We start from the raw sequence: 55278 nt of genomic DNA, 5'->3' as shown, positions 1-55278 counted from the left end.
GCCGAGACGTTTCCCGGCGCCCGCATCCTCGACGGTTACGACGCGCTGCTCGCCGACCCCGAGGTCGACGCCGTCTATATCGCCATCCCGCATCCCGGCCATGCCGAATGGGCAATCAAGGCGGCGGAAGCCGGCAAGCATGTGCTGTGCGAAAAGCCGCTGGCGCTGACCGCCTTCGAGGCCGACGCCATGATCCATGCTGCGCGCAAGGCCGGCACCTTCCTTGGCGAAGCGTTCATGTACCGGCTGCACCCGCAGACGGCGAAGCTGGTGGAACTCATCAAGTCGGGCGTCATCGGCGATGTCAGGCTGATCAAGTCGAGCTTCGGCTTCGCCATGCCCGGCTTCATGCCCGAGCACCGGCTCTATTCCAACGATCTCGCCGGTGGCGGCATTCTCGACGTCGGCGGCTATCCCGTCTCCATGGTGCGGCTGATCGCGGGCGCTGCCACAGGCAAACCCTTCGCCGAGCCGGACAAGGTTGTCGGCACCGCCCATCTCGGCAAGTCCGGCGTCGACGAATGGGCCTCGGCGCTGCTGCATTTTCCCGGTGGAATCGTTGCCGAGGTATCCTGCAGCATCTCGCTGAAACAGGACAATGTCCTGCGCATCCTCGGCACCAAGGGCCGCATCGAGGTGCCGGATTTCTGGTTCGCCGGCGGCGGCAACCGCGATGGCGGCCCTGGCCGGATCGATGTAATTCTCGCCGACGACACGCGCGAGACCATCAGCCTCAACGAAACCCGCCATCTCTATTCCTTCGAGGTCGACGCCGCCGGCGAGGCGATCCTGGCCGGCAAACAGGAATTCGCCTGGCCGGGCATGGGCTGGGCCGACAGTCTCGGCACGCTGCGTGTGCTCGACAAATGGCGCGCTGCCGTCGGGCTCGAATATGAGATCGAAAAGCCGGCTAAGCGAACCAACACCCTTTCGGGCCGGCCGCTGCGCACCGGCGGCACGGCCATTGGCAAGCGCAAGATTCCGGGCCTGTCGAAGCCGGCCTCCGTGGTGGCGCTCGGCTTCGAGGATTTCCGCACCTTCTCGTCGGGCGCAATCCTGCTCGACGCCTTCTTCGAGACCGGCGGCAATCTGTTCGATACCGGCTATGTCTACGGCGCCGGCTACACCGAAACGCTGCTTGGCCAGTGGCTCAGGAATCGCGGCGTGCGCGAGCAGTCGGTGATCATCGCCAAGGGCGCGCACTCGCCGCTCTGCTATCCCGATGTCATCGGCAAGCAGCTCGCCCAGTCGTTGGACCGGCTGCAGACCGACCATGTCGACCTCTATTTCATGCACCGCGACAACCCGGATGTGCCGGTCGGCGAATTCGTCGATGCCATGGACGCCGAGGTCAAGGCCGGCCGCATCCGTGGCCCGTTCGGCGGCTCGAACTGGACGATGGCGCGCATGGACGAGGCGATTGCCTATGCCGAGCGCACCGGCAAGCAGAAGCCCGGCGTGCTCTCCAACAATTTCTCGCTGGCCGAGATGCTGGAGCCGATCTGGGCAGGCTGCATCACCTCGTCCACCGACGACTGGAAATCCTGGCTGACGAAAAGGCAGATGCCCAACTTCGCCTGGTCGAGCCAGGGCCGCGGCTTCTTCACCGACCGCGCCGGCCGCGACAAGCAGGACAATGAGGAGCTGGTGCGGGTCTGGTATTCGGAGAAGAATTTTGGCCGGCGCGACCGTGCCATCGAGCTGGCGCAGCGGCTCGGCAAAAGCCCGATCCACATCGCGCTCGCCTATGTGCTGGCGCAGCCCTTTCCGTCGGTGCCGTTGATCGGCCCGCGCACGCTGGACGAGTTGGAGGACAGTTTGAAGGCGCTGGATATCAAGCTGTCGGCGGAGGATGTGGCGTGGCTGGATAGCGGGCCGGAAAGGCGGCGGGCTTAGGGAGCAAGCTCAGAGTTTGGAGGTTGGCGAAAGCCAAGGCGAAGGCTGATCTCCCCCCTTGCGGGGGAGATTAGCGGCTCATGCGTTCCACCTACCGATCGATCCGTGTCGACAAAATAATCGACGACGACGTCCGCTCGACCCCGTCCATCGCCCCGATCTCGTCCAGCAACGCATCCAGATCCCTGATCGACGGCGCGTCGACGATGACGATCATGTCGAAATTGCCGCTCACCGAGTGCAGCGTCCGTACCGGCGGCAGCGCCTGCAGCGCCCGCACCACCTTGTCGGCGAGCTTGGGCGTGACGGTGAGCAGCACATGCGCCCGCACCAGCCCCTGCTCGTAGTCCGGCGCCATCCGCACGCCATAGCCGGTGATGATGCCGCGCTGTTCCAGCCGCTCGATCCGGCTCTGCACCGTCGTGCGCGAAACGCCGAGCTTGCGCGCCAGCTCAGTGGTCGACGCGCGGGCATTGGCGCGCAGCAGGGAAAGCAGTTTTTGTTCGGCGTCACTGAGCATTTCGACGAGCCTTGTCGGCGTATTGATCAATTGTGGGGTTCGTTTCGAACAGTTTCACGCTTCCTTTCGGCAGGCAAGCTGCGATTCTTGAAGGCATAGCGTCCACCGCGCGGCAGTTTGGGCCAAAGAGTTTTCACGAGGGGCAAGGTCATGAAGAAAATCATCGTCGTCGGCGCCGGCAAGATCGGCTCCACCATTGCAGGCATGCTCGCCGACAGCGGCGACTACCACGTCACCGTTGTCGACCGCGCGGCGGCGCAGCTTGCCGCGGCCGAACTTCCCGCCGGCGTCGAGGGGCTGGAGCTCGATATCGCAGCGCCGGGCGCACTCGAGGCCGCCCTTGCCGGCGCCTTCGCCGTGCTGAGCGCCGCCCCCTTCCATTTGACCACGCGCATCGCCGAAGCGGCCGCCGCCACCGGCGTGCACTATCTCGATTTGACCGAGGATGTCGTCTCCACCCGCCGCGTCAAGGAGCTGGCCAAATCGGGCGAGAGCGCTTTCATCCCGCAATGCGGCCTGGCGCCGGGCTTCATCTCGATCGTCGCCAACGATCTCGCCAGCCGCTTCGACACGCTGGAAAGCGTTCGCATGCGCGTCGGCGCGCTGCCGCAATACCCGTCCAATGCGCTGAACTACAATCTTACCTGGAGCACCGACGGCGTCATCAACGAATATTGCGAACCCTGCGAGGCGATCGTCGAGGGCGAGCTGATCGAGGTGCCGCCGCTGGAGGAGCGCGAAGAGTTCTCGCTCGACGGCGTCACCTATGAGGCCTTCAACACCTCCGGCGGTCTCGGCACGCTGGCCGAGACGCTGAAGGGCAAGGTGCGCACGCTGAACTACCGCACCATCCGCTATCCCGGCCACGCGGCGATCATGAAGGCGCTGCTCAACGACCTCGGCCTGCGCCACCGCCGCGACGTGCTGAAGGATATCTTCGAGAGCGCCCTGCCGGCAACGCTGCAGGACGTGGTCATCGTCTTCGTCACCGTCTCGGGCCGCCGCAATGGCCGCCTGCTGCAGGAAACCTACGCCAACAAGATCTATTCGCAGCGCATCGGCAACCAGGTGCGCAGCGCAATCCAGATCACCACCGCGTCCGGCATCTGCGCCGTGCTCGACATGCTGGCCGACGGCACCTTGCCGGCGACCGGTTTCGTCAAGCAGGAAGACATCGCGCTGGATGCGTTTCTCGCCAATCGTTTTGGGCGCGCTTATGCCCAGCACGAGATGGTGAGCCGGCTCGCAAGCTGAGCTACTTCACCCTCCCCCTTGTGGGGAGGGTCGGCGCGCAATCGGAGCGAAGCGGAGATGGCGAGACGGGGTGGGGGTGAGCGCCGACGGTCGACGAGAGCCCCCACCTCGCTCCGCTCCGCGGATCGACCCTCCCCACAAGGGGGAGGGTAAAGCGCCCGCTACTTCCGCAGAGCCATCGGTCGTCCGAGCAGAAACCGGATGAAGTTGCCCGCGGTCCGCGGCGCCATGCGGGGCTGCGTCGCCTGTCGTGGCGCGCTTTGCCTTCGCGCTGGCACCTTGGGTTCGACACCCGGTCGGCCCACCGTGAAGGAGGGCCCCGAGACCGGCTTCCCACTCAACACGTTGGCGGCGTTGTTGTCATGGATGACGATGCACCATTGCGCGCCCTTCGATGCCGCCACGACGGTGTTGAAGCGCGTCGCCATTTTTGCGTGGTGCTCGCTGTAGACGCCGCTCATCGCCGGCGATCTCCTTTCGACCAGCGTGCCGAACGCCGACGTGACATAGTCGTGGTGCGTGTAGCGTCCGCTTGCCGTGTCGAAATTCTGGCCGTCCGGAAAGGCAATGTAGAGCGGCTGCAGGTCCACCACACGCTTTTCGATCTCCCGGCGCGCGTAGTGCTCGACGCGCTCCATGAAGGTCGGCGCCAGCGCGTCGTCGCTGTCGAGCCGCGTGAGCGAAACATAGTCGGCATCGGTATCGGCCTGGACGAAGGCATTGAAGCGATCATTGTAATCCTCGCCGGCCTCGACAAGGATCGGCCTGACGTCGACACCGGCCACGCAGCTGCACACGGTGCGAATATAGTTCTCGTGCGTATCGGCATCGAACGCCACAAGGACGGTAAAATCCTTCAGCGACTGGCCTTCGAGCGACGACGCGCAATAGGTGTCGAACAACGCCAGGCGCTCGACCAGCCAGACCGGGTCGAGATTGGCGCGGCCCTTTCCGTCCCACTGGCTTGGCTTGAAGCCAGCGGCGATGTTGTAGCGTATGGCGATGTATTTCTTCAGGCCGGTGTCCATGGACCGACACTTAGTACATTCCGCTGATCTGCGACAACCAACGGCTGAGCGGCCACCCTCCCCCTTGTTGGGAGGGTCGGCTCGCGGTCGGAGCGAAGCGGAGATGGCGAGACGGGGTGGGGGTGAGCGCTGACGGTCGGCGAGGACCCCCACCCCGCTCCGCTACGCGGATCGACCCTTCCCCACAAGGGGGAGGGTAAGCGCACCTCAAATATGCAGCGCGTGGCCCAGCGCCTTCAGCGCCGCTTCCTGGAAGCCTTCGCCTTGCGTCGGATGCGCATGGATGGTCCCGGCGATATCCTCCAGCCGCGCGCCCATTTCCAGCGCCAGGCCGAACGCCGCCGCCAGTTCCGACACGCCTTGCCCGACCGCCTGGATGCCCAGCACCAGATGGTTGTCCGCGCGGGCGGCAACACGAACAAACCCGTCCTCGCCGAGTTTCGTCATCGCCCGGCCGTTGGCGGCGAAGGGGAACTGGCCGATCTTGATTTCGCCTGAAGCCTTCGCCTCCTCCGGCGTTAGCCCTGCCGTCACCAGCTCCGGATCGGTGAAGCAGACGGCCGGGATCGAGCGCTTGTCCCAGCTGCGCTTGTGGCCGGCGACGATCTCGGCCACCATTTCGCCTTGCGCCATCGCCCGGTGCGCCAGCATCGGCTCGCCGGTGACGTCGCCAATGGCATAGATGCCGCGCATCGAGGTGCGGCACTGGTCGTCGATCTTGATGAACTTGCCGGCCATGTCGAGATCGATCTGATCGAGGCCCCAGCCCTCCGTCACCGGCTTGCGGCCGACCGTGACCAGGATCTTGTCTGCCGCGATTTTGGTGCTCTTGCCGTCCGCGGTCTCGACCAGCAGCGCGTCGCCCTTGACCCCCTTGGCCTTGGCACCAAGCATCACCTCGACGCCGAGCTGGGCCAGCCGTTTCACCACCGGCCGGGTCAGTTCCGCATCATACTGCGCCAGCACGCGCGGCAGCGCCTCGACCACGGTCACCGCGGCGCCCATTTTGGCGAACGCCATGCCGAGTTCCAGCCCGATATAGCCGCCGCCGACCACGGCGAGCTTTTTCGGCACCTCGCCGAGAGCCAGCGCTTCTGTGGATGAAATCACCGGGCCGCCGAACGGCAGGAACGGCAGTTCCACCGTCGCCGAGCCGGTGGCGATCACAACCGTTTCGGCGCGGATGATCTGGGTGCCGGTCTCGGTCTCGACCGCGACGGTCTTGCCGTCGCGGAACGTCGCCCAGCCATAGACGGTCTTGACCTTGGCCTTCTTCAGTAGCCCGGCAACGCCCCCGGTCAGCCGGCTAACAATGCCGTCCTTCCACGCAACCGTCTTGCCGAGATCGAGCACGGGCGCTGCTACCGAGATGCCGAGCGGACTGCTGCCGCCGGCCATATGCGCGACCTTCTCGAACTCTTCCGCCGCATGGATCATCGCCTTGGACGGGATGCAGCCGACATTGAGACAGGTGCCGCCCGGTTTGCCGGCTTCAACGATCACCGTATCGATGCCGAGCTGGCCGGCACGGATAGCGCAGACGTAGCCGCCGGGCCCGGCGCCGATGACCAGCAGCTTGCAGGAGATTTCTTTCATGGCGTGACCCTTTGATGCGAGGGAATGTTCCGTCGCGATCCTTCGCGCCCCCCTCTGTCCTGCCGGACATCTCCCCCACGAGGGGGGAGATCAGCAGCTTCTTCGCTTCGCTCATTCCTGCAACGATGGAGATTGGCGAAACCCTGCGTGACGTCCAATCTCCCCCTTGTGGGGGAGATGCCTGGTAAGGCAGAGGGGGGCGCTGTCCCGCCGTCATCTCGGTCGTTCCGCCCCTCAATCCACAAATATCAGCGCTGGCGTCTCAATCAGCGCCTTGATGCGCTGCACAAACACCGCCGCGTCCCAGCCGTCGACCACCCGGTGGTCGAAGCTCGACGACAGGTTCATCATCTTGCGCGGGATGAACTGGGTGCCGTCCCAGACCGGCCGCACCATCATCTTGTTGACGCCGACGATCGCCACCTCAGGATGATTGATGACCGGCGTCGTCGCCACGCCGCCCATGGCGCCGAGCGAGGTGATGGTGATGGTCGATCCCGACAGCTCGTCGCGGCTGGCCGTGCCGGACTTCGCCGCTTCGGCCAGGCGGTTGAGCTCGGCCGCGCAATCCCAGAGGTCGCGCGCCTCGGCGTGCTTGACCACCGGCACCACCAGGCCCGACGGCGTCTGCGCGGCAATGCCGATATGGACGCCGCCATGCTGATGGATGATGCCGGCCTCGTCGTCGAACAGCGCGTTGATGTTGGGCTGGTCGGCAATCGCCTTGACCATCGCCCGCATCAGGAACGGCAGCAGCGTCAGCTTCGGCCTCTCCACACCCTTGCGCTTTTCCTTGTTGAGCGCCGCGCGCAACTCCTCAAGTGCTGTGACGTCGATCTCCTCGACATAGGTGATGTGCGGGATGCGTGACTTCGCCAGCGACATTTTTTCGGCGATCTTGCGCCTGAGACCGATGACCTTGATATCCTCGACGCTGTCATTGCGCGCCAGACCCGACGCCTTCGCCACCTGCGGCCCGCGCGCGAGAAAGGCCTCGATATCTTCGTGGCTGATGCGGCCGGCAGGGCCGGTACCCGACACCTGGCGCAGATCGATCCCCGCCTCCTTCGCCCTGAGCCGGATGGCGGGCGACGCCAGGGGCTTTTCGCCCTCCGGGCGCGGCGCGCCGGAGGGTGCCGCACCTTTAGATGTCGGCGCAGCACCCCCACCCCTGGCCCCTCCCCACAAGGGGGAGGGGGATTCAGTCTCAGCTGCCCGTGCGCTTTTGGCTGCTGGTGCAGGTGGTGGCGACTTGGCGTCGGATTTCGTGGCCGAAACGCCTCCCTCTTGTGGGGGTCCGGAGGACGGGCGAGACCCGTGGCTCGCCCCGGCAGGGGTGGGGGTCGGTGCCGCCGTGACCTCTGACGATTTCGAGCCTTCGGCGACATTGCCCTCCCCCGCCACTTTCAGCCGCACGATGGGCGAGCCGATCGCCACCGTGTCGCCGATCTCGGCGCCCAGCCACAGGATCTCGCCATCGACCGGCGAAGGTATTTCCACCGTCGCCTTGTCGGTCATCACGGCGGCGAGCAAAGCGTCCTCGCGCACGAGGTCGCCGACCTTGACGTGCCATTCCACAAGTTCGGCCTCGGCGACGCCTTCACCGACATCCGGCAGCTTGATGATGTGTTCGCCCATCCCTAGGCTCCCATGGTTTCGAGAAGCGCGCGGCCGACACGGGCCGGCCCCGGGAAATAATCCCATTCCTGCGCATGCGGGTAGGGCGTGTCCCAACCGGTAACGCGCGCCACCGGCGCTTCCAGATGGTAGAAACAATTTTCCTGCACCAGCGCCGACAGCTCGGCGCCGAAGCCGGAGGTCAGTGTCGCCTCGTGCACGACGACGCAGCGTCCGGTCTTCTTCACCGAAGCGACTATCGCGTCGAGATCGAGCGGCAGCAGGGTCCGCAAATCGATGATCTCGGCATCGATGCCGGTTTCTTCCACGGCCGCCTGCGCGACATAGACCATGGTGCCGTAGGCGAGCACGGTGACGGCCGAGCCCGCCCGGCGGATCGCCGCCTTGCCGAGCGGCACCGTGTAATGGCCGTCGGCGACCTCGCCCAGTTCATGCTTCGACCATGGCGTCACCGGTCGGTCGTGATGGCCATCGAACGGTCCGTTATAGAGCCGCTTCGGCTCCAGAAAAATCACCGGATCGGGATCCTCGATCGCCGCGATCAGCAGCCCCTTGGCATCATGAGGATTGGACGGCACCACCGTCTTCAGCCCCGACACATGGGTGAACAGCGCTTCCGGGCTCTGGCTGTGCGTCTGGCCGCCAAAGATGCCGCCGCCGGTCGGCATGCGGACCACGATCGGGCAGGTGAAATCGCCGTTCGAGCGGTAGCGCAGGCGTGCTGCTTCCTGCGTCAGCTGGTCGTAAGCCGGGTACATGTAGTCGGCAAACTGAATTTCCACGCATGGCTTCAGCCCATAGGCGGCCATGCCGATGGCGGAGCCGACAATGCCGGATTCGTTGATCGGCGCATCGAAGCAGCGGGTCTTGCCGTACTTCGCTTGCAGGCCTGCCGTGCAGCGGAAGACACCCCCGAAGAAGCCGACATCCTCGCCATAGACGATGACGCGTTCGTCGCGCGCCATCGACACGTCCATGGCGTCGCGGATCGCCTCGATCATGGTCCGTCTCGGCATGGTCAGACTCCCGCCTGCTGGCGCTGGCGCCTGAGATGCGGCGGCATCTCGGCAAACACGCCCTCGAACATCTCGCGCGTCGACGGCTTGCCGCCGGCATGCAGCGTGCCGTGGCCTTCAGCTTCCTTCTGCGCCGCGATCACCGTCTCGAGGATTTCCGCTTCGGCCTGGGCGTGACGCTCGTCCGACCAGACGCCGCGTTGGATCAGATGGTTCTTCAGCCGCATCACCGGATCGCCGAGCGGCCAGGCGTCGGATTCCGTCTTCGGCCGATAGGCCGACGGATCGTCCGAGCTCGAATGCGCGCCGGCACGGTAGGTGACATATTCGATCAGCGTCGGCCCGAGATTCTGCCGCGCCCGCTCCGCCGCCCATTTGGCCACGGCATGCACGGCGAGATAATCATTGCCGTCAACGCGCAGCGCCGGAATGCCGAAGCCGAGGCCGCGCGCGGCAAAGGTGCCGGAGCCGCCACGCGCAATGCCTTGAAACGTCGAGATCGCCCACTGGTTGTTGACGACGTTGAGGATGACCGGCGCCTTGTACGTCGAGGCGAACACCAGTGCGGAATGGAAATCGGATTCGGCCGTCGAGCCGTCGCCGATCCACGCCGCCGCGATTTTCGAATCGTTGCTGATAGCGGAAGCCATCGCCCAGCCGACCGCCTGGATGTATTGCGTCGCCAGATTGCCGGAGATCGAGAAGAAGCCATGCTCCTTCGACGAATACATGATCGGCAGCTGCCGCCCTTTGAGCGGATCGGCCTCGTTGGAATAGATCTGGTTCATCATCGTGACCATCGGATAGCCGTCGGCGATGAGCAGGCCGGCTTGCCGATAGGTCGGGAAATTCATGTCGCCTGGCGCCAGCGCCTTGCGGAAAGCGCAGCTCACCGCCTCCTCGCCCAGATGCTGCATGTAGAACGAGGTCTTGCCCTGGCGCTGCGCCATCTGCATGCGCGCATCGAAGCTGCGCAGCGTCATCATGTGGCGCAACCCCTCGAGCAGCTCCTCGTCGGTGAGCAGCCCGGCCCATGGCCCGACCGCCTCACCGGTGCGGTTGAGCACGCGGATGATCGAAAACGCCATGTCGCGGATTGTGCGCGGATCGACATCGATGTCCGGTCGCGGCACCGAGCCCGCCTTGGGGATAGGCACGTTGGAGAAGTCGGGCGTTCCGCCCGGCCGCACTTCCGGCTCCGGCACATGAAACCGCAACATCCCAGCATCGGTCATGACCATGGTCCTCCCATTTGCTGCGGTGATATTTGCACATCCGCGCGCCCGGCACAGCGCCAATTCATGGGGCGCCGCAACCCATACGGCGTCACGGCCGGCAGGCGACCGCAAGATGCAGATATGTCGGCGAAATTTCTTGTCGATGTTGGGGAGCGGCGCGCAATTAGGCGCAAAGTTTTGCAGGATTTCCAGCAGATAGTCACTTCACGGCCTCCGGGAGAGATGAACGCATCAAGGTCGGCGAACTGGCGCTTTCCTCTCCCCCGTCGATCGGGGGGAGAGGTGTCGAGCCCACCAACACCGCGGGGGGGGCGACCCATGGGCGGGAGGCTACGCTTGAGATAGTGCCCTTCCTTTGTCCGTTCGCGGCGATTGCCAGGTGGTTCCCCCACTCCGTCTCGGCTTCGCCGAGCCACCTCTCCCCCCTCCGGAGGGAGAGGAAGGCAAAAGGGTCTCGAACTCTCTGGAGAACGTTCACTCCGCCCTCTCCCCATGCTAACCACCGCTAATGGCGCAGAAAAAAGGATACGAAGTCGATTCGTGGCTGGCGAAGCCGGAAGCGCGCATATCGATCGTCCTGCTTTACGGACCCGACCGCGGCTTGGTCGCCGAGCGGGCCAAAACCTTTGCCGCGAAAACTGGCCTGCCGCTCGACGATCCGTTTTCCGTCGTACGGCTCGACGGCGCGGAGGTCGATCGCGACCAGGGCCGGCTGCTCGACGAAGCCCGGACCGTGCCGATGTTCTCCGACCGGCGGCTTCTGTGGGTGCGCAACGCCAGCGGCCAGAAGCCGCTGGCTGAGGACGTCAAGGCGCTGACCGCGGAGCCCGCGCGCGACGCGATCATTCTCATCGAGGCCGGCGACCTGAAAAAAGGCGTCGGGCTGCGCGCCGTGGTCGAGGCGGCCGACAACGCCATGGCGCTGCCTTGTTATGCCGATGAAGCGCGCGACATCGACAGCGTCATCGACGACGAGTTGCGCAAGGCCGGCATGTCGATGGCGCTCGATGCGCGCCAGGCGCTGCGCCGCAATCTCGGCGGCGACCGGCTGGCCTCGCGCGGTGAAATCGAAAAGCTGGTGCTTTACGCCCACGGCCAGAAGGACATTGGCCTCGATGACGTCAGGGCGATGTCCGGCGACGTTTCCGGCGCCTCCTTCGACGACGCGGTCGATGCTGTGCTGGAAGGCAAGATCGGTGACTTCGACACCGCCTTCACCCGCCACTGCCTGTCCGGCGGCCATCCTTTCCTGGTACTGTCCTCGGCGATGCGGCAGCTGCAGCAGCTTCAAATCATGCGCGGCCAGATGGACACCGCCGGCCGCAACGCTGCCTCGGCAGTGGCCGGCGCCCGTCCGCCGGTGTTTTTCTCGCGGCGCAAGCTGGTGGAGAAGGCGCTGGAGCGCTGGAACGTCGAGGCGCTCAGCCGCGCGCTGAACCGGCTGCAATCGGCCGTGCTGCAGACCAGGCGCAGGCCGGATTTGTCGGAAGCGCTGGCGCGGCAGGCGCTGCTCGGCATTGCGGTGGAGAGCGCGAGGCTGGCGCAGCGGTGATCTCCCCCCTTGAGGGGGAGATGTCGCCAAAGGCGACAGAGGGGGTCGCGGCGCGTGGAGCGCTGGCGCCTTTCGCAACGACGAACGAGGTCGGCGCTTGATGGGAGACGACCCTTCTGGCCTGCCGGCCATCTCCCCCTCAAGGGGGGAGATCAGCAGTTCGATCCCTTCGGCAATCGCCAATAAAAAGAAGGGCCGGCAACCGCCAAGCCCTTTCTTCATCCTAAGCCAGAACTTCATTCGCCGGCTAAATATGGCGCAACCCCAACCCTCTACCGCTCATCCTTCAACCGCCGGCATAGCTCGTCGAGCTGCTCCAGACTGCGGTAGTCCACGCGGATCGCGCCGCCTTTGCCCTTGTGCTCGATGGTCACGATCATGCCGATCGTGTTGGTCATCAGCCTTTCCAGCGCCAGCGTGTCGGCATCCTTGCCCGATGCGCCGTGTGCTGGTTTTGCCTTGGGCGGCGTGCCGCCCGCCGGCATCTGCGCCAGCGCCTCAGCCTGGCGCACCGAAAGCCCTTCTTCGACGATCTGCTTGGCTAGCCCGGCGGGATCCTGCGCCGTCACCAGCGTCCGGGCATGGCCGGCCGACAGCACGCCGTCGACCAGCATGTCGCGGATTACGTCGGGCAGCTTCAACAGCCTGAGCGTGTTGGCGACGTGGCTGCGGCTCTTGCCGATGACATTGCCGAGGTCGGCCTGTGTGTAGCCGTGGTCGTCGATCAACTGCTGGTAGCCGAGCGCCTCCTCGACCGGGTTGAGATCGGTGCGCTGGACGTTTTCTATGATCGCCAGTTCCAGCGCTGTGCGGTCGTTGACGTCGCGCACGATGATCGGGATCTCGGTCAGCCCGGCGCGCTGCGCCGCCCGCCAGCGCCGCTCGCCGGCGATGATCTCGTAGCGCCCGGCCTGCGTCGGCGAAGGCCGCGCCACCACCGGCTGCACGACGCCATGTTCGCGGATCGATTGCGCGAGATCCGTCAGATCGGCGTCGCCGAAATGCCGGCGCGGGTTTTTCGGGTTCGGGCTCAGAAACTCGATCGGCACCTTGCCGTCGGCATTCAGGCCTGGCTTTTCGGCCGCTGCCACCGGGCGGTCGATCTCCCCGATCAGCGCCGCCAGTCCACGCCCCAGTCTCTTTCTCGAAAGGTCTTCGCTCATCTCAATTCCAGATTCTTGATCGTTTCGGTGCCGGATCGCTTTGTTTATCGACCCTGCCTAATCATGCAGCGCGCAATTTTCGCTCGCGGCGGATCACTTCGGATGCCAATTGCAGATAGGCTTGGCTGCCGGAGCATTTCAGGTCGTAGAGGATCGCCGGCTTGCCATAGGAGGGCGCCTCGGACACTCGCACATTCCTAGGAATGATGGTCTCGTAGACCTTGTCGCCCATATGTGCCCGCACGTCCTGAACCACCTGGTTGGCGAGGTTGTTGCGGCCGTCATACATGGTCAGCACGATGCCCTGGATGATCAAGTCCGGATTGATCGAACGGCGCACCTGCTCCACCGTTTCCAGGAGTTGGCTTAGCCCTTCCAGCGCGAAGAACTCGCACTGCAGCGGCACAAGAACAGAATCGGCTGCCGCCATTGAATTCAAAGTCAAAAGGTTGAGCGAGGGCGGGCAGTCGATCAGCACATAGCCGAACGGCGCACCGCGCTCGGTGGCGGCGCGCAGCGCGTTGCGCAGCTTAAGCACGCGATCCGGCGCCGAGGCGATTTCCATCTCGATGCCGAGCAGATCGAGCGTCGACGGCACGATCGACAGGCCGGGCACCGCCGTTGGAATGGCCGCCTCTTCCAGGCCCAGTTCGCCGGTCAGCACATCGTACGAGGAGACGGTGCGGTCCTTGCGGTCGATACCGAGACCCGTCGAGGCATTGCCTTGCGGGTCGAGATCGACGATCAGGACCTTTTCGCCGATCGCGGCCAGCGCCGTGGCCAGATTGATGGCGGTGGTTGTCTTGCCGACGCCGCCCTTCTGGTTGGCGACGGTGATGATGCGAGGTCCGGTTTTCATGGGTCTGTGCCAGGTATTCATGTGGGCCAGGTATTCATTGCGTCGCCAAGGTTGCGAAGGAGAGCTTACGCAGTCTGCAGATCGGTCACTTCGAGGATGACGCCATGGGCGTCGGTCATGCTCGGATGTTCTACCAGATCGAAAGCCCAGCGGTGAGTGCTTTCTTCCACCTCGGAGCGGTAATCCCGGCCTTTGTGGAACAGCGCCCGCGATCCCTTGGTCAGCCACGGCGCCGACAGATCGAGCAGCGCCGGCAGCGCGGCCAGCGCCCGCGCCGTGATGATTTCCGGTGCGGAAACAAGCGCATAGCTGTCGTCGATGCGCCGCGCGACAACCCGCGCCGGCAAACCGAACTGGCCTATCATCGCTTGCAGAAAGGACGCTTTCTTGCGGTTGCTCTCGACCAGATCGATCGATGCGCCGTCGCGCTCGACCAGCAGGAAAGCCAGCACCAGGCCCGGAAAACCGCCGCCCGAACCGAGATCGGCCCAGTGTTTGGCCTGCGGGGCGATTCGCGCCAGTTGCGCGCTATCCAGAATGTGGCGGCCCCAGACATCGTCCAGCGTCGACGGCGCGGCCAGATTGATGCTTCGGTTCCATTTCAGGAACAGCTTTTCGAACGCCACCAGGCGATCGAATGTTTCACGTGAAACCGGTCCCGCAGCCTCTTGCAGGCTCGCCCATGAGGCAGCGCTCACGCGACGGCCCTTTGGGCGGCCGATTCGGCGTTGCGAACGTGCGCGACGATGATGGCCAGCGCCGCCGGCGTCATGCCTTCCATACGCTGCGCGTCAGCGATCGACCGGGGCTGACGCGCTAGCATCTTCTGCTTCAGCTCATTGGACAGGCCAGGAACATCGGCGAAATCCACCGACGCCGGGATCAGCCGGCTTTCCTCGTGGCGGATTTGTGCGACATCTGCCTGCTGGCGATCGAGGTAAACCGAATATTTCGCTTCCGTTTCGAGCCGCTCAGAGGTTTTGACGTCGATTGCGCCAAAGGCCGGCGCAACACGGGCCAGCCAAGCTATATTGACGCCGGGATAAGCGAGCAATTCGTAGGCGGAGCGGCGCACGCCGTCCCTGTTGATCTCCAGCCCATGCCGCGCTGCTTCGTTGGGCGTCATCGTTGTCGCAGCTGCGAGTTCGCGCGCCCTATCAAGATCCTGTGTGACTTGATTGAACCGCCGCGTTCGCTCCGGCGACACGATACCCAGCCGATTTGCCAGAGGCGTAAGCCTTTCATCGGCATTGTCGGCGCGCAGCGATAGGCGAAACTCCGCCCGCGAAGTGAACATGCGGTAGGGCTCGGCAATGCCGCGGCTGGTGAGGTCGTCGACCATCACACCGATATAGGCTTCGGTGCGGCTGAGCACGATTTGGTCGTCGGCCGCCGCCTTGCGCGCGGCGTTGAGCCCGGCGAGCAGGCCCTGCGCTCCGGCTTCTTCATAACCGGTGGTGCCGTTGATCTGACCGGCGAGGAAAAGCCCCGCAATACGTTTGGTCTCAAGCGTCGGCTCCAACTCGCGCGGATCGACATGGTCGTATTCGATGGCGTAGCCGGGCTGCAGCATGGTCGCGCGTTCCAGGCCCGGGATCGTCTTCAGAATGTCGAGCTGGACGTCTTCGGGCAGGGAGGTCGAGATGCCATTGGGGTAGACGGTGTCATCGTCCAGCCCTTCCGGCTCCAGGAATATCTGATGACCTTCTCGATCGCCGAACTTGACGATCTTGTCTTCGATCGACGGGCAGTAACGTGGACCTACGCCTTCGATCGAGCCGGAATACATGGCCGAGCGGCCGAGATTGGCGCGGATCAGCGCGTGCGTCGCCGGCGTCGTACGCGTAATACCGCAATGGATTTGCGGATTCTTGATTGTGTCGGTGAGCAGCGAGAACGGCACTGGATGTTCGTCGGCCGCCTGGCTTTCCAGCGACGCCCAGTCGATGGTGCGGCCATCGAGCCGCGGCGGCGTGCCGGTCTTCAGCCGTCCAAGCGCGAAACCGGCGCGGCTCATCGTCGCCGACAGGCCAAGGCTCGCCTGCTCGTTCATCCGCCCGGCGACAATCTTCCTGTCGCCAATGTGGATGAGGCCGCGAAGAAAGGTGCCGGTGGTCAGCACCACGGCGCCGCACGCCAACCGGCGCCCGCCGGCCAGGCGCACAGCGGCGACCCGTCCATCCACGATGTCGAAGTCCAGAACCTCGCCTTCGACGACGTCGAGACCGTTCTGCTGCCGAATCGCTTCCTGCATGGCCAGCCGATACAGCTTGCGGTCGGCCTGCGTGCGCGGCCCGCGCACGGCAGGGCCTTTGCGGCGATTGAGCAGGCGGAATTGGATGCCGGCAGCATCGGCGATGCGGCCCATCAGCCCGTCCATGGCGTCGATCTCACGCACCAGATGGCCCTTCCCGAGGCCGCCGATCGCTGGATTGCAGGACATGACACCGATCGTGTCGAAGCGCAGCGTCACCAGCGCGGTCCTGGCGCCGGCGCGCGCGGCAGCGCTCGCAGCCTCGCACCCGGCATGGCCACCGCCTACCACAACCACGTCATAGTGATCGATCATTGTCCCTTCCAGATTCAGAGATTTCCCGACACATGTCCCCACGAGAGGACGCTGTCAAGGATTGCAGGTTGATTCGTTCACGTGGACCGGAGTGCTGAAAGCCGCAGAGGTGTTTCACGTGAGTCATGGAAGCGGCGAAGCCTCGTTTGGCGCTGCCCCTTATCTATCTTCCGGCATCTTCTCCCCATGAACGGGGACAATGAGGGGCGGTGCAGGCTTTCGGCCACTTGCCCTTTTGCCAACCGTCTCGTTTCACGTGAAACGCACTTGGGCGGCCCCTATGTTTCACGTGAGTCACTCATACCAGCGCCCCGTCATGTTTCACGTGAGTCACTTTCCAATGCAAAACTGCGAAAAGATCACGTCCAGCAGGTCCTCGACATCCACCGCGCCGACAATCCGGCCAAGTCGGTCCGCCGCAAGACGCAGCTCCTCCGCCCGTAGCTCCTGGCCGCACTCTTGCCCCGACAAAGCCGAGATCAGAAAGCGCCTGGTCTCATTGAGCAGCTCCACATGCCGCAACCGAGACGGCAGGATGTCACCGGCATCGCCGATAGCAGCCGCGGCGCGCCTGCCGATCTCAGCCAGCAGTTCAGCCAAACCAGTGCCGTCCACCGTCGATATCAACGCATCATACGCCTCTGATCGCGGCGAACCTTTCAAGAGATCGACCTTGGTGCCGATTCTCAAAGCCGGGGCGTCAACAGGCATGTTGCCGATCGCAGTAGGGTCCGCCAGATCTTCCAGCAACAGCACCAGGTCAGCCGTATGCGCCTTGGCCCGCGCCTTTTCGATACCGATCGCTTCGATCTTGCCGGGCGACTCGCGCAGGCCCGCGGTGTCGGTTACCCTGACCCGCACTCCGTGGAGATCCAGCACCACTTCGAGCAAGTCCCGCGTCGTGCCGGGCTCGTCGGTAACAATCGCCGCCTCACGCCTGGCCAGCGCGTTGAACAGGCTGGATTTGCCGGCGTTCGGTGCACCGAGGATGACAACCTCAAACCCGTCACGGATGATCTCGGCGGCATGGAAGCCATCGACATGCCGGCCGATCTCGCCCACCATTGCGCGCACATCGGACCAAACCGTGTCCGAAACCGAACCGGGCACGTCGTCTTCGTCGGCGAAGTCGATTTCCGCCTCGATCATCGCCCGTGCATGGATCAGCCGACGGCGCCAGCCAAGATAGAGTTCGCTTTGCACTCCTTCGGCATTCTGCACGGCAAAGCGCCGCTGCGCTTCGGTTTCGGCGTTGACCAGATCGGCCAACGCCTCCGTCTCGACCAGATCCAGCTTGCCGTTGAGAAGAGCCCGGCGCGTAAATTCACCAGGTTCCGCATGACGCACGCCGTCAAACCCGGCAATGATCTCCAGCATCTTGCTGGCGACGGCGCGGCCGCCATGGACGTGGAACTCGGCGACATCCTCGCCGGTAAAACTGTTCGGCCCCGGAAAAAACAGCACCAGGCCGTTGTCGATAAGCGACCCGTCCACTGTTCGGAGCTTGCGCAGGGTCGCAACCCGGTCCTTGATCATGCCGTCGGCAACCGTTTCGACAGCGAATCGAGTTCTTGGTCCGGAGATGCGGATGACAGCGATGCCGGCAGGCAGGCGGCCGCTGGACAGCGCAACAATCGAATCGCCTGAAATCATTTGCCCGTTCTCACCGGTCGCCTAGCTGTCCGGTCGACAATCCCACAGTATGCGGCCGTCATGAACCGGCTGTTCGTCAATATCAAGGTCGATCGCGAGGAGCGGCCGGGCATTACCAAATCTGTATAGCCGCCTTGTCATCCATGTGCGAGCAGGCGGGTCCTAATTCCGACGCCAAGCAGTTCTGGGCGGGCCAGCAAGCCCTACGCAGGCCGCATCGTTAACGCTTGTGCCTGGCCCCGAGCCGTGAAGCTGGATCCTTCGCCCCCGACAGGCAAGCTTCGTTCCGGCTGCGAATCAGAATCCCGACCCGCGTCACGCCGATATTGTCGCCCCGATCGGAACGCATGCGAATCGATCGAACATTGGCCAGTGGCATCCGGCCGCCAACCGGCAGACCGGAGCTATGCACCGGCTATCCTGCCCGTGGCGCCGGATCCGTAGGAACCGAGCCGCTGTTGCGACGGCAGGTCAACCGGTGTTTCCGTCCAACGCCGAAGGAAGCGGCGTCGCATCAATGGATGGCGACCGCGGCCCGAACAGCAAATCCTTGGCCGCGACCACCGCTCCGACCGTGATCAGGATGCAAGCAACAGCCACCGACCAGTGAAACACACCAAAGCCTGCCAGCAGAAGCACGATGACCGAGAAGAGGGGCGCGGCATAGGAGAGGGCGCCGAGGATCATGATGTCCCCGTGCTTGCAGCCATAGTCCCAGGCGTAAAAGCCGGCGCCTAGCGGTATTACGCCCAAGATGACGATGGCGCTCCACTCCGTCGCCGTCTGTGCCCAGACGGTGGTCTCAAGGGTGAGGTGCAGCACCAAGGCGACCGCAGCCGTGATGAAGCAGTAACCGACGACCACATCGGTCGGCACCTTGCCAAAGCGGCGCGATAAAACCGAATAGCCGGCCCAGATGAAAGCGCAGAACAGCGAGATGACATGCCCCTTCATCACACCATTGGCCAGTCCGATCGTGCCGCCCTTGGTGATCACCACAATGGCGCCGGCAAGGCCGAGCATGACGCCGGCAATGTGATGGGCCCTCAGCTTTTCTCCAGGCAGGAAGGCGGCAAAGACGACGATCAGCAACGGCCAGAGATAGGCGATCAGGCTGACCTCGACCGGCGGCGCCGACTGGATGGCGAAGAAATAGGCGCAGTGGTAGATGCACAGCCCCGCTGTGCCGAGCGCCCAGACCTGCCACGGCTGGCGCAGCGACTTGATCGCCGCCGGACGGACAAGCCAGCTCGACGCGCCGACCAACCCGCCAAGCAGAAACGTCATCGCCGCCAGCTGAAAGGGCGGAATCGGTCCCGCCGCCGTCGAAAGCAGCGCCAGGAAGGACCATGTCAGGATGGCCGAGAAGCCGATCAGGGTCGGGATTGTTTTCTCCATGCGGCTTCCGATCTTCGAGACGCGATTACTCGCATGACGACAGCTGTGGAAATTGCCGCCCAAGGCCACGCCCTGTCGGAAATGCGACCTGTTTGCCCCCGCAATGAAAAACCCCGTCCCAGTTCCCGGAACGGGGCTTCAATGCGAAACGATGGCCGACGAGAAGCTTACGTGTTCATCGAATCGAAGAAATCGGCGTTGGTCTTGGTCTGCTTCAGCTTGTCGATCAGGAACTCGATCGCATCCGTGGTTCCCATCGGCGCCAGGATGCGGCGCAGGACGAAGATCTTCTGCAGATCCTGCTTGGAGACCAGCAGGTCTTCCTTGCGGGTGCCGGACTTCAAAATGTCCATGGCCGGGTAGATGCGCTTGTCGGCGACCTTGCGGTCGAGCTGGATTTCGCAGTTGCCGGTGCCCTTGAACTCTTCGAAGATGACTTCGTCCATGCGGCTGCCGGTGTCGATCAGCGCGGTGGCGATGATGGTCAGCGAGCCGCCTTCCTCGATGTTGCGGGCCGCGCCGAAGAAGCGCTTCGGCCGCTGCAGCGCGTTGGCGTCGACACCGCCGGTCAGCACCTTGCCGGAGGACGGCACAACGGTGTTGTAGGCACGGCCGAGGCGGGTGATCGAATCGAGCAGAATAACGACGTCGCGGCCATGCTCGACCAGGCGCTTGGCCTTTTCGATGACCATTTCGGCGACCTGGACGTGGCGCACCGCCGGTTCGTCAAAGGTCGAGGACACGACCTCGCCCTTCACCGAACGCTGCATGTCGGTCACTTCTTCTGGCCGTTCGTCGATCAGAAGTACGATCAGATAGCATTCCGGATGATTGGCCGTGATCGAGTGGGCGATATTCTGCATCAGCACCGTTTTACCGGTACGCGGCTGCGCGTTGATGAGCGCGCGCTGTCCCTTGCCGATCGGCGCCACCAGGTCGATCACCCGCGACGAGATGTCCTTGCCGGTCGGATTGTCGATCTCCATCTTCAGCCGCTTGGTCGGATAGAGCGGCGTCAGATTGTCGAAATGGATCTTGTGACGGATCTTTTCGGGATCGTCGAAATTGATCGTGTTGACCTTGAGAAGGGCGAAATAGCGCTCGCCCTCTTTTGGGCTGCGGATCGGCCCTTCGACGGTATCGCCGGTCTTCAAGGAGAAGCGGCGGATCTGCGAGGGCGAGATGTAGATATCGTCGGGACCCGGGAGATAATTGGCGTTGGCTGAGCGCAGGAAGCCGAAACCGTCCTGCAACAACTCGACCACACCATCGCCGATGATCTCGACGTCCTGGGCGGCCAGTTTCTTCAGGATGGCAAACATCAGTTCCTGCTTGCGCATGACGCTGGCGTTTTCCACTTCGAGCGATTCGGCATAGGCGATCAGCTCTGGCGGCTTCTTGTTCTTGAACTCTGCGAGTTTCATTTCTTGCATAGACGGACTCTGAATCTGCTTTGGGGAAAATATATCGGCTGGATGCGATAAATGCCGGGCGCGGCCGAAAGCAATCAAGGGCGGCGCATGACGGGAAGGAAGACCCGTCTTTTATCGTCGGTCGGGGGAAAGAGCAAGCTGCGTTTTGTCGACCGAAATGGGCCTAGAACGGCTTGACGACAACCAGGATGACGATGGCGATCATCAGCAATGTGGGGATCTCGTTGACGATTCGCCAGTGCCGCGCCGGTTTTTCATTGCGGTCCTCGGCGAATTTCCTGACAGCACCGGCCAGATAGCCATGCACGCCCGACAGCAACAGCACCAAGCCTATCTTGGCGTGCAGCCAGCCGCCGTGAAAGCCAAACACTTTCCAGGCAAGCCAAAGCCCGAACACCCAGGTGACGATCATCGCCGGATTGATGATGCCGCGCAGCAGACGCCGCTCCATCACCTTGAAGGTCTCCGATTGGACGGACCCCTTCTCTGCGTCGGCGTGGTAGACCAGCAATCGCGGCAGATAGAGCATGCCGGCCATCCAGGAGATGACGGCCAGGATATGGATTGCCTTCGCCCAGGGATAGAAACCCTCAGGCGCAAAGAAAAACAAAAGTGCGGTGAGAACAACCAGCACTCCGATGCCGATGGTCATGCGCATCATCGCCCCACGAGTGCTGTTGCCGCGCGTATTATCCGATTGAGCCATCAGCGTGTCGCGCTCCGCACCTGCTTCACCATCGCCTCGACATGTGCCACCGGCGTCTCCGGCGTGATGCCATGGCCGAGATTGAAGATCAGCGGTCCGTCGCCCAGCGCCTTGAGGATCGCATCGACGCCGTCCGACAGGGCTTTGCCGCCGGCCACGAGCCGCAAGGGATCGAGGTTGCCCTGGACCGCACCCGAGCGCTGCAGTTCGTTCGCCGCCGCCAGGGGTACGGTCCAGTCGATCCCCAGCCCCGTGACACCGGTCTTCTCACGATAGGTCTCGTAGCGGGCGCCGGCGCCCTTGGGAAAGCCTATGATCGGAACATCGGGATAAACCGCACGAACCTGCCTGACGATCTCCGCCACCGGCTGCACGCAGAACTGATCGAAAGACGCATCATCAAGCACGCCGGACCACGAATCGAAAATCTGCACCACGTCGGCACCGGCTTCGATCTGGCGGATCAAATAGGCCGCGGAGTGGTCGGCGAGCACTTTCAGGAGATGCTTGAAGGCCGTCGGTTCGCGATAGGCAAACAGCCGCGCCGGCGCTTGGTCGGGTGTGCCGTGGCCAGCGATCATGTAGGTCGCCACCGTCCACGGCGCGCCGCAGAAGCCGATCAGCGTGGTCTCGTCAGGCAATCTTGCACGCAGCCGGCGAACCGTCTCGTAGACGGGTTCGAGATTCACGTGAAACGTTTCGCCGTTGAGAGCCGAAATCTGAGCTGCAGTGATTGGCGTCAGCAGCGGCCCGCGGCCCTCCTCGAAGCGGACATCGCGCCCAAGCGCATGCGGCACGACCAGAATGTCCGAGAACAGGATCGAGGCATCGAAGCCGAAGCGCTCGATCGGCTGCAGCGTCACCTCGACGGCCAGATCAGGATTGTAGCAAAGATCGAGAAAGGACCCGGCGCGCTTTCTGGTCTCGCGGTACTCCGGCAAATAGCGCCCGGCCTGGCGCATCATCCAGAGCGGCGGCGGAAACACTGCCTCGCCTCTCAGCACGTCCAGCACGATGCGGTTCTCGGGCATTGAGCGCTCTCTTCCCTGCCTTCTCTATAATTAAATAGTCTATTTCTAGAATTTTCTGATTCTAAGAGTCTGTTGGTATCGGTGGTTGTCACCTGTCCCGCTTTGCCCTGGAAAAGGCCAGCCAGCATTTTGTCGCGTGTTTCTTCCGCGGGATTGTCAAAGAGTGTGGATGACCAGGATTCCATCACTGGAGTCAATGGTTTGACGTAGCCGCTGAAAAACCGCCTCTGTGGATGAAGCGCTGGCAAAAACGCCCGTCCCCAGATTTGTCCCCAACCGCACAGTGAAGCTGACAGCGCATCGAATTGTGGACAACTGGCCTTCTGATACAGTCGCCTCCAGCCGGTCGCCTTTGCGGCCCCGGTTTATCCACACAAGCCCACAGCCTGAGGCGCCCCCTGTGAACAAACCCCAGAGCTTCTTTCACCTGCACCTGATTTCCGACGCCACCGGCGAGACGCTGCTGGCGGCCGGCCGAGCCGCCTCGGCGCAATACAAGGATGCGCGCGCCATCGAGCATATCTATCCGCTCATCCGCACCGAAAAGCAGGTGGCGAAAGTCTTCGAGGACATAGAAGAGGAACCGGGCATCATCCTCTACACCGTCGTCGACCAGAAGCTGGCGCGCGGTATTGACGAGCGCTGCGCCGCCATGGGGCTGCCCTGCGTTTCGGTGCTGGAGCCGGTCCTCACCGTGTTCCAGTCCTATCTCGGCACGCCGGCCGGCCGCCGCGTCGGCGCCCAGCATGTGCTCGATGCCGATTATTTCCACCGTATCGACGCACTCAATTTTACGATGGAGCATGATGACGGGCAGCTGCCGCTCAACATGGACGACGCCGATGTCGTGCTGATCGGCATTTCCAGGACATCGAAGACGCCGACCAGCATCTATCTCGCCAACCGCGGCATCAAGACCGCCAACATCCCGATCGTGCTCGGCGTGCCGGTGCCCGAAAGCCTGGCCGCTGCTACCAAGCCGCTGATCGTCGGGCTGATCGCCACCGCCGAACGCATCTCGCATGTCCGGCAGAACCGCGTGCTCGGCAACAGCAGCACCTACGAAGCGACCGATTATGTCGACCGTGCCTCGATCGCCGAAGAGCTCGCCTATGCCCGCCAGATCTGCACCCGCCACAATTGGCCGATGATAGACGTCAGCCGCCGCTCGATCGAAGAGACCGCGGCAGCCATTGTTGCCCTGCGGGGGAAGAATAGATGATGGGATGGCAACGCGACCTCCTGCCCCAATCAACCACTATCGACCAGGCCCAGAACCCATGACCGAAAAAATCATCCTCGCCTCCGGCAGCCCGTTCCGCAAAGCAATGCTCATCAATGCCGGGCTCGGCATCGAAGCGGTGCCTGCCGATGTCGACGAGCGTGCGCTCGAGGCGCCGTTGCAGGACAGCGGTGTGTCGCCGGAAGATGTCGCCCTGATACTCGCCGAAGCCAAGGCGACCGAGGTCAGCGAACGCAGATCGGGCGCCTTGGTGCTCGGCTGCGACCAGACTTTGTCACTGGGAGATGAAGTGTTCCACAAGCCGGCCGACATGGAAGGCGCCCGCCGCCATCTGTTGGCGCTGTCAGGCAAGACGCATCAGCTGAACAGCGCCGCCGTGCTCTGCCGCAACGGCAAGGTGCTGTGGCGCCATGTCGGCATCGCCAGCCTTACCATGCGCAAGCTCGATCCGGCCTTCGTCGGCCGGCACCTGGCCCGCGTCGGCGCCAAGGCGTTGTCGAGCGTCGGCGCCTACCAGATCGAGGGCGAAGGCATCCAGCTGTTCGAAAAGATCGAAGGCGATTATTTCACCATTGTCGGCCTGCCGCTGTTACCGGTGCTGGCGGAATTGCGTGCGCTCGGAGCCATCGATGGTTGAGAAAAAAGCTTTCGTCACCGGCCATCCGATCGCGCATTCGCGCTCGCCGAAGATCCACGGCTATTGGCTGAACACATACGGCATCGACGGCAGCTATTATGCGATCGATGTCGCGCCGGCCGATTTTCCCGAGTTCCTCTCGTCGCTCGAGGCCAATGGCTATCAGGGCGGCAACGTCACCATTCCACACAAGGAAGTCGCCTTCGCCCGGGTCGAGCGCCGCGACGAAGCGGCGGAGATGATCGGCGCGGTCAACATGCTGTGGCTGGACGACGGCGTGCTATGGGGCGGCAATTCGGACTGGATCGGCTTTGCCGGCAATCTCGACGAGCATGCCCCGGGCTGGGAGAGAAACGCTCCGGCCGTGGTGCTCGGCGCCGGCGGCGCGTCGCGCGCGGTCATCCACGCGCTTAAAGTGCGCGGCATCAACGATATCCGCATCGTAAACCGCACACTGGCGCGGGCGCAGGAACTCGCCGACCGCTTCGGGGCCGGCGTCTCGGCGCATGGCGCGGTCGGCGACTTGCTTGGCGATGCCGGCTTGCTGATCAACACGACGGCACTTGGCATGCATGGCGATGCGACGCTGGCCGCCGATCCGGCCGGCCTGCCAGCTCACGCCATTGTCGCAGACATCGTCTATGTGCCGCTGGAAACACCGCTGCTTGCCGCTGCCCGCGCGAGAAATTTGAAGACGGTCGACGGGCTCGGCATGCTGTTGCACCAGGCTGTGCCCGGTTTCGAACGCTGGTTCGGCAAGATGCCGCAGGTCACGCCTGAGTTGCGACAGATGATCGTCGCCGACATCCTCGCCAAATGATGGGTCGCAAATGATGGGCGCCAAATGATGACCGTGCTCGGCCTCACCGGATCGGTCGGCATGGGCAAGTCGACGACGGCGAAAATGTTCGTCGACGCCGGCGTGCCGGTGCATGACTCCGACGAGACCGTGCATCGCCTCTATGCCGGCAAGGCAGCACCTCTCGTCGAGGCGGCCTTTCCCGGCACCGTGATTGCCGGTTCGGTCGACCGCACCGAGTTGGCGCGCCGCGTGCTCGGCAGCGCTGCTGCGCTGAAGACATTGGAGGCGATCGTCCATCCGCTGGTGCGGGCCGATGCCGATGCCTTTCTGGCAAGGCACCGCGCCGCCGGCGCGCCGCTCGTCGTGCTCGACATTCCGCTGCTGTTCGAAACCGGCGGCCGCAACCGTGTCGACAAGGTCGTCGTCGTCACCGCGCCGGCCGATATCCAGCGCGCCCGCGTGCTGGCGCGTCCTGACATGAGTGAGGAAAAGCTGGCGGCAATCCTGGCCAAGCAGGTGCCCGACGCCGAAAAGCGCCGGCAGGCCGATTTCGTCATCGACACCGGTGAAGGCATGGACGCCGCCCGCACCGCGGTCGGCGCGATCATTGCCGAGCTCTCAGGACGCTGAGCTCGCCTGCTAACTCCTGGGGGATAAGTCGCGCCCATCAGGCCCCTGACGGCAGGCTGTCGGCATTACCCATTGCCATTTTGTTCCGCTCCATGATTCTACTCCTCCAGGAGTAGGTTGATTCTATGCGTGAGATCATTTTCGATACCGAAACCACCGGACTCGACATGCGCGACGACCGCATCATCGAGCTTGGCGGCGTCGAGCTGGTCAACCGCTTCCCGACCGGCCGCACCTTCCACAAATTCATCAATCCGCAGGGGCGCGCCGTCCATGTCGAGGCGCAAGCCGTGCACGGCATCAGCGCCGCCGACCTCGTCGGCAAGCCGACCTTTGCCGAAATCGCCGAGGAATGGCTCGCCTTCACCGACGGCGCCAAGCTCGTCGCCCACAACGCCAGTTTCGACATCGGCTTCCTCAACACGGAATTCGGGCGGCTCGGCCAGCCGGCCATAGACACCGGGCGCGTCGTCGACACGCTGGCGCTGGCGCGGCGCAAGCACCCTATGGGACCCAATTCGCTCGACGCGCTCTGCCGCCGCTACGGCATCGACAACGGCCACCGCACCAAGCACGGCGCGCTGCTCGATTCCGAGCTCCTGGCCGAAGTCTACATCGAACTCATCGGCGGAAAGCAGGCCGCACTTGTCCTCGACGCGGTCGTGGTGCAGCTCAACAGCAATGGCGACGTTGCCGACATCGACATCTCGATCGCCGTCAGGCCAATCGCCCTGCCGCCGCGCCTGACTGAAGGCGAGCGAGCGGCGCATGCGGGGCTGGTGGCGACGCTGGGCGAAAAGGCGCTGTGGCTGAAGGTGGCGGCGGGGTGAACGGATCGCGGAGGTAGCGTTCCGTCACTCCCCTCTCTGGCCTGCCGGCCATCTCCCCCTCAAGGGGGGAGATCAGCAGCTTCGCCGCTCCAGCCCATTCCTGCAACGTCTAAATTTGGCGAAGGTCGCGATGACGGCCAATCTCCCCCTTAGGGGGAGATGCCTGGCAAGGCAGAGGGCGTGCTGTCCCGCCAGCATCTCAGTATATAAAAGCCCGGCACGAAGCCGGGCTTTCAACTCATGCGCGTGACGCTTGCCTTCAGCTCACCTTGACCTTCGATGCCGCCTGGTCCTCGGCCAGCTTCTGCTGGAACATCTGGGCAAAATCGATCGGGTCGAGCATCAACGGCGGGAAGCCGCCATTGCGGGTGGCTTCGGCGATGATCTGGCGGGCGAACGGGAACAAAAGCCGCGGGCATTCGATGAACAGGATCGGCAGCATGTGCTCCTGCGGGAAGCCGGCGATGGCGAAGACGCCGCCATAGACCAGTTCGACATTGAACAGCACTTCCTGGTCGAAGGACGCCTTGGCGTTCAAGGTCAGATTGACGTCGAACTGCTTGTCGGAGAGCGGGTTGGCATTGACATTGACATTGATCGCAATGCCTGGGGCCTTGTCGCGGCCGCGCAGCGAGTTCGGCGCGCCGGGGCTTTCGAAGGACAGGTCCTTCACATACTGGGCAAGCACGTTGAGCGACGGCTGCGCCGTTTCGCCGTTGCCGTTGGCGGCGCCGACCGGCGCGTCATCTTTGCTGGCCATGAGCCTTGTTCCTTTTGCCTGGACAGCAGCGCTGACCGAATTGAAATCGGGCGTTGGCTAGCATGGTCGGCATGACAAGACAAGGTTTGCCGCCTTCAGGCCGAAGGGGTCGATGTAGCCTCAGTCGTCCTCAAGGCGACGGTCAGTCGTCCTTCAGGCGGCGCCACGGCGAGTTATGGTCGGGACCGCGCTTGAAATCGTCCTCGCGCGAATAGTCGCCGTCGTCGAGGTCGATGACCTTGTCGCGCGACCTGCCGCGAAAACCGCCGGCGGTGAAATCGGTCGCGACGACGATGCGGCCCTTGAGCTTGCGCCAGGCAAGGTCGCGCACCGGCGGCAGGAACAGCAGCAGGCCGATAATATCGGTAATGAAGCCAGGGATGATCAACAGGATCGCGGCGACCACGATCATGGCGCCATGCGCGAGCTGGCGGCTGGGGTCGCCGCCGCCGGCCATCTCGGCGCGGACCCGCGCCATGACGCCAAAACCCTGGTGCCGGAGCAGAAGCACGCCGGCAATGCTTGAAGCCAGCACCAGGCCGACCGTGGCGAGCGCCCCGACCTCGCGGCCGACAATGACGAAACCGGCGATTTCCAGCAGCGGCAGCGCAAGCAGGAACAGAGGAAGGAAGGAAATGCGCAAGTCTTGACCGATCGTTTCCATGTTTGCCGGGCGGCGCATAATCGCCGCTGGCACTGAGGCCGTTAGATAGGTATGCCTGCCTTTGATTTGAATGATTGCGCCATGCGTTCTATATGCTTTGCATGTTTAACGCCATGCGACCGCCGCCCGATTGGCTGGCGGTCCCGGCCAGGTCAGGGATTGATTGGCGAAAGATATGGGATTCTTCGACTTCGGCACCATTTTCTTTCTGATTGCGGCGGTGGTGATCTTTTTCCAGCTGCGCAACGTGCTTGGCCGCCGCACGGGCAGCGAGCGCCCGCCCTTCGATCCGTACACGGCCAGCCGCACCGAGAAGGACGCGACCCAGAAGCCCGAAAATGTGGTTTCGCTGCCACGCAAGCGCATGCCGGGCGAGACGGCTGCCGAGACCTACGCGGCCATCGATGCCTTCGCCAAGCCCGACACCGACCTCAACAAGGGCCTGCGCGCGATCAAGGATAATGATCCCTCCTTCGACCCCAAAGTCTTCGTCGACGGCGCCAAGATGGCCTACGAGATGATTGTCATGGCCTATGCCGATGGCGACCGAAAAACGCTGAAGAACCTGTTGTCGCGCGAGGTTTTTGACGGCTTCGTTGCCGCGATTGGCGACCGCGAGGCGAAAGCCGAAAAGATCCAGTCCTCCTTCGTCGGCATCGACAAGGCCGACATCGTCTCGGCCGAGATGAAGGGCGGCGAGGCCCACATCACGCTGCGCATCGTGAGCGAACTGATTTCGGCGACCCGCGACAAGGCGGGTGCCGTCATCGATGGCGATCCCGAGACGGTGGCCGAGGTCAAGGATGTCTGGACCTTCGCCCGCGACACACGCTCGCGCGATCCGAACTGGAAGCTGGTCGCCACCGAGGAAGAAGACTGAGCCTATGCATGTCGCCCGGTGCGGGCAGCTTTTTTGGGATAGCGACATGCAGGCAAACATCGGCAGTGGCGAGGCTGAGGTGTCGCTCTCGCCGCTTTTCGTGGAAAAGTCCTTCGATGATCTTCCCGGTTGGAATTCCGATGACCATCTGCCCGCTTTCGAAGCCTTCCGCCGTTCGGCCTTTCATGTCCTGAACAAGCCCTACCGCACCGGTTCGTTGGGCGTCCGGTTCAACGCGTTTGCCGGCGCCTATGACGAGGCGCGCACCGTTTCGCCGGCGAATCGGTCGGCGGCCAAGGCTTTTTTCGAGCGCCATTTCGCCCCGGTCCAGATTCGATCCGAAAACCTCGGCCTGGTCACCGGCTTCTACGAGCCCGAGGCCGAGGCCTCACCAGTGCGCACGGATGAATTCACGGTGCCGCTGCTGGCGCGGCCTTCCGATCTCGTCGACATCGATGATGGCCTGGTGGAGTATTTCGACCGCAGTGAGATCGAGAGAGGCGCGCTGGCCGGCCAAGGCCTGGAAATCGCCTGGCTTGCCGACAAGGTCGACGTCTTCTTCATCCATGTGCAAGGTGCGGCCAGGCTGAAGATGACCGACGGCCGGCTTTGCCGCGTCACCTACGCCGCCAAATCCGGCCAACGTTTCAGCGGTCCGGGGAAGATTCTCGCCGAACTCGGCGAAATCCGACTGGAAAAAGTGACGATGCAGTCTATCCGCGCCTGGTTCAGGGCGCATCCGGATCGCGTCGACGAGATCCTCTGGCAGAACCGCTCCTACATCTTCTTTCGCGAAGCCGATGTCGACGATGCCGCACTCGGTCCTATCGCCGCCGCCAAGGTGCCGTTGACGCCCGGCCGCTCGCTCGCCGTCGACCGGCTGCTGCATACGTTCGGCACGCCCTTCTACATCGACGCTCCGTCGCTGACCGCCTTCGATGGAAAACCGTTCCGGCGGCTGATGATTGCGCAGGACACCGGCTCGGCCATCACCGGACCGGCGCGGGGCGATCTGTTCGCCGGCTCCGGCGATGCGGCCGGCGAGATCGCCGGCGTCGTTCGCAATGCGGCCGATTTCTATGCCTTGGTTCCACGCGCTCTCGTTTCGGAATCGAATCGATGAGCAAGCGCCCCGATAAACTCAACGAAGACGATCGGGTGCTGTGGAACCTGGTGGCGCGCACCGCCCGACCGCTGAAGGGCCGGACCGCGGTCGAGATTCCCGACATCGTCGTCGACCCTAAGCCGGCACAGACGCCAGTCGCTGTCGGTCCGGTCCTCGCCGCCAAGCCGAAGGCGCAGCATGTATCGCACGCGCTGGACGAGCCGACATTGGACAAGCTGAAGAAGGGCCGGCTGCCGATCGAAGGCCGCGTCGATCTGCATGGCATGACCCAGGACGAGGCCTATTCGCTGCTGTTTTCGTTCCTGCACCGGGCCCATGCCGGCGGCATCCGCTATGTCCTCGTCATTACGGGAAAAGGGTCGTCGTCGGGCGGCGACGGAGTCTTGCGGCGCGCCGTGCCTGCCTGGCTGTCGACGCCTGCCTTCCGGCCGCTGGTCTCCAGCCACGATCACGCCGCCCGCAACCACGGCGGTTCGGGCGCGCTCTACGTTCGACTCAGGCGAACCCGCTGATGACGCCGTTCGGCGAAAAACTGCGGGCGCTTCGAGCCGAGCGCGGCTTGCGCCAGAAGGACATGGCGCAGGCGATCGGAGTCAGCGCCGCCTATTTGTCGGCGCTGGAACATGGCCGCCGCGGCGCGCCGACCTGGACGCTGATCCAGAAGATCATCGGCTATTTCAACGTCATCTGGGACGATGCCGAAGAGCTGGCGCGTCTGGCCGAGGCCTCACATCCGCGGGTGAGACTCGATACGTCCGGCCTCAGTCCTGCCGCCACCGAGTTGGCCAATCTCCTGGCCGAGAACATCGAGAAGCTGAGCGAAGCCGAGCTTGCCCGCATCACCGCCTCGATCTGGGCCGCACTGGAGCGGCGTAAGTAGGGCGGCGCCAAGGCCACGAATGCTCATCAATAGCGCCGGCATTTCATCCTGAAGGCGATGCCCGCCGGCCGTCGCCAGCGGGCATATAGCGAGATTACTTCGCGCCGGCCTGGCCGCCACGGCCGCCAGTGCTGTCATGATCGCCGCCGCGGCCGCCACCCAGGCAGTCCGAGGTGAGATCGCAACAGCGATTGCCCCACTGGTTGTTCTTGGCGCAGCCGGTCTGGTCGGCCATAGCGGATCCGGCCAGGGACGATACCGCGATGGCGGCGAGGAAAGCATTACGCAGGAAAGCAGTCATTTGAAGTCTCCATGGTTGGGTTTCTGTTTACGGCTGTGTGTCGCCGCTGGAGACGGTTTGGTTCACGCAGGTAGCGAAATTTTTTGAGGAGGCGTTTCGAGAGATAAGATTTCGAGGTCAGCGCTGCCCTCATCCGCCGCGCTGCGCCTATTTTGCAACGTTGACGATTGGCGAAATCACCGATGGCAGCATCTTTCTCCCCGTCACTATACGGGGAGAAATGCCCGGCAGGGCAATGAGGGGCAGCGCCGACTTGCGGTTATCTCGTGAAAGTTATTAGCCGCGGGCTTCCGACGAAGCTGTTCGCAGCGACGCGCTCACATGCATCGTCCTTATTTACTGAACCGCGCCGACCAGCACCTGCTGGCCGCCGCGGATCGAGACCCAGCGGCCGGTGTTGTCGATGGCCTGCCGCTTGAGGAAGCGATAGCCGGTGGCGTCCCAGATCTTCACCTTGTCGGTCAGATTGTCGAGGACGTAGTCGCCCTTGTCGGTGCGCACCGTCAGCACGGCATGGCCTTCGCCGTCCGGCTTGCGCACGACGGTGATCAAGAGATCGGCCAGCGACACGCCAGAGCGCGAGAGCTGGCGGCGCTTTTCCAGCACATAGTCTTCGCAATCGCCGACGCCCTTGTCGGGATAGGCCCAGACCTCGTCCTTGCCATAGATGTCGTAGTCGCTCATCGGCTTGACGGCGGCGTTGACCCTTGACGTCACGTTGATCAGCTTGCGCATGAAGGCGTCGGTCATCGCGGCGGGGTTGAGGTTGCTCGGCCGGATCGAGCATTCGCCGGGCTGGGTTTTACAGAAATCATAGTGGCCGATCGGCTGCGAGGTCATGCCGCCCGTCGCCATGGCGCCGCCTGCAAATGCCGGCACTGCCCAGCACACAGAGATCGCCAGCCCTGCTGCCGCCCACAAGCGCAGCGTCCGTGCCATCGGTGAGGAAGTCATTGTCCCCGTTCGCCCTTGTTCTTAACGAAAGGTTAAAGGGGATTTACACTCCGTGTCAATTATAAGGGGAGCCAGATTCTTCGGCATGGTTACCCGCGCCCGCCCAACAGCGTCTATTGTGCAACAGAACGCCTGTGGCGCGCAAAATCGCCCCGCTTTTGCGGGCAATGCACGCTGCAGCCGGATCGAGCCTCAGCTTTTGGCGGAGCGGACCAGCCTTGGTTTCACCGCAACCCGGTTCTGGCGGCCGTAGCTGGTGATGAAATCGACGATGCGCGGCACGATTTCCGAGCGGAATCGCGACCCGTTGAAGACGCCGTAATGGCCGACGGCCGGCTGCATGTAATGCGCATGCCGGTCAGCCGGGATGTTGGGGCAGAGATCGTGGGCGGCCTGGGTCTGGCCGAGACCGGAAATGTCGTCGTTCTCGCCTTCGACCGTGAACAGCGCGACATTGCGGATCGCCTTGGTGTCGACCACCTCGCCGCGATGCGTCATCTCGCCCTTGGGCAGCGCATGGCGCACGAACACCGTGTCGACGGTCTGCAGATAGAATTCCGCCGTCAGGTCCATCACCGCCAGATATTCGTCGTAGAAATCGCGGTGCTTCTCGGCATTGTCGCCGTCATGCTTGACCAGATGCATGAAGAAGTCCTTGTGGGCGGTGATGTGGCGGTCGAGGTTCATGCTCATGAAGCCCGACAGCTGCAGGAACCCCGGATAGACCTCGCGGCCGAAGCCCGGCACCGGCCATGGCGCATGCATGATGACGTTGTCGCGGAACCAGTCGATGCCCTTTTCCTTGGCCAGAAGATTGACCGCGGTCGGGTTGCGGCGTGTGTCGATCGGCCCGCCCATCAGGGTCATGGTCGAGGGCACGAAGGGATCGCCGCGCTTTTCCATCAGCGCCACCGCTGCCAGCACCGGCACCGAAGGCTGGCACACCGCCATCACATGGGTGTCCGGCCCCAGCGCATGCAGCATGTCGATGATGTAGTCGATATAGTCGTCGAGGTCGAAATGGCCGTCAGTCACCGGTACCATGCGGGCATCGACCCAGTCGGTGATGTGCACGTCGACATAGGGCAGCATCGCCTCGACCGTGCCGCGCAGCAGCGTCGCATAATGGCCCGACATCGGCGCCACGATGAGAAGCTTGGGGTCGGCCTTTCGCCCGGCGGGCACCGACCGCTCGAAGCGGGTAAGATTGCAGAACGGCTTCGACCACACCGTCTTTTCGCTGACCTCGACGCTCTTCCAGTCGACCACGGTCTTGCTCAGGCCGAAATGCGGCTTGCTGTAGCGGCGCGTCGTGCGCTCGAACAGTTCGGCGGTGGCGGCGACCGAGCGGCCCCACGGCGTATGCGAAAACGGATTGAGCGGGTTGGTGTAGAACAGCCGCACTGCATCGGCATAAAGCCGCGCGGGCTGCAAGGCGGCATGGTTCATTTCATAGAGCTGATAGAACATCAGGTACTCCGCAGCTGCCGTGACCGAAGGGACGACGGACAGCGCCGAGCCTTGAATGTCTCGCGCGGAGGTTAACAAGATATTGCTGCGATGCAATACGTCACGTGGCGTGACATAATGCCAATCTTTCGTCCAAGGCCTTGAGAAACCGCGTTGGGCGGGTGCAGCCGGCTCAATGTGCACTGCAAAATGCAAGGCTGTTGGACGACGGGGCAGGATGTGTCCGGCCCGATCGGGCCGGACTTGGACAGATCTAGACGCGCGCCATGCACACCGAGGTATGGCCCGAGCCGATGAAGCCGAGCTGGCCGGCGGCGCCCTTGGACAGGTCGAGCACGCGCCCTTTGATGAACGGTCCACGGTCGTTGATGCGCACGATGACGCTGCGGCCATTATTCTGGTTGGTCACTTTCAACTTGGTGCCGAAAGGCAGGCTGCGGTGCGCGGCGGTCAGCGCCGACGGGTTCATGCGTTCGCCATTGGCGGTCCTGGAATGCAGTGCGTACCAGGAGGCGCGGCCGCACTGGCCGGCGGCGGAGGAGGCGGATGCACCGACCATCAGGCCAGCCGCGACCGTTACCGCGACAAGCGCGGTCTGGTTTGTTTTCTTCATGTTGGGGGGATTGGCTCCGTTTTCGACAGACCCCAGCCGTTAAGTGTCGAATAAGGCGGGAAATGCGGCAAGCATCGGGCAGTTCCGTGGCACTGGCACACGTTTGGAGTCGCTGGGAAACAGTTTGTCAGGCATCTTTCGTGTGGCGCGGCCGTATCGCCAGCGATATTGCGAGCTGTTTCACAGATTCCGTGAGCAAGGCAGGACGTTATAGTACAAGTAGAAGAGAGCGCGATTGGGCGCCGTCCTTTCGCTCTGTCATCACGGTCATGGCGCAGTTGACGATCGACTTCGGAAAGGAATCTTGGCGATGAGACTGTTCAGATATCTGCTGGCGCTGATCGTGCTCGCCATTGGCGCGCTGTGGTCGCTGCAAGGCATTGGCGTGGTCGGCGGCAGCTTCATGACCGGCCAGCCGCAATGGCTCTATACCGGCATCGTGACCATGCTGGTCGGTTTCGCCGGGCTGGTATGGGCGAGCCGTTCGCCGGGGTGAGTTGCGACGAAAGTCGACCGCCACAGATCGACCCCCACTCCGTCGAGCTTCGCTCGACACCTCTCCCCCGATCGACGGGGGAGAGGAAAGGCGCGAGCCTTGCAGGGGCGCGAACTTATGCGGCCTGGCTCCCTTCCTCTCCCTCCGAAGGGGGGAGAGGTGGCGCCGCGAAGCGGTGACGGAGTGGGGGAAGGCGCTGGTCAAACCCGCAGTCGCAAACAGGGCCAACCCGGCGAGCAAGAAAACAGCCACCCCATATTGCCGGTCCATTCTGTTACCTATCTATCCGGTTCGGATAGAATGCCCTGCCCGCGACAGCACTACCCGAACAGCTGATCCAGAATCCTGCCCTCCAGCCTGGCAAGCTCGACCGAACCGCGCCGGCGCGGCCGCGCCACCGACACGTCGAGATCGAGCGCGATGCGGCCGTCCTCGATCACCGCCACCCGGTCGGCGAGCGCAACCGCCTCGGCGACGTCATGCGTGACCAGCACCGCGGTGAATTTTTGCTCCAGCCAGATGCGTTCCAGAAGCTGCTGCATTTCGATGCGGGTCAGCGCATCGAGCGCGCCGAGCGGCTCGTCGAGCGCCAGGATCCGAGGCTGGCCGATCAGGGCGCGCGCCAGCGCCACGCGCTGCTTCTGGCCGCCCGACAGCACCGAGGGCCATTCGTCGGCGCGGTCGGCGAGGCCGACTTCACCCAGGATGGCGAGCGCGCGCCGCCTGGCTTCCGCACCGGTGGCAAGCCCGGTCAGCCCGACCTCGACGTTTTTCACCACGCTGGCCCAGGGCAACAGCCGCGGCTCCTGGAACATGAAGCGGCTCTCTTCCCCGGCGCCGGCCTTCGCCTCCGGCCCGAATGTAAGGGATCCAGCGGTTGGCCGATCGAGCCCGGCCAGCAGCCGCAACAGCGTACTCTTGCCGCAGCCGCTCTTGCCGATGACGGCCACAAACTGTCCGACGGGCACATCGAGATCGATGCCGTCGAGCACGACCTTGTCGCCAAAGCGCTTTTCCACGCCCTTGAAGGCAAAGGCGCGCTGCCTTTCGACGGCCTCCTCCGGCCGTGACGGTTCCGGCGCGGCGACGAAGGAACGGATGGCGGTCAGGCTGGCGGTTGGCATCGAACCCTCAGGCGTTCTGGAAGGCGGGATGCCAGCCGAGCGACAGCCGCTCGAGCAGGCGGGCGAAGCTGTCGGCAAGCTTGCCGAGCAGCGCATAGATCAGGATCGACAGCACGACCACATCGATCAGCAGGAATTCGCGTGCCTGCATGGCCATGTAGCCGAGGCCGGAACTGGCCGAGATGGTTTCGGCAACGATCAGCGTCAGCCACATGATGCCCAGCGCATAGCGCAGGCCGACGAAGATCGCCGGCAGCGCGCCGGGCAGGATCACCTGAAAAAACAACGCGCGGCGGTCCATGCCGTAGACCCGGCCCATCTCGACCAGATGCGGGTCGACGCTCTGGATGCCGAGCAGCGTGTTGACGTAGATCGGGAAGAACACGCCGAGCGCCACCAGGAACAGTTTTGCTTCCTCGTCGATGCCGAACCACAGGATGACCAGCGGGATCAGCGCCAGATGCGGGATGTTGCGGATCATCTGTAGCGTCGTGTCGGTCAGGCCGCGGCTGAGCGCCGACAGCCCGTTGGCAAGGCCGAGTGCAAAGCCGATCGAGCCGCCGATGGCAAAGCCGGCCAGCGCGCGCAGCGTGCTGACGCCGATGTTCTGTATCAGCTCGCCCGACAGCGTCAGCCGCCAGAAGGCCTCGGCCACCGCGCTCGGCGCCGGCAGCACATTGGGCGGCATCACGCCGGCGCGGCTGGCGGCTTCCCAGCCAATTATGACCAACGCCGGCAGCAGCCAGCCGATGCCGTTCTGTTTGACCCGTTGAGCCAGGCTCATGACGACGCCTGAAGGCGGTTGGCGCCGTGGAACCCGACGGCGAATTCATTGGCGATGTGCTCATGCGCCCGTGCCCGCCTGGTGCCCAGGCCGAGACGCGGGAACAGAAGCTCGGCGACGCGGTAGGCTTCCTCGAGATGCGGGTAGCCGGAGCCGATGATGGTGTCGATGCCGATCGCCTGATACTCGCGGATGCGCTCGACGATCTGCTCGGGCGAGCCGACCAAAGCTGTGCCGGCGCCGCCGCGCACCAGGCCGACGCCGGCCCACAGATTGGGCGAAACCACCAGCCTGTCGCGGCGGCCGCCATGCAGTTCGGCCATGCGCCGCTGTCCCACAGAGTCCATCTCCCTGGTGAAGCGGGCCTGGGCATTTTCGATCTGGGCATCGGTGACGTGGCTGATCAGCCGGTCGGCGGCGCGCCAGGCCTCTTCCTCGGTCTCGCGCACGATGAAATGCAGCCTGATGCCGAAACGCAGTTTGCGGCCGCGCCGTTCGGCTTTCTTGCGCGCAGCACTGAGCTTCTCGGCCACCTGTGCCGGCGGTTCGCCCCAGGTCAGGTACATGTCTACCAGATCGGCGGCGAGCTCCTGGCCCGCATCCGACGAGCCGCCGAAATAGAGCGGCGGCCGCTCCTGGCTCGGCAACAGGTCGAGGCGGCCATTGTCGACGCGGTAATATTTGCCGTTGAAATTGACGCTTTGGCCCGACACCAGCGCGCGCCAGATGGTTAGGAACTCCTGCGCCTGGGCATAGCGCTCGTCATGCGGCAGGAAGACACCGTCGCCGGCAAGCTCGGTCGGGTTGCCGCCGACCACGACGTTGAGCAGCAGGCGGCCATTGCTCAGCCGGTCGAGCGCCGCGGTCTGGCGCGCCGCGAAGGTCGGCAGCGTCACGCCGGGCCGCAGCGCCACCAGGAATTTGAGCTTTTCGGTCAGCGCCGCTAGTCCGGAAGCGGTGATCCAGGAATCCTCGCAATTCTGCCCGGTCGGCAAAAGCACGCCGGGAAAGCCGAGCCGGTCGACGGCCTGTGCGATCTCCTTGAAGTAAGCGAACTCCGGCGGCCGCTGCTGCTGTTCGGAGCCGAGATAGGAGCCGTCGCCATGCGTCGGGATGAACCAGAAGAAATCGAGCGGGCCGGCTTGCGGGCTTGATGAAGCGGTCATGGCGAAATCCCTGAGGCTTGAAACGGCAAAGGCGCCGGGCGTTTTCCGCCCGGCGCCACACAAGAAAGTTCAATTGCCCGGTGCGGTCCACACGGCGTCGGAGATGCGCACCGCGTTCGGGATCAGCTTGAGCTTGTAGAAGCGATCGGCTGTCGCCTGCTGGCCGGCGATGATCTCGTCGGTGATCGGGAAGATGCCGAATTTGGTGCGGTTGGCCGCGATCGTCTGTGCATCGAGCGGCACGCCGGTCACCTCATGCAGCGCCGCGGCAACCTTGTCGCGGTTCGCGTCCGCCCATTTCGCCGCCACGCCGAGCGCCGCTATCGTCGTGGTGATCGTCTCCGGATGCGCCTTGGCGAAATCCTTGTTGGCGAGGAAATAGGTGTTCACCTTGAGCACCTCGCTGGAGCGCGCCAGCACGCGCGGCTGGTAGCGTGTCTCGGCGATGGCGTAGAACGGATCCCAGACCGCCCAGGCATCGATCTGGTCGCTGGCGAAAGCCGCCGCGGCATCGGCCGGGCTGAGATAGACCGGGGTGATCTGGTCGAAGGGGATGTTTGCTTTTTCGAGTGCCGCGACCAGCAGATTGTGCGCGCTGGTGCCTTTGCCGACGCCGATGCGCTTTCCCTTGAGGCCGGCGAGCGACTGGATCGGCGATGCCGGCTTGACGAAGATCGCTTCGCCGTCGCCATTGGCCGGCAGTGCCGCCGCATAGACGATGTTGGCGCCGGCCGACTGGCCGAAGATTGGCGGTGCGTCGCCGGTCCAGCCGACATCGATGGCGCCGACATTGAGCGCCTCGACCAACGGCGGGCCGGCGGTGAATTCGACCCATTTCACCGCGACACCCTTGTCGCTCAGCGCCTTCTCGATCACCTGCTGCTGCCGGGCGATGACCGGCAGGCCGGTCTTCTGATAGCCGATGTTGAGCTGCTTCAACTCTTGCGCCGAGGCACTGAGCGAGGCAGCAATGCCCGCCGCCAAAAGGCCAAGGCCGAAAACGCGTCTGGTCAGGCTGAACATGATCCCTCTTCCTTCGCTGCGAACCGGCGCCGGGAAGGGCTCCCTGCCGTGGATGAGAGACAAGGCTAGGTAGGTCTATAAATTTAGTAGAGAAACGATTTTGCGAGTTGGCTGCTTGACGTGGAAATATTTTCTTCAGAACCCAGCACTCGTCATCCTAGGGCGAAGCAAGGAGCGAAGCGACGCGGCGCAGACCCTAGGATCCATGCCGTGACGTTTGCCGTAGAGTGGAACGGATCAGAATGTCGCTTGTGCGCGAACCGAGGCTCGATACCCTGAAACCATGACCGGCGACGTCTACATGACTGCAAGCCAAAAACGCGGCACGATCTACATCGGCGTCACCAACGATCTCTCCCGCCGCATGCCTGAACACAAATCCGGCCAGGGCGCAGGCTTCACCAGCCGCTATGGTGTTCAACGGCTGGTCTGGTATGAGGAATTCTTCGACATCACCGATGCCATTCAACGCGAGAAGTCGCTGAAGCGATGGCCGAGACAGTGGAAGATCGAACTGATAGAGAAGGCCAATCCGGAGTGGTTTGAGCTGTTTCGCGGAACCGGGTGGTAGGCGCCCGGTTTGTTGCTCCCCTGGAGCGTAGCATCAGCGTCTCGGCATGGATCCTAGGGTCTGCGCCGCGTCGCTTCGCTCCTTGCTTCGCCCTAGGATGACGAAATCGCGAAGGCTGGCGCTAATCTCCATCACCTCACTGCGACCAATACTGCCAGGCCCAGTAAAATCCCTCGTCGCGCGGCGGCAGGCGGTCGCGTTCGGCGTCGAGTTGCACGGGGGCCGGCGATTTCGGCTGCGGCTGCGACGACGAGTTCTCCCGCCAGGCGAGCAGCCAGTTGCCGAGATGGGCGAACAGCACCGCGGTGGACTGGGTCATGACATCACTCCTTCTGTTCCGGGGTCGGCGGTCGCCGTGCTGCGAAGGGAAGCAGCCGGTCAAACCGGCAGAACTTGTTGTCATTCCTTTCCCGCCCACGGAACCAGCTGACGCTCGATTCGGCGGATGATGAATTCCAGCACGAAGGCTATTGTCGCGATCACCACTATTCCCATCACCACGACATCGGTGACCAGGAACTGGGCGGCCGACTGGATCATGAAGCCGAGGCCGCGCGTTGCCGCCACCAGCTCGGCTGCAACCAGCGTCGACCAGCCGGCGCCGAGCGCGATGCGCAGGCCGGTGAGGATCGACGGCAGCGCGCTGGGCAGGATGACATGGCGCACCACTTGGCGCTGCGTCGCACCAAGCGAACGCGCCGCATCGATGCGCTCCTTTGAGACACCGCGCACGCCCGAGGCCGTCGACAGCGCCACCGGCGCCAGCATGGCAATGGCGATCACCAGGATCTTTGACGGCTCGCCGATGCCGAACCAGATGATGACCAGCGGCAGATAGGCGAGCGGCGGGATCGGCCGCAAAAATTCGAGCAAGGGATCGAAGATGCCGCGCCCGACCGTCGAAATGCCGATAGCCAGCCCAACCGGAACGCCGATGACGATGGCCGCGAGCAGCGCCGCGAACACGCGGCCGAGGCTGGCGACGATATGCTGCAGCAAAGTCGCGTCGACGAAGCCGTCCTTGATCACCACGATGAACTTGGTCCACACGGCGGCGGGCGACGGCAGGAACACCGGCGACACCAGTTGCAGGCGCGCAGACAGCGCCCATGCCGCCAGCACGACCAGGATGGTGACGGCGCTGATCGCCCGCGAGGAAACCCCGCGCCGCTTCCGCACCGGCCGCGACCACGGCACCGAAATGGCATCGGCCTCGCCGGTCCCGGTGGCCGGCCGCTCGCTGTAGGAGGTGACGCTCATGCCACCTCTCCTTCGAAGATCGCATCGGTCAGCTCGCCGCGCGCCGCGGCAAAGGCCGGATCGGCCTTGATGGTGCGGATCGGCTCGCCTGCGGCATAGCGCCGGCTGAAACCGGTCTCGAATGTCCGCACCACGCGGCCCGGTCCGGGCGCCAAAACGACGATGCTTGTGGCCAGCACCAGCGCCTCCTCGATGCCATGCGTGACCATCAGCACGCCGACCCGGCTTGCGGTCCACAGGTCGAGCAGCGTCGTCTGCATGCGCTCGCGCGTCAGCGCATCGAGTGCGCCGAGCGGTTCGTCGAGCAGCAGGAATTCCGGCTCGGCCGCGAGCGCTCGGGCGAGGCCGACGCGCTGGCGCATGCCGCCGGACAATTCCCAGATGCGTTTGTCGCCGACGCCGTCAAGCTTGACCAGCGCCAGCAACTGGTCGGCGCGGCGCGCCCGCTCGGCTTGCGGCACGCCGCGCAGCCTGAGCGCAAAGCCGACGTTTTCACGAGCCGTCAGCCAGGGAAACAGCGCATCGTTCTGGAACACGACCGCCCGGTCGGAGCCTGGGCCGGTGATCGGTCTGCCGCCGATCGTGGCGACCCCGCGCGCGGGTTCGACCAGGCCGGCGGCGACATTGAGCAGCGAGGTCTTGCCGCAGCCGGAGCGGCCGACCAGCACGACGAAATCGCCCTTGGCGACATCGATGGAAACTCGGTCGACCGCCGGCGCTGCTTGGCCGTCATAGTGAACCGAGGCCTTGTCGAGTACGAGATGCGGGTCGAGTACGAGATGCGGCATGAAAAGGGGCTCCGGAAGAAAATCAGCCTGCCCCGGCCCTCGTTAAGCGGATCCGGGACAGGCAGCACGCGGCGTCAGGGAAGAGGAAACCGCGCGTGTTCAGAGCAATTCCAGGAAAAGTGTGAAGCGGTTTTCCGTCCGGAATTGCGTAAAACTGAAGATCAGTTCGAGGCCAGAGCCTCGGTCACGTATTTCGACGACACGTATTTCGAATAGTCGGGCAGCACGGCGTCGATCTTGCCCTGCTCCTTGAGGAAGGCCGAAGCTGCCTCCATCGCCTTGACCGTGCCGCCGCCGAGGAATTTGTCGGAAGCCTGCTCCTCCAATGTCGGGAAGACGTAACCCTTGAGGAGCTGCGGCACCTCTTCCAGTTTGGCGCCGGTGATCTTGGCGATCTTGGCCGCTTCCGGCGACGAAACCGACCATGCCTCGGGCTTGGCCAGGAACTGGGCATAGGATTCGCCGGTCACCTTGACGAAATCGCGCACGGCGTCCGGGTTCTTTTCGGCGAAGTCGGTGCGCACGATCCAGGCGTCGAAGGTCGGCGCGCCCCAGGCGGCAACCTGCGAGGAATCCAGCACCACCTTGCCTGTCGTCTTGATCTGGCCGAGCGCCGGATCCCAGACATAGGCCGCGTCTATGTCGCCGCGGGCGAAGGCGGCGGCTATTTCCGGTGGCCTGAGATTAAGGATTTCGACCGACTTCGGGTCGACGTTTTCGTGCTTCAGCGCGGCAAGCAGGCTGTAATGCGTGGTCGACACGAACGGCACCGCCACCTTCTTGCCGGCGAGGTCGGCGATCTTCTCGATGCCGGATCCATTGCGGGCGACCAGCGCCTCGGACTGGCCGATCAGGCCGACGACAAAGATGGTCTGGATCGGCAGTTCGCGGCTGGCGGCCGCGGCCAGCGGACTCGAGCCGACATAGCCGATATCGACCGAACCGGATGCGACGGCGGCGATGACATCGGCACCGGAATCGAACTTACGCCAGTCGATCGTTGCCTTGGTCGCCTTTTCATAGGCGCCGTCGGCCTGTGCTACTTTCGAAGGTTCGACCACCGTTTGGTAGCCAATGGTGATGTTGAGGTCCTGCGCCTGGGCCGGGCCGAGGAAGGCCGCACCCGCCAAAGCTGCCGACGACAGGAGGACAATGCGTCGCGAAATGCTGGACATGAAAGGCTCCATGAAAAATGAGAAAAACCGGATGCCTGTTCATAGTCAGCTAATTCTATCATTCTTGTAGAGTTAAATCGTTCCAAGGAAAAAGCACTTGTTAGAAAAAACCAACGGCTGATGCGGGCGCGGTGACCGGCCCGTGTCGGACCGTGCACAAACGCAAACGGCGCCCCAAAGGTGCTGAAGAGTTGGTGGTCCTGCCAACCCTCGCTACGGAAGAGGCCTGATTTGGTGCTCGGCGCGCCGCTTGCGGCCTGCCGCAGGATCGATGTCGAGCCGTTGAGCCTCACCGACTTCCGCAGCGACGGCCACCGCTGGATGCTGCGGTCAAGCGGCGTGCCGGTGGCCGCCAAGGCCGCCCGGTCTCAGAGCGGCAAGGCGGCGTCCTGATATCGGGCGCAGGGCGGCGCCCGAGTTGTCGGGAGTCATGTTCGCCGATCCGCGGGCTGCGACCCAAAATTCCCGGCAAAGCCCCAAATGGCGCAAATCCATGCTGTAAAAGACGGTTGATTTGAAAACACGTTCCGCGTGTTCGAGGGTAAGTATAGTAATCTTATCGACATTGGGAGCAGGAGCCGCCGTTCATCGCCGCAATCGCTCGCGGCTGGCTGTGACCGTAACGGCACAAAGCCTTGCTAAAGTGGCCCCTGCGGCGTGAAAACGAAGCAAAATCAAGGTTTCTCGGCTTGTATATCATGTCAGTAGAATTTATGTGTCGAAGCAGCTTGCACGCGGCGGGGAGGCACGTCAGGCGTTTCGCAACCGATGGTTTGGGCCATCGCCTGACAGAGAAACATTCGGTCTATGCTCACCAAAAAAGGCAAGTACGGCCTCAAGGCGCTGGTCCATCTGGCGCATCTGCCGGTGGGACAGCTCGCCTTCGTCGGCGACATCGCCAGCGGCAACAACATCCCGAAGAAATTCCTCGACGCCATTCTGGGCGAATTGCGCAATGCCGGTTTCGTCCAGAGCCGCAAGGGCAAGGATGGCGGCTATCGCCTGGCGCGCCCGGCCGACGAGATCAAGGTCGGCCATGTCGTGCGCGTCCTCGACGGACCGCTGGCGCCCATCCCCTGCGCCAGCCGCACCCAGTATCAGCGCTGTGAAGACTGCAATGAGGCGACATGCCAAGTCCGACATCTGATGCTCGAGGTCCGGCAGGCGATCGCCGAGGTGCTCGACCAGCGCACGCTGGCCGAGATGCGCGACATCGTCCTCGACGACCTTCCGGTCGCGAGGGACATCGACGAGCTTGCGCCGGCGCAAAAGGTCCCCGCCTGATCCTGAGCGTGCTCGCATGAGCGTCGCGCGCGCCAATTCGATCATCCGCAGCTCGATCATCATCGTCGGCGGCGGCGCCAGCGGCGTCGTGCTTGCCGCGCATCTGCTGAAGTCGCCCAACCCGGACCTTCGCGTCACGCTGATCGAAAAGCGTCCGCATTTCGGCCAGGGCATCGCCTATTCGACGCTCTTATCGGCGCACGTGCTGAATGTCAGCGCCGCGGGGATGAGCGCCTATGCCGACGATCCCCTGAATTTCTGGCGCTGGTTGCAGGGGCGCGGCCTGATAAGCCAGGAACAGACGCCGCAGACACCCTTCTATGCACCGCGCAGCGTCTATGCCCGCTACCTCAAGGAAGTGCTCGACGAACTCGAAGCGCGCGAAAAGGAAACCGGCCGTCTCAGGCTGATTCGCGAGGAAAGCCTGTCGATCTCGCCGACATCGTCCGGTGTCGAAGTGGTGCTGGCCAACGGCACCAGCGTCGTCGCGCATCTGGCGGTGCTTGCCACCGGCCACGACGAGCAGCCCGGCGCCGGCCAAGGTCATGCCATCCGCATGGGCACCGAGGCCGACACAGCGCTCGATCCTGAAGCCCGCGTGCTGGTGCTGGGCACCGGGCTCAGCATGGTCGATGCCTTCCTGTCGCTCGAGCAGCGCGGCCATCGCGGCGAGATCGTCGCCGTGTCGCGGCGCGGCCTGCTGCCGTCGCCGCACCGCAAGGGCAACCCGATCAAGCTCGACGTCGCCGACATTCCGCTCGGCACGCAGCTCTCCTATTTCGTCGGCTGGTTCCGCGACCTGATCCGAGAAAACCAGAAGGCCGGCATCGACTGGCGCGACGTCGTCGATGGGCTGCGACCCTTCAACCAGAAGATCTGGCAGAACTGGCCGTCCTCGGCCAAGCGCCGCTTCGTCGAGCACACCAAGGCCTGGTGGGACATCCATCGCCATCGGCTGGCGCCCGAGGTGCATGCCCGCGTCACCGAGGCGGTGCGCACCGGCCGCATCCGCCCGGTCGCCGGCCGTGTCGTCGGCATCGAGGCCGGCGATGGATTCACCGTCGGCATCCAGTCCCGCCACACAAAGGCGCTGGAAACGCTGCAGGTCGCCCGCATCTATGATTGCACCGGCATCGCCCGCGATATCTCGACGACGTCGAACAGCGTCGTGCGCTCGCTGGTCGACCGCGGCCTGGCGCGGCCCGACCCGCTGCGGCTTGGTCTCGATGTCACAGCCAAATGCGAAATCATCGCCGGCGACGGCACCGCATCGGCCAAGATCCTCGCCGTCGGGCCGCTGACCCGCGGCACCTTCTTCGAGATCGACGCCATCCCCGATATCCGAGTCCAGTGTGCGCGGCTGAGCAAGCAGCTGCTGGGGTAAAGCTGTTGACGTCGGTGGGATAGCACGCCCCTCAGAGGGGGGTGGGAAGGATCGCTACGGAGGGTGTTGGGCTTGAGTCCAAAGCCGGCCTAAAACTGGAATTCCATTCCCCCTCTCGCCGGTTGATTGGCACGATCTACCTTCTTTCCGACTGCAAACGGCCGGAAAAGAAGCTACGCTGCCGCTCTGCCCCCGAGGCGGTCGCTTGTTCAAGGGAGCACATCGATATGAGCGAGCACGGAAAAGCTGCGCCAGGCAGTTCGGACGGCGCGTTATCCCGCCTGCGTCCGCCCTACGCCTCGGTGCTCGACCTCATCGGCCAGACGCCGGTGGTCGAACTGACCAAATTCGACACCGGCAAGTGCCGGCTGTTCATCAAGCTCGAAAGCCAGAATCCAGGCGGCTCGATCAAGGACCGCATTGCGCTGTCTATGATTTCCGCGGCCGAGAAGGAAGGCAAGCTCAAGCGCGGCGGCACCATCGTCGAGGCGACCGCCGGGAATACCGGCCTCGGCCTCGCCCAGGTCGGCATCCCCAAGGGCTACCGCATCATCCTCGTCGTGCCCGACAAGATGTCGCGCGAAAAGATCCAGCATCTGCGCGCGCTCGGCGCCGAAGTGCGCATGACGCGCTCCGATGTCGGCAAGGGCCATGCCGAATATTACCAGGACATGGCCGAGAAGATCGCATCGGAAACGCCCGGCGCCTTCTACGCCAACCAGTTCGCCAACCCGGCCAACCCCGAGGCGCATGAGACCACCACCGGACCGGAAATCCTTGCCCAGCTCGATGGCGACCTCGACGCCGTGGTCGTCGGCGTCGGCTCCGGCGGTACGCTGACCGGGCTTGGCCGCTACTTCGCCAGAACATCGCCGAAGACCGAAATGGTGCTGGCCGATCCCGTCGGATCGGTGCTGGCGCCGCTGATCAAGACCGGCAAGATGGAAGAGGCCGGCAGCTGGACCGTCGAAGGCATCGGCGAGGATTTTGTGCCGCCCAATGCCGATCTGTCGCTGGTCAGGAAAGCCTATTCCATCCCAGACAAGCAGAGCATGCTGGCCGTGCGGGACCTGCTTTCGAAGGAAGGCATTCTCGCCGGCTCGTCTTCCGGCACGCTGCTGTCGGCCGCGCTTCGCTATTGCCGCGAGCAGACGACAGCAAAACGCGTCGTCACCTTCGTCTGCGACAGCGGCAACAAATACCTGTCCAAGGTGTTCGACGATTTCTGGCTGGCCGAGCAGGGGCTGGCCGAACAGGAACAGCATGGCGATCTGCGCGACCTTGTCGTGCGCTCGCACCGCACCGGCGACACCGTCTATGTCGGCCCCGACGAAAGCCTGCTCAACGCCTATGGCCGCATGCGCCGCTCCGATGTCTCGCAGCTGCCGGTGCTGGACAACGGCAAGCTGGTCGGCATTATCGATGAGGGCGATATATTGGCCAAGGTCGACGGCCCCTATGACGGCCGCTGGGACCGCTTCAACGCTCCGGTGTGCACCGCCATGACCTCCAATCTGCACACGCTGCAGGCCAGCCAGACGCTGGATGCGCTGCTGCCGGTGTTCGACCGCAACGAGGTCGCCATCATCTTCGATGGCGACGAGTTCGTCGGCCTGATAACCCGTATCGACCTGATCAACCATTTAAGGCGCGCACGATGACTGCTGAAACACCCCCATCGGGCAAGAACCGCCTGGCTTTTTCCACGCGCACCATCCATGGCGGCCAGAGCCATGACCCGCTGACCGGCGCGGTGATGGTGCCGATCTACGCGACCTCGACCTATGGCCAGCAGTCGCCCGGCGTGCACAAGGGGTTTGAGTACGCCCGCAGCCAGAACCCGACCCGCTTCGCCTTCGAGCGCGCGGTGGCCGATCTCGAAAGCGGCTCGGCCGCCTTTGCATTCGCGTCCGGCCTGGCGGCGATCTCGACCGTGCTCGAGCTGCTCGACAGCGGCGCCCATATCGTTGCAACCGACGACATCTATGGCGGCTCGTTCCGGCTGATGGAGCGGGTGCGCAAGCGCTCGGCCAATCTGCAGGTCTCCTTCGTCGATTTTACCGACCTCGCCGCTGTCGAAGCCGCTATCCGTCCGGAGACGAAACTGCTCTGGGTCGAAACGCCCACCAATCCGCTGCTGCGCATCGTCGACCTCGAAGGCGTTGCGGCACTCGCCAGGCGCAAAGGGGTTTTGACGGTCGCCGACAACACGTTCTGCAGCCCCTACATCCAGCGGCCGCTTGAACTCGGCATCGACATCGTCGTCCATTCGACGACAAAATATCTCAACGGCCATTCCGACATGGTCGGCGGCGTCGCCATCGTCGGCGACAACAAGGATCTCGCCGCCCAGCTGAAATTCCTGCAGAACGCCATCGGCGCCATCTCCGGTCCCTTCGACAGTTTTCTCGCGCTGCGCGGCATCAAGACACTGGCGCTCAGGATGGAGCGGCATTCCACGAACGGCCTGAAGATTGCGCAGTGGCTGGAGGCGCGAAAAGATGTGCGCCGCGTCGTCTATCCCGGCCTGGCCAGCCATCCGCAGCACGCCATCGCCGTCCAACAGATGCATGCCTTCGGCGGCATGATCTCGGTCGACCTCGACCGCGACCTCGCCGGCACCAAACGCTTCCTCGAACGGACGCAATTGTTCACGCTGGCTGAAAGCCTCGGCGGCGTCGAAAGCCTGATCGAACACCCGGCGCTGATGACGCACGGCTCGATCCCGGCGGAAAAGCGCGCGGAAATCGGCATTTCGGATTCGCTGGTGCGGTTGTCGTCGGGGATAGAGGATGGCGATGATCTGATCGCCGACCTGGACCAGGCGCTGCGGGGGTAGGCGTACCAGATGCGTACCGATGACAATGAGGGGCGGCGCTGACCGTCGAGATTAAATCCCAATCCGCCGCGCGTTAACACATTCAGCAGCCTTTGCTTAACCCTTCGCCGCTATGTCCCGCCTGGGGAGGCATGGCGAGAGTGAGTATGATGGACAACAACCCGGAAAAGCGCAGCGAATGGCGCGCCATTTTTTATGTGCAGGCCCGCGTGGCCATCCTGTTCGTCCCGGTCGTCGCCAGTCTTCTGATCATTGCCGCACTTGCCGGCAACGACCACAATCCCAATGCCATAGACCGCACGGTTACTGGCTCGGTGAAGTAGGCGCAGCGGTCGGCCGACAGTCGGCCGCCTCAGAAAAACTTCGGGATCGGGCCGTTCTGAGGCGTCACGTCGCCTTCCAGGTCGATGAACGCCTCGTCGACAAAGCACCATGCCCAGCCTTCCGGCGGGTCGTAGCCTTCGATGATCGGGTGCTTTGTGGCGTGGAAATGCTTGGTGGCGTGGCGGTTGGGCGAGTCGTCGCAGCAGCCGACATGGCCGCAGGTGCGGCACAGCCTGAGATGCACCCACATGGAGCCGCTCTTCAGGCACTCCTCGCAACCGAGCGCGCTCGGCGTCACCGTCTTAATGTCGCGCGTGTGTTTGCATTCATCCATTATGCTCTCCTGTCCAGTTCGGGCGCTGCTGCGTTGGGTCGCGCGAGATAGGCGTGCAAGGCAGCCACCACCTGGGCGCCTTCGCCGACGGCGGCGGCGACCCGCTTGACCGAGCCTGCGCGCACGTCGCCGATGGCGAACACGCCGCTGCGGCTGGTCTCCATCTGGCCCGCCCCTATGTCGGCGCCGGTGCGCACGAAACCCCTGGCGTCGAGCGCGATATCGCACCCAGCCAGCCAATCGGTGTTGGGGTCGGCGCCGATGAACAGGAAGAGATGCTGGATCGGCCGCGTCTCGACGCCGCCGGGGTTGCGCCAGCGCAACTGGGTGAGATTGCCGCCTTCGCCTTCCAGCGCCTCGATCTCGGTCTCGCCAAGCACCTCGATGTTGGGTTGCGCCTCGATACGCTCGACCAGATAGCGCGACATGGTTTCCCTGAGGCCGCCGCGGCGCGCCAGCATCGTCACCTTGCGGACCTGGCTGGCGAGATAGACCGCCGCCTGCCCCGCCGAATTGCCGGCGCCGACCAGCGCCACTTCTTGCCCTGTGCATAGCCGCGCCTCGATCGGCGAGGCCCAGTAATGCACCGACGTGCCCTCGAACTCGGCCAGCTTGGCGATGTCGAGGCGGCGGTAGCGCGCGCCGCTGGCGATCACCACCGTGCGTGCGCGCAGGCTTTCACCGTCGCCGACGGTAAGCGTGTAGCCCTCGCCTGCTGCACCGAGCAGCTTGGCCTCGTCGGGGATGACTATTTCGACGCCGAATTTCTGCGCCTGGTTGTAGGCGCGCGCCATCAGCGCCATGCCGGAAATGCCGGTGGGGAAACCCAGATAGTTCTCTATGCGCGCGGAGGCGCCGGCCTGGCCGCCGAAGGCGCGGCAATCGAGCACGATGGTCGACAGCCCTTCGGATGCCGCATAGACCGCGGCCGCCAGCCCCGCCGGTCCGGCGCCGACAATGGCGACGTCATAGACCATGTCGGGATCGATCGGCCGCAGCAGGCCGATGCAGCGGGCAAGTTCGGTTTCGCCGGGATTGTGCATCAGCTTGCCGTTGGGGCAGAGCACGATCGGCAGATGGTGCGGGTCAACATGAAAATGCTCAATCAGCGTCTTGGCGCACGGGTCGCTGTCGGAATCGAGCGCGCGGTGCGGCTGGCCGCTGCGGCGCAGAAATCCCTGCAGCCGCAGCGTGTCGCCATTGCCGGCCGGGCCGATGACGACCGGCCCGCTCGAGCCGCTTTCCAGAAGCCCGACGCGGCGCAGGATCAGCGCCCGCATGATCCGCTCGCCAAGGCTTGCCTCCTGCACCATCAGGTCGCGCAGCCGCTGCGAGGGGATGACGAAGGCCTCGACCGGCTCGGCCGCCTCCGCATTGACCAGCGACGGCCGGCTGGAAAGCTGCGCCAGCTCGCCGATGAAATTGCCGGGACCATGAGTGACGATGGTCTCGCGCCGGCCAGGCCTGACATCCTGGGTGATATCGACCGTGCCCGACAGGATGACGATCAGCCCCGGCGCTACGGTGCCGGCGGTGACGATATGCTCGCCGGCGGCATAGGAACTCGCCTCGCCGAACCGGCGCATGCGCTCGATATCGGCGTCGCCCAGGATGGGAAACATCTGGTCGCGGCGGGTGACGGTGATCGGCTGGGTGGGTGGGGCCATAGGTGCGAGCGTAGCGCCACGGCCGCCGGGTTTGAAGTGGTTTGTTGGGGGACTGGCCGGAAGGGGAGGTGGCTCCCGCGCCAGCTGGTTCGGATGCTTCGCATGGTCCCGCGCTGCAAGGCAAACAGCGCGCCGACCAGTGCGACCTTTATAAGGGCGAGCCCGAGCAGTACCGCCAGCAGTCCTCGCTCACCGGTGTGTTGCAAGAGCAGCGCGCCGACGGTCGGCGCCGGGCTATCGCGTTACGCCAAGCGCCTGGGGTGCGGTGGTATCCTCGGGCTCCGCGAAGGCAGATCCTGGCGAAATCCCATTCGTCACATCTTTGTAGAGCGCTATCGGATGCGGGCGCCCTACCAGATATCCTTGGATTTCGGGGCATCCTTCCTTCATCAGGAAGGCACGCTCGTCCTCTGTTTCGACACCCTCCGCGATGACAGGCAAGGCCAGCGCATTCCCCAGGCTGAGTATCGTGCGCACGATGGCCGCCGATTGGACATTCGAGCCGACACCCGAAACAAAACTGCGATCGATCTTGATCTTGTCGAATGGAAACGCCTGCAACGAGGACAGTGAGGCATACCCCGTGCCAAAATCATCCATCGAGACCCTGACGCCCAACGCCTTCAACCTCCGCAAAACCGACAAGGCAGTTGCCCGGTCGCGGATGAGAACCCCTTCCGTGATTTCCAGTTCCAGCCGCCCCGGAGCAAGGCCGGTCTCGTAGAGGATAGAATGAACGAGGCCTACCAGGTCCCCGAAACGGAATTGCACGGGAGAGAGGTTGACGGCGATCTGCAGCGGTGAGGGCCAGGAGGCCGCGTCTCTGCACGCCTGCCTGAGCGTCCATTCACCTATCTCAACGATCGTGCCATCCTGTTCGGCAAGCGAGACAAACGCGTTTGGGGAGATGAGCCCATGCTTTGGATGGTGCCATCGGGCGAGTGCCTCGAAACCGAAGATTTCGCCGTCTATCCTGGCTTGCGGCTGGTAATGAAGCACAAGTTCGCCATGGCCGACCGCAGAGCGCAAATCTCGCTGCAAGGCGTAGCGCTCTCTTAGTCGCTTATCCATCTCAGGGTCGAAGAATTGCACCATTCGACGGCCGTCCGCCTTGGCCCGGTAGAGCGCTGCGTCGGCATTTGCCATCAGCGCCGCTGCATTCTCTCCGTCTTTCGGATAGATCGCCGCCCCGATGCTCACCCCGATCGAAATGTGCTGGCCCCGGATCTCGAATTTGCCTGCCGCCGATTCGAACAGACGGTCCGCAACGTCCTTGGCACTCGCGGACCGGTCATCCATGGCCAGGACAACCGTGAATTCGTCGCCGCCCATGCGCGCGATAAAGGCCTCAGGCGCCGCAGTTTGGAGACGCCGGGAGATGGTGCAAAGCAGATCGTCGCCGGCGGCGTGCCCGAAAACGTCGTTCGCCTCTTTAAAATGGTCAAGGTCGATGCTGAAGACGGCAAAGCTGGCGTGCGTTGCTTTTGCACGCTCGAGCGTCGTGGCCAGGTGTGCTGCAAGCGCGGCTCGGTTCGCCAGGCCGGTAAGCGGATCGTGGTGCGCGAGATGCGCGATTTCCTCGTGCCGTGCCATCAATTCGGTGCGCGCTACGTTCATGTTCTCGCGCGCGTCGTCCAGGCCGTGGGCGGCTTCCCTCACCTTGTCCTGGAGCAGGTTGAAGCTTTCGGCCATCTCTCCAAGTTCGTCACGAGAGTTTACGGTAACCGGCATGATGTTCACGGAGGCGTGCGCCGCCGCGAGGTCTCCCCGCCCCAGGGCGACCATGGCGAGAGAGAAGTCCTTCAGCGTTCCGGATGTCAGACGCTTTGCCGCGTTGCTCACCTCGGTCGCCGAATGGGTGATCATTCCCGGCAAAATCAGGCCAACGCTGATGGTCAGCAGCGCGACAACAACAAAAATGTCCTCCAGCGCGGCGACCAATGAAGTGTCGCCTTGGGGAACGCTGCCGATCGCCAGGAAATAGCCGGCACCGTCAAGCACGAGCACAAAAAGCATGGCTCCGGTAAGCTTCAGGTGAAGCGTATGTGGCAGCAAGGGTAGACCGAGTGCGTATCGATCCTCCATCGTGCGCCAGGCGTAGAGCGCAGCACCCGAATATGCCAAAGCCAGACCGAACAGGACGGTAGGAAGGCCAAATTGCTGAAATCCCAGTATGGCGGTCAACAGCCATATTGCAGCCGCGCCTACGCCAAGGATGATCGTTCCCCTGGGAGCCCGGAAGGGTCGCTCGGCTTCGGGACTGTCACGGCGCAAGAGCCAGACTGCGATGTTTGGCATGCAGATGCTGATCAGGTACGTAAAATTGGCCGCGGCGATCATCCAGAGCGGATACCCGCACAGCATGAAGCCGATTGCCGCGGCAGCTGTGAGCAGCGTTGCCGCCCAGGGACAATCTGTTGAGGTGCGCCTGGCCAGGAAGCTCGGCAGCAGGCCGTCTTCGCTCAGCTGCGCAAGGGTCCGCGCGGCGCCTGCCAATGGCTGCAACGTTCCATGGAACATGTTCAGCATGATGAGCCAGATGGCGGCCGCCTTGCCGAAACTCCCCAACAAGGGCGCAAAGGTGGGCCCGAGAGCTATGGCGAGGTCGGTGCCGAGCGGCTCCGGCCCGAGCACACCCAGCCAGACAACCGGCAGGACCAGGAAATAGACGCCGGCCATTGCGGCGCTGGCCCACATCGCCAGAGGAATGTTGCGGTTGGGATCGATGGTTTCGCCAACATGGCAGGCTGCAGCCTCAAATGCCGGTGCGGCAAACCCGATCAGGTACAGTCCCGCCATCACCGACGTGATATCGCCGAACAGGCCGGTAAACGGGCTGGTCAGGGCAAAATCCGTCGCCTGCCGCCAGTCGACCGAGCCACTGATGACCGGGACGAGGGATGAGAGAAACGCAAGCGTCGCGGAGGCAGTGGCGATCGGGATCGCCAGTTGGACCACCCACTTGATTCCACACAGGTTGACCGCCGTAAAGAATGCGATGAGCCCGCAGGCGACCGCCTCCACGGGGAGGCCCGGCAGGTACCATTGCTGTATTGCAGACGCTGAAAGAACCGCTGTCAGTCCGCAGGTCGGCACCCAACCCCACCAATAGCAGGTGCCCGTCAGAGCCGAGAGAACGGGACTGTAAGGTCGGAAGGCTTCGGCGCACGCTGCAGAGATACCGCCGACGCGGTTTGGCCACATGAGAACCAATTCGGTCCACGCAGGCGCGGCGGCCCAGCTTAGAAGCAGACCAACAACGAGCAAAGGAACCGCAGCGCTTCCTTGACCGGGAATATTCCCCTGGCCGACAAAAAGGGCGGCAATCAGAAACAGGCTTTGATTGCTGCCACCCATGGCGAGCGCTGTCGTGCCCATCCATCCCAAGGTTCTCGGGTGCGGTCGTGAAGGCGTGAGGCCCGGCATTCAGAGACATCCATTCGAGTGCGGAGCGCTGTCTGACTGGCGAATGTAACCTGCGGAGATATGTCTGTCGAACGTCGCGCTCCCGAAGTCAAAGTTGGACCTTAGGTGAGACGTATTAAGACTTCGTACCAAACCAGATCCGCCCGATGATCGCTGTCAACTTGCGGTAGCTGCGGTTCAATCATGCTGATGCCGGCCCGAATGGATCGATCTCCTCCGATCTGGGATATCATATCAATTTTATCTAATCGCCCACTATGGGGGATAGTCGCGAATACAGCCTAATATCGATTATTATCGACAAATCTCGTGATTGCGGGGCGCCATCATTCGAAACGGCGGCTGAAGTCGACTGTAGATCGCTAAGCACATTGACCGCTTTTGACTTCGTACCTCGCCATCGTGGGGGCAAGCACCGAGACTTCACGCCGTGCCTCAAGTTGGAGCTAACTTGTGCGAGCACGCCGCATAGCCCCGCGTTGCAGGGCAAATAGCGCGCCGACCACGCTGGGCGCGGCGGTCGGCCTTGGCGCGCTGGTGGGTCCTTCCCAGGCCGGCGCCCGTACGGTCGATATGGCGATCGCTCGCTACCATCATCCGATCTGCACCAAACTGGCCTCGGTGACATTTCTGACCATAGGCGTGGCGACGCTCTGGACCGGCCTGCCCGGTTCTGCCGGCCGCGGTGATTTTCTATGGCGCCCGCATCGGCTAGCATGGCCGGGTATCGTCACATGCGGCGACATGGTGTTCTGGACGATGCTTGAGCGCGACGCGACCTCGCCAGCGGGCACGCCTTCGACGCCGGCCCGTAGCAGGAATGTGTTCAGCACCAGAACACTTGGGATCAGCGTTGCGGGAGCCTGCACACGTGAGTACTCCGCCTCACAAGCCTTCCGGCTGGTCCTCGAGGACGAACGACGCTGCAATCAGGTCATCGCCGCTGATGCGGCCACTGCCGCCAACCATGATGGATGCGACTTTCTGAAAGGTCTTCATGTCGGCCTCTGTTATGCGCGCATCGCGCATTCTCGCCCTGAGAGAACCCAGGCGGGTATCAAGGGCTGGCGATGTCTCGACGTCATCGATCATCTTCGATCATCCTGGAGCGCAATGTGAAATCCGCTGCCCGCCGCCATGGCCGGCGGCGGGCGGCAGCTATTCGATCAGTCGTAGACCTTCACAATTTTCCGGGTGCTGGGATCGACCAGGACGGTGCGGTTGTCGACCACGACGTAGCGGTATTTGACGTTGGGAACTTCGTGCAACTCGACCGTATCAGGCAAGGCACTG

Annotated in this window: 54 protein-coding genes and 1 pseudogene (2 of these 55 running past the window's edge); 21 read left to right on the top strand and 34 right to left on the bottom strand. The window is 63.6% G+C overall.

Annotation, left to right across the window (positions count from 1 at the left end; genetic code table 11):
- A protein-coding gene (locus NKK50_RS19430) for an aldo/keto reductase (protein ID WP_352543774.1) crosses the window boundary here: on the top strand, positions 1–1896 show its 3' portion. 138 nt of this gene lie to the left of the window's left edge; only the last 1896 of its 2034 coding nucleotides appear in the window; its start codon lies beyond the left edge, outside the window; the stop codon is at positions 1894–1896.
- Between the two features lie 91 nt (positions 1897–1987).
- Here NKK50_RS19430 and NKK50_RS19425 read toward each other — a convergent pair whose 3' ends face one another.
- Positions 1988–2416: an Lrp/AsnC family transcriptional regulator gene (locus NKK50_RS19425; RefSeq protein ID WP_023834533.1), complete on the bottom strand. Its 429-nt coding sequence runs from the start codon at positions 2414–2416 to the stop codon at positions 1988–1990.
- Positions 2417–2566: 150 nt separating this feature from the next.
- On the opposite strand from NKK50_RS19425, the gene NKK50_RS19420 reads away from it, so the two are divergent.
- Complete coding sequence (locus tag NKK50_RS19420) at positions 2567–3670, top strand: saccharopine dehydrogenase family protein (RefSeq protein ID WP_023834534.1); 1104 nt, start codon at positions 2567–2569, stop codon at positions 3668–3670.
- Positions 3671–3831: 161 nt separating this feature from the next.
- Here NKK50_RS19420 and NKK50_RS19415 read toward each other — a convergent pair whose 3' ends face one another.
- From NKK50_RS19415 to NKK50_RS19395, 5 genes are all read right to left on the bottom strand, one after another.
- Entirely contained in the window at positions 3832–4698 is an 867-nt protein-coding gene (locus NKK50_RS19415) for a glycosyltransferase (RefSeq protein WP_352500190.1), read from the bottom strand.
- Positions 4699–4905: 207 nt separating this feature from the next.
- On the bottom strand, positions 4906–6294 hold the full coding sequence (lpdA, locus tag NKK50_RS19410; RefSeq protein ID WP_023692909.1) for a dihydrolipoyl dehydrogenase: 1389 nt from the start codon (positions 6292–6294) through the stop codon (positions 4906–4908).
- A gap of 234 nt (positions 6295–6528) precedes the next feature.
- A complete protein-coding gene (locus NKK50_RS19405) occupies positions 6529–7932 on the bottom strand; it encodes a dihydrolipoamide acetyltransferase family protein (RefSeq protein WP_352543773.1) in 1404 nt (467 codons plus the stop codon).
- Between the two features lie 2 nt (positions 7933–7934).
- Complete coding sequence (locus NKK50_RS19400) at positions 7935–8948, bottom strand: alpha-ketoacid dehydrogenase subunit beta (protein ID WP_023672171.1); 1014 nt, start codon at positions 8946–8948, stop codon at positions 7935–7937.
- A 2-nt stretch (positions 8949–8950) separates the two neighbouring features.
- Complete coding sequence (locus tag NKK50_RS19395; RefSeq protein ID WP_023687602.1) at positions 8951–10183, bottom strand: 3-methyl-2-oxobutanoate dehydrogenase (2-methylpropanoyl-transferring) subunit alpha; 1233 nt, start codon at positions 10181–10183, stop codon at positions 8951–8953.
- A 511-nt stretch (positions 10184–10694) separates the two neighbouring features.
- Here NKK50_RS19395 and holA point away from each other — a divergent pair.
- A complete protein-coding gene (gene holA / locus NKK50_RS19390; RefSeq protein ID WP_023726718.1) occupies positions 10695–11738 on the top strand; it encodes a DNA polymerase III subunit delta in 1044 nt (347 codons plus the stop codon).
- 272 nt (positions 11739–12010) lie between these two features.
- Here holA and NKK50_RS19385 read toward each other — a convergent pair whose 3' ends face one another.
- From NKK50_RS19385 to mnmE, 5 genes are all read right to left on the bottom strand, one after another.
- On the bottom strand, positions 12011–12901 hold the full coding sequence (locus tag NKK50_RS19385) for a ParB/RepB/Spo0J family partition protein (RefSeq protein ID WP_023692912.1): 891 nt from the start codon (positions 12899–12901) through the stop codon (positions 12011–12013).
- Between the two features lie 61 nt (positions 12902–12962).
- Complete coding sequence (locus NKK50_RS19380) at positions 12963–13760, bottom strand: ParA family protein (RefSeq protein WP_023672118.1); 798 nt, start codon at positions 13758–13760, stop codon at positions 12963–12965.
- A 65-nt stretch (positions 13761–13825) separates the two neighbouring features.
- Complete coding sequence (rsmG, locus tag NKK50_RS19375; protein ID WP_023672117.1) at positions 13826–14458, bottom strand: 16S rRNA (guanine(527)-N(7))-methyltransferase RsmG; 633 nt, start codon at positions 14456–14458, stop codon at positions 13826–13828.
- Positions 14455–16329, bottom strand: coding sequence for a tRNA uridine-5-carboxymethylaminomethyl(34) synthesis enzyme MnmG (gene mnmG, locus NKK50_RS19370; RefSeq protein WP_023672116.1), 1875 nt, complete (start codon positions 16327–16329; stop codon positions 14455–14457). Before mnmG ends, rsmG begins: the two co-directional genes overlap by 4 nt.
- A 330-nt stretch (positions 16330–16659) precedes the next feature.
- Positions 16660–17982: a tRNA uridine-5-carboxymethylaminomethyl(34) synthesis GTPase MnmE gene (mnmE, locus tag NKK50_RS19365; protein ID WP_023672115.1), complete on the bottom strand. Its 1323-nt coding sequence runs from the start codon at positions 17980–17982 to the stop codon at positions 16660–16662.
- A gap of 51 nt (positions 17983–18033) precedes the next feature.
- Between mnmE and NKK50_RS31370 the strand changes: the two are divergent.
- Positions 18034–18176, top strand: a pseudogene (locus tag NKK50_RS31370) (DUF255 domain-containing protein); the annotation flags it as partial.
- 277 nt (positions 18177–18453) lie between these two features.
- On the opposite strand, the gene yddG reads toward NKK50_RS31370, so the two are convergent.
- The 4 genes from yddG to hemE form a co-directional block, all read right to left on the bottom strand.
- A complete protein-coding gene (yddG, locus tag NKK50_RS19355; RefSeq protein WP_023672114.1) occupies positions 18454–19380 on the bottom strand; it encodes an aromatic amino acid exporter YddG in 927 nt (308 codons plus the stop codon).
- 167 nt (positions 19381–19547) lie between these two features.
- The gene (rho, locus tag NKK50_RS19350) at positions 19548–20813 is read right to left on the bottom strand and encodes a transcription termination factor Rho (protein WP_023672113.1); all 1266 of its coding nucleotides are present in this window, start codon (positions 20811–20813) and stop codon (positions 19548–19550) included.
- A 163-nt stretch (positions 20814–20976) separates the two neighbouring features.
- A complete protein-coding gene (gene hemJ, locus NKK50_RS19345) occupies positions 20977–21519 on the bottom strand; it encodes a protoporphyrinogen oxidase HemJ (RefSeq protein WP_023685042.1) in 543 nt (180 codons plus the stop codon).
- Complete coding sequence (hemE, locus tag NKK50_RS19340; RefSeq protein WP_352543772.1) at positions 21519–22550, bottom strand: uroporphyrinogen decarboxylase; 1032 nt, start codon at positions 22548–22550, stop codon at positions 21519–21521. The genes hemJ and hemE overlap by 1 nt, the downstream gene beginning before the upstream one ends.
- Positions 22551–22833: 283 nt before the next feature.
- Between hemE and NKK50_RS19335 the strand changes: the two genes are divergently transcribed.
- The 5 genes from NKK50_RS19335 (at position 22834) to dnaQ (ending at position 26692) form a co-directional block, all read left to right on the top strand.
- Positions 22834–23772, top strand: a complete 939-nt coding sequence (locus NKK50_RS19335; protein ID WP_488505159.1) for a pyruvate, water dikinase regulatory protein — start codon at positions 22834–22836, stop codon at positions 23770–23772.
- Between the two features lie 58 nt (positions 23773–23830).
- Positions 23831–24430 carry a Maf-like protein gene (locus NKK50_RS19330; protein ID WP_023698100.1) on the top strand — a complete coding sequence of 200 codons (600 nt, stop codon included), beginning with the start codon at positions 23831–23833 and terminating at the stop codon, positions 24428–24430.
- Positions 24423–25250 (top strand): shikimate dehydrogenase, encoded by an 828-nt coding sequence (locus tag NKK50_RS19325; protein WP_023698099.1) that lies wholly within the window; start codon positions 24423–24425, stop codon positions 25248–25250. Before NKK50_RS19330 ends, NKK50_RS19325 begins: the two co-directional genes overlap by 8 nt.
- A gap of 27 nt (positions 25251–25277) precedes the next feature.
- Entirely contained in the window at positions 25278–25862 is a 585-nt protein-coding gene (coaE, locus tag NKK50_RS19320; RefSeq protein WP_352543789.1) for a dephospho-CoA kinase, read from the top strand.
- 125 nt (positions 25863–25987) lie between these two features.
- The gene (gene dnaQ / locus NKK50_RS19315) at positions 25988–26692 is read left to right on the top strand and encodes a DNA polymerase III subunit epsilon (protein ID WP_023732819.1); all 705 of its coding nucleotides are present in this window, start codon (positions 25988–25990) and stop codon (positions 26690–26692) included.
- Positions 26693–26951: 259 nt separating this feature from the next.
- Here the strand turns inward: dnaQ and secB are convergent, their stop codons facing one another.
- Together secB and NKK50_RS19305 are read right to left on the bottom strand one after the other, a co-directional pair.
- Complete coding sequence (gene secB / locus NKK50_RS19310) at positions 26952–27452, bottom strand: protein-export chaperone SecB (RefSeq protein ID WP_023672105.1); 501 nt, start codon at positions 27450–27452, stop codon at positions 26952–26954.
- A gap of 142 nt (positions 27453–27594) precedes the next feature.
- Positions 27595–28095, bottom strand: coding sequence for an FxsA family protein (locus NKK50_RS19305; RefSeq protein ID WP_352543771.1), 501 nt, complete (start codon positions 28093–28095; stop codon positions 27595–27597).
- Between the two features lie 196 nt (positions 28096–28291).
- On the opposite strand from NKK50_RS19305, the gene NKK50_RS19300 reads away from it, so the two are divergent.
- The 4 genes from NKK50_RS19300 to NKK50_RS19285 all read left to right on the top strand — a co-directional run bounded on the left by NKK50_RS19300 (position 28292) and on the right by NKK50_RS19285 (position 31002).
- The gene (locus NKK50_RS19300) at positions 28292–28996 is read left to right on the top strand and encodes a Tim44/TimA family putative adaptor protein (protein ID WP_023672103.1); all 705 of its coding nucleotides are present in this window, start codon (positions 28292–28294) and stop codon (positions 28994–28996) included.
- 79 nt (positions 28997–29075) lie between these two features.
- Positions 29076–30119, top strand: a complete 1044-nt coding sequence (mltA, locus tag NKK50_RS19295) for a murein transglycosylase A (protein ID WP_352543788.1) — start codon at positions 29076–29078, stop codon at positions 30117–30119.
- Complete coding sequence (locus tag NKK50_RS19290; RefSeq protein WP_023672101.1) at positions 30116–30634, top strand: Smr/MutS family protein; 519 nt, start codon at positions 30116–30118, stop codon at positions 30632–30634. The genes mltA and NKK50_RS19290 overlap by 4 nt, the downstream gene beginning before the upstream one ends.
- A complete protein-coding gene (locus tag NKK50_RS19285; protein ID WP_352543770.1) occupies positions 30634–31002 on the top strand; it encodes a helix-turn-helix domain-containing protein in 369 nt (122 codons plus the stop codon). Before NKK50_RS19290 ends, NKK50_RS19285 begins: the two co-directional genes overlap by 1 nt.
- Before the next feature lie 94 nt (positions 31003–31096).
- Here NKK50_RS19285 and NKK50_RS19280 read toward each other — a convergent pair whose 3' ends face one another.
- From NKK50_RS19280 to NKK50_RS19265, 4 genes are all read right to left on the bottom strand, one after another.
- A complete protein-coding gene (locus NKK50_RS19280; protein WP_023672099.1) occupies positions 31097–31303 on the bottom strand; it encodes a hypothetical protein in 207 nt (68 codons plus the stop codon).
- 336 nt (positions 31304–31639) lie between these two features.
- Positions 31640–32257: a transglutaminase-like cysteine peptidase gene (locus tag NKK50_RS19275; protein WP_352543769.1), complete on the bottom strand. Its 618-nt coding sequence runs from the start codon at positions 32255–32257 to the stop codon at positions 31640–31642.
- 192 nt (positions 32258–32449) lie between these two features.
- Positions 32450–33727 carry a polyhydroxyalkanoate depolymerase gene (locus NKK50_RS19270; RefSeq protein ID WP_352543768.1) on the bottom strand — a complete coding sequence of 426 codons (1278 nt, stop codon included), beginning with the start codon at positions 33725–33727 and terminating at the stop codon, positions 32450–32452.
- A gap of 253 nt (positions 33728–33980) precedes the next feature.
- Positions 33981–34340, bottom strand: a complete 360-nt coding sequence (locus NKK50_RS19265; RefSeq protein WP_023710327.1) for a septal ring lytic transglycosylase RlpA family protein — start codon at positions 34338–34340, stop codon at positions 33981–33983.
- 310 nt (positions 34341–34650) lie between these two features.
- Between NKK50_RS19265 and NKK50_RS19260 the strand changes: the two genes are divergently transcribed.
- Positions 34651–34836, top strand: a complete 186-nt coding sequence (locus tag NKK50_RS19260; protein ID WP_352543767.1) for a hypothetical protein — start codon at positions 34651–34653, stop codon at positions 34834–34836.
- Positions 34837–35156: 320 nt separating this feature from the next.
- On the opposite strand, the gene NKK50_RS19255 is transcribed toward NKK50_RS19260, so the two are convergent.
- The 4 genes from NKK50_RS19255 to NKK50_RS19240 all read right to left on the bottom strand — a co-directional run bounded on the left by NKK50_RS19255 (position 35157) and on the right by NKK50_RS19240 (position 38933).
- Positions 35157–35960, bottom strand: coding sequence for an ATP-binding cassette domain-containing protein (locus NKK50_RS19255; protein ID WP_023816131.1), 804 nt, complete (start codon positions 35958–35960; stop codon positions 35157–35159).
- 7 nt (positions 35961–35967) lie between these two features.
- Complete coding sequence (locus NKK50_RS19250; protein WP_352539077.1) at positions 35968–36744, bottom strand: ABC transporter permease subunit; 777 nt, start codon at positions 36742–36744, stop codon at positions 35968–35970.
- Entirely contained in the window at positions 36741–37910 is a 1170-nt protein-coding gene (ssuD, locus tag NKK50_RS19245) for an FMNH2-dependent alkanesulfonate monooxygenase (RefSeq protein ID WP_352543766.1), read from the bottom strand. Before ssuD ends, NKK50_RS19250 begins: the two co-directional genes overlap by 4 nt.
- Positions 37911–37979: 69 nt before the next feature.
- Entirely contained in the window at positions 37980–38933 is a 954-nt protein-coding gene (locus NKK50_RS19240) for a sulfonate ABC transporter substrate-binding protein (RefSeq protein ID WP_023672091.1), read from the bottom strand.
- A gap of 283 nt (positions 38934–39216) precedes the next feature.
- Here NKK50_RS19240 and NKK50_RS19235 point away from each other — a divergent pair, with 283 nt between their 5' ends.
- Positions 39217–39504 carry a GIY-YIG nuclease family protein gene (locus NKK50_RS19235; protein ID WP_023672090.1) on the top strand — a complete coding sequence of 96 codons (288 nt, stop codon included), beginning with the start codon at positions 39217–39219 and terminating at the stop codon, positions 39502–39504.
- A gap of 136 nt (positions 39505–39640) precedes the next feature.
- Here NKK50_RS19235 and NKK50_RS19230 read toward each other — a convergent pair whose 3' ends face one another.
- The 4 genes from NKK50_RS19230 to tauA all read right to left on the bottom strand — a co-directional run bounded on the left by NKK50_RS19230 (position 39641) and on the right by tauA (position 42727).
- Positions 39641–39823 (bottom strand): hypothetical protein, encoded by a 183-nt coding sequence (locus NKK50_RS19230; protein WP_023672089.1) that lies wholly within the window; start codon positions 39821–39823, stop codon positions 39641–39643.
- An 80-nt stretch (positions 39824–39903) separates the two neighbouring features.
- Positions 39904–40764 (bottom strand): ABC transporter permease subunit, encoded by an 861-nt coding sequence (locus NKK50_RS19225; protein ID WP_023672088.1) that lies wholly within the window; start codon positions 40762–40764, stop codon positions 39904–39906.
- Positions 40761–41552 (bottom strand): taurine ABC transporter ATP-binding protein, encoded by a 792-nt coding sequence (locus NKK50_RS19220; protein WP_023672087.1) that lies wholly within the window; start codon positions 41550–41552, stop codon positions 40761–40763. Before NKK50_RS19220 ends, NKK50_RS19225 begins: the two co-directional genes overlap by 4 nt.
- A 161-nt stretch (positions 41553–41713) precedes the next feature.
- Positions 41714–42727: a taurine ABC transporter substrate-binding protein gene (gene tauA / locus NKK50_RS19215; RefSeq protein WP_023672086.1), complete on the bottom strand. Its 1014-nt coding sequence runs from the start codon at positions 42725–42727 to the stop codon at positions 41714–41716.
- A gap of 231 nt (positions 42728–42958) precedes the next feature.
- On the opposite strand from tauA, the gene NKK50_RS19210 reads away from it, so the two are divergent.
- The 6 genes from NKK50_RS19210 (at position 42959) to NKK50_RS19185 (ending at position 48557) form a co-directional block, all read left to right on the top strand.
- Positions 42959–43120, top strand: a complete 162-nt coding sequence (locus tag NKK50_RS19210) for a hypothetical protein (protein WP_023706948.1) — start codon at positions 42959–42961, stop codon at positions 43118–43120.
- A 414-nt stretch (positions 43121–43534) separates the two neighbouring features.
- Positions 43535–44011: an RrF2 family transcriptional regulator gene (locus NKK50_RS19205; protein ID WP_023672084.1), complete on the top strand. Its 477-nt coding sequence runs from the start codon at positions 43535–43537 to the stop codon at positions 44009–44011.
- Positions 44012–44027: 16 nt separating this feature from the next.
- On the top strand, positions 44028–45395 hold the full coding sequence (locus NKK50_RS19200) for an FAD/NAD(P)-binding protein (protein WP_023672083.1): 1368 nt from the start codon (positions 44028–44030) through the stop codon (positions 45393–45395).
- Between the two features lie 227 nt (positions 45396–45622).
- Complete coding sequence (locus NKK50_RS19195; RefSeq protein ID WP_023672082.1) at positions 45623–47056, top strand: pyridoxal-phosphate dependent enzyme; 1434 nt, start codon at positions 45623–45625, stop codon at positions 47054–47056.
- The gene (locus NKK50_RS19190; protein WP_023702430.1) at positions 47053–48234 is read left to right on the top strand and encodes a trans-sulfuration enzyme family protein; all 1182 of its coding nucleotides are present in this window, start codon (positions 47053–47055) and stop codon (positions 48232–48234) included. The genes NKK50_RS19195 and NKK50_RS19190 overlap by 4 nt, the downstream gene beginning before the upstream one ends.
- Positions 48235–48380: 146 nt before the next feature.
- Entirely contained in the window at positions 48381–48557 is a 177-nt protein-coding gene (locus NKK50_RS19185) for a hypothetical protein (RefSeq protein ID WP_081725472.1), read from the top strand.
- A 29-nt stretch (positions 48558–48586) separates the two neighbouring features.
- Here the strand turns inward: NKK50_RS19185 and NKK50_RS19180 are convergent, their stop codons facing one another.
- The 5 genes from NKK50_RS19180 to NKK50_RS19160 all read right to left on the bottom strand — a co-directional run.
- On the bottom strand, positions 48587–48892 hold the full coding sequence (locus NKK50_RS19180) for a UBP-type zinc finger domain-containing protein (protein ID WP_023672079.1): 306 nt from the start codon (positions 48890–48892) through the stop codon (positions 48587–48589).
- Positions 48892–50559, bottom strand: coding sequence for an FAD-dependent oxidoreductase (locus tag NKK50_RS19175; protein WP_352543765.1), 1668 nt, complete (start codon positions 50557–50559; stop codon positions 48892–48894). Before NKK50_RS19175 ends, NKK50_RS19180 begins: the two co-directional genes overlap by 1 nt.
- A gap of 234 nt (positions 50560–50793) precedes the next feature.
- Positions 50794–53937 (bottom strand): amino acid permease, encoded by a 3144-nt coding sequence (locus NKK50_RS19170; protein ID WP_352543764.1) that lies wholly within the window; start codon positions 53935–53937, stop codon positions 50794–50796.
- Between the two features lie 933 nt (positions 53938–54870).
- A complete protein-coding gene (locus NKK50_RS19165; protein WP_023681214.1) occupies positions 54871–55077 on the bottom strand; it encodes a hypothetical protein in 207 nt (68 codons plus the stop codon).
- A gap of 74 nt (positions 55078–55151) precedes the next feature.
- Positions 55152–55278, bottom strand: partial view of a DUF1236 domain-containing protein gene (locus tag NKK50_RS19160; protein WP_023740232.1) — the 3' portion only. The gene runs 173 nt beyond the window's last position; the window shows 127 of its 300 coding nt (coding positions 174–300); its start codon lies off the right edge, out of view; its stop codon occupies positions 55152–55154.

It is taken from the genome of Mesorhizobium sp. M0001, from assembly GCF_040324255.1.
Classification (GTDB): Bacteria; Pseudomonadota; Alphaproteobacteria; order Rhizobiales; family Rhizobiaceae; genus Mesorhizobium.
Note: the sequence above shows the minus strand (reverse complement) of the source record. Positions and strands in the feature narration are given on the sequence as shown.

What these genes read in the sequence shown, in the direction of transcription:
- NKK50_RS19425 (WP_023834533.1), bottom strand. Translation starts at nt 2,416, where the DNA reads ATGCTCAGTGACGCCGAACAAAAACTGCTTTCCCTGCTGCGCGCCAAT.
- NKK50_RS19420 (WP_023834534.1), top strand. Translation starts at nt 2,567, where the DNA reads ATGAAGAAAATCATCGTCGTCGGCGCCGGCAAGATCGGCTCCACCATT.
- NKK50_RS19415 (WP_352500190.1), bottom strand. Translation starts at nt 4,698, where the DNA reads ATGGACACCGGCCTGAAGAAATACATCGCCATACGCTACAACATCGCC.
- lpdA (WP_023692909.1), bottom strand. Translation starts at nt 6,294, where the DNA reads ATGAAAGAAATCTCCTGCAAGCTGCTGGTCATCGGCGCCGGGCCCGGC.
- NKK50_RS19405 (WP_352543773.1), bottom strand. Translation starts at nt 7,932, where the DNA reads ATGGGCGAACACATCATCAAGCTGCCGGATGTCGGTGAAGGCGTCGCC.
- NKK50_RS19400 (WP_023672171.1), bottom strand. Translation starts at nt 8,948, where the DNA reads ATGCCGAGACGGACCATGATCGAGGCGATCCGCGACGCCATGGACGTG.
- NKK50_RS19395 (WP_023687602.1), bottom strand. Translation starts at nt 10,183, where the DNA reads ATGACCGATGCTGGGATGTTGCGGTTTCATGTGCCGGAGCCGGAAGTG.
- holA (WP_023726718.1), top strand. Translation starts at nt 10,695, where the DNA reads ATGGCGCAGAAAAAAGGATACGAAGTCGATTCGTGGCTGGCGAAGCCG.
- NKK50_RS19385 (WP_023692912.1), bottom strand. Translation starts at nt 12,901, where the DNA reads ATGAGCGAAGACCTTTCGAGAAAGAGACTGGGGCGTGGACTGGCGGCG.
- NKK50_RS19380 (WP_023672118.1), bottom strand. Translation starts at nt 13,760, where the DNA reads ATGAAAACCGGACCTCGCATCATCACCGTCGCCAACCAGAAGGGCGGC.
- mnmG (WP_023672116.1), bottom strand. Translation starts at nt 16,329, where the DNA reads ATGATCGATCACTATGACGTGGTTGTGGTAGGCGGTGGCCATGCCGGG.
- mnmE (WP_023672115.1), bottom strand. Translation starts at nt 17,982, where the DNA reads ATGATTTCAGGCGATTCGATTGTTGCGCTGTCCAGCGGCCGCCTGCCT.
- yddG (WP_023672114.1), bottom strand. Translation starts at nt 19,380, where the DNA reads ATGGAGAAAACAATCCCGACCCTGATCGGCTTCTCGGCCATCCTGACA.
- rho (WP_023672113.1), bottom strand. Translation starts at nt 20,813, where the DNA reads ATGCAAGAAATGAAACTCGCAGAGTTCAAGAACAAGAAGCCGCCAGAG.
- hemJ (WP_023685042.1), bottom strand. Translation starts at nt 21,519, where the DNA reads ATGGCTCAATCGGATAATACGCGCGGCAACAGCACTCGTGGGGCGATG.
- hemE (WP_352543772.1), bottom strand. Translation starts at nt 22,550, where the DNA reads ATGCCCGAGAACCGCATCGTGCTGGACGTGCTGAGAGGCGAGGCAGTG.
- NKK50_RS19330 (WP_023698100.1), top strand. Translation starts at nt 23,831, where the DNA reads ATGACCGAAAAAATCATCCTCGCCTCCGGCAGCCCGTTCCGCAAAGCA.
- NKK50_RS19325 (WP_023698099.1), top strand. Translation starts at nt 24,423, where the DNA reads ATGGTTGAGAAAAAAGCTTTCGTCACCGGCCATCCGATCGCGCATTCG.
- coaE (WP_352543789.1), top strand. Translation starts at nt 25,278, where the DNA reads ATGACCGTGCTCGGCCTCACCGGATCGGTCGGCATGGGCAAGTCGACG.
- dnaQ (WP_023732819.1), top strand. Translation starts at nt 25,988, where the DNA reads ATGCGTGAGATCATTTTCGATACCGAAACCACCGGACTCGACATGCGC.
- secB (WP_023672105.1), bottom strand. Translation starts at nt 27,452, where the DNA reads ATGGCCAGCAAAGATGACGCGCCGGTCGGCGCCGCCAACGGCAACGGC.
- NKK50_RS19300 (WP_023672103.1), top strand. Translation starts at nt 28,292, where the DNA reads ATGGGATTCTTCGACTTCGGCACCATTTTCTTTCTGATTGCGGCGGTG.
- NKK50_RS19290 (WP_023672101.1), top strand. Translation starts at nt 30,116, where the DNA reads ATGAGCAAGCGCCCCGATAAACTCAACGAAGACGATCGGGTGCTGTGG.
- NKK50_RS19285 (WP_352543770.1), top strand. Translation starts at nt 30,634, where the DNA reads ATGACGCCGTTCGGCGAAAAACTGCGGGCGCTTCGAGCCGAGCGCGGC.
- NKK50_RS19280 (WP_023672099.1), bottom strand. Translation starts at nt 31,303, where the DNA reads ATGACTGCTTTCCTGCGTAATGCTTTCCTCGCCGCCATCGCGGTATCG.
- NKK50_RS19275 (WP_352543769.1), bottom strand. Translation starts at nt 32,257, where the DNA reads ATGACTTCCTCACCGATGGCACGGACGCTGCGCTTGTGGGCGGCAGCA.
- NKK50_RS19270 (WP_352543768.1), bottom strand. Translation starts at nt 33,727, where the DNA reads ATGTTCTATCAGCTCTATGAAATGAACCATGCCGCCTTGCAGCCCGCG.
- NKK50_RS19265 (WP_023710327.1), bottom strand. Translation starts at nt 34,340, where the DNA reads ATGAAGAAAACAAACCAGACCGCGCTTGTCGCGGTAACGGTCGCGGCT.
- NKK50_RS19260 (WP_352543767.1), top strand. Translation starts at nt 34,651, where the DNA reads ATGAGACTGTTCAGATATCTGCTGGCGCTGATCGTGCTCGCCATTGGC.
- NKK50_RS19255 (WP_023816131.1), bottom strand. Translation starts at nt 35,960, where the DNA reads ATGCCAACCGCCAGCCTGACCGCCATCCGTTCCTTCGTCGCCGCGCCG.
- NKK50_RS19250 (WP_352539077.1), bottom strand. Translation starts at nt 36,744, where the DNA reads ATGAGCCTGGCTCAACGGGTCAAACAGAACGGCATCGGCTGGCTGCTG.
- ssuD (WP_352543766.1), bottom strand. Translation starts at nt 37,910, where the DNA reads ATGACCGCTTCATCAAGCCCGCAAGCCGGCCCGCTCGATTTCTTCTGG.
- NKK50_RS19240 (WP_023672091.1), bottom strand. Translation starts at nt 38,933, where the DNA reads ATGTTCAGCCTGACCAGACGCGTTTTCGGCCTTGGCCTTTTGGCGGCG.
- NKK50_RS19235 (WP_023672090.1), top strand. Translation starts at nt 39,217, where the DNA reads ATGACCGGCGACGTCTACATGACTGCAAGCCAAAAACGCGGCACGATC.
- NKK50_RS19230 (WP_023672089.1), bottom strand. Translation starts at nt 39,823, where the DNA reads ATGACCCAGTCCACCGCGGTGCTGTTCGCCCATCTCGGCAACTGGCTG.
- NKK50_RS19225 (WP_023672088.1), bottom strand. Translation starts at nt 40,764, where the DNA reads ATGAGCGTCACCTCCTACAGCGAGCGGCCGGCCACCGGGACCGGCGAG.
- NKK50_RS19220 (WP_023672087.1), bottom strand. Translation starts at nt 41,552, where the DNA reads ATGCCGCATCTCGTACTCGACCCGCATCTCGTACTCGACAAGGCCTCG.
- tauA (WP_023672086.1), bottom strand. Translation starts at nt 42,727, where the DNA reads ATGTCCAGCATTTCGCGACGCATTGTCCTCCTGTCGTCGGCAGCTTTG.
- NKK50_RS19205 (WP_023672084.1), top strand. Translation starts at nt 43,535, where the DNA reads ATGCTCACCAAAAAAGGCAAGTACGGCCTCAAGGCGCTGGTCCATCTG.
- NKK50_RS19200 (WP_023672083.1), top strand. Translation starts at nt 44,028, where the DNA reads ATGAGCGTCGCGCGCGCCAATTCGATCATCCGCAGCTCGATCATCATC.
- NKK50_RS19195 (WP_023672082.1), top strand. Translation starts at nt 45,623, where the DNA reads ATGAGCGAGCACGGAAAAGCTGCGCCAGGCAGTTCGGACGGCGCGTTA.
- NKK50_RS19190 (WP_023702430.1), top strand. Translation starts at nt 47,053, where the DNA reads ATGACTGCTGAAACACCCCCATCGGGCAAGAACCGCCTGGCTTTTTCC.
- NKK50_RS19185 (WP_081725472.1), top strand. Translation starts at nt 48,381, where the DNA reads ATGATGGACAACAACCCGGAAAAGCGCAGCGAATGGCGCGCCATTTTT.
- NKK50_RS19180 (WP_023672079.1), bottom strand. Translation starts at nt 48,892, where the DNA reads ATGGATGAATGCAAACACACGCGCGACATTAAGACGGTGACGCCGAGC.
- NKK50_RS19175 (WP_352543765.1), bottom strand. Translation starts at nt 50,559, where the DNA reads ATGGCCCCACCCACCCAGCCGATCACCGTCACCCGCCGCGACCAGATG.
- NKK50_RS19170 (WP_352543764.1), bottom strand. Translation starts at nt 53,937, where the DNA reads ATGGGCACGACAGCGCTCGCCATGGGTGGCAGCAATCAAAGCCTGTTT.
- NKK50_RS19165 (WP_023681214.1), bottom strand. Translation starts at nt 55,077, where the DNA reads ATGATCGATGACGTCGAGACATCGCCAGCCCTTGATACCCGCCTGGGT.